At 67.8% G+C, this 57,671-nt stretch carries 44 protein-coding genes (1 of these 44 running past the window's edge); 23 read left to right on the top strand and 21 right to left on the bottom strand.

The genetic code is table 11. The features are described from left to right. From bamC to KW835_RS20075, 5 genes are all read right to left on the bottom strand, one after another. Window positions 1-97: the beginning of an outer membrane protein assembly factor BamC gene (bamC, locus tag KW835_RS20095; protein WP_218385707.1), read on the bottom strand. 1,001 nt of this gene lie to the left of the window's left edge; the window shows 97 of its 1,098 coding nt (coding positions 1-97); its start codon is at window positions 95-97; its stop codon lies off the left edge, out of view. A 50-nt stretch (window positions 98-147) separates the two neighbouring features. Beyond that, a complete protein-coding gene (gene dapA, locus KW835_RS20090; RefSeq protein WP_218385705.1) occupies window positions 148-1,044 on the bottom strand; it encodes a 4-hydroxy-tetrahydrodipicolinate synthase in 897 nt (298 codons plus the stop codon). 30 nt (window positions 1,045-1,074) lie between these two features. Continuing rightward, complete coding sequence (locus tag KW835_RS20085) at window positions 1,075-1,629, bottom strand: class I SAM-dependent methyltransferase (RefSeq protein ID WP_218385703.1); 555 nt, start codon at window positions 1,627-1,629, stop codon at window positions 1,075-1,077. Window positions 1,630-1,711: 82 nt separating this feature from the next. Next, the gene (locus KW835_RS20080) at window positions 1,712-1,888 is read right to left on the bottom strand and encodes a hypothetical protein (RefSeq protein ID WP_218385851.1); all 177 of its coding nucleotides are present in this window, start codon (window positions 1,886-1,888) and stop codon (window positions 1,712-1,714) included. 5 nt (window positions 1,889-1,893) lie between these two features. Then, window positions 1,894-3,111 (bottom strand): MFS transporter, encoded by a 1,218-nt coding sequence (locus KW835_RS20075; RefSeq protein ID WP_218385702.1) that lies wholly within the window; start codon window positions 3,109-3,111, stop codon window positions 1,894-1,896. Window positions 3,112-3,399: 288 nt separating this feature from the next. On the opposite strand from KW835_RS20075, the gene KW835_RS20070 reads away from it, so the two are divergent. The 4 genes from KW835_RS20070 to KW835_RS20055 all read left to right on the top strand — a co-directional run bounded on the left by KW835_RS20070 (window position 3,400) and on the right by KW835_RS20055 (window position 10,713). Continuing rightward, the gene (locus tag KW835_RS20070; RefSeq protein WP_218385700.1) at window positions 3,400-5,385 is read left to right on the top strand and encodes a DNA topoisomerase IV subunit B; all 1,986 of its coding nucleotides are present in this window, start codon (window positions 3,400-3,402) and stop codon (window positions 5,383-5,385) included. Next, on the top strand, window positions 5,363-6,229 hold the full coding sequence (locus KW835_RS20065; protein WP_218385698.1) for a lytic transglycosylase domain-containing protein: 867 nt from the start codon (window positions 5,363-5,365) through the stop codon (window positions 6,227-6,229). Before KW835_RS20070 ends, KW835_RS20065 begins: the two co-directional genes overlap by 23 nt. Then, a complete protein-coding gene (parC, locus tag KW835_RS20060; protein WP_218385696.1) occupies window positions 6,226-8,583 on the top strand; it encodes a DNA topoisomerase IV subunit A in 2,358 nt (785 codons plus the stop codon). The genes KW835_RS20065 and parC overlap by 4 nt, the downstream gene beginning before the upstream one ends. 396 nt (window positions 8,584-8,979) lie before the next feature. After that, window positions 8,980-10,713 carry a methyl-accepting chemotaxis protein gene (locus tag KW835_RS20055; protein WP_370633661.1) on the top strand — a complete coding sequence of 578 codons (1,734 nt, stop codon included), beginning with the start codon at window positions 8,980-8,982 and terminating at the stop codon, window positions 10,711-10,713. Between the two features lie 112 nt (window positions 10,714-10,825). Here KW835_RS20055 and KW835_RS20050 read toward each other — a convergent pair whose 3' ends face one another. Then, complete coding sequence (locus KW835_RS20050; protein ID WP_218385693.1) at window positions 10,826-11,284, bottom strand: RidA family protein; 459 nt, start codon at window positions 11,282-11,284, stop codon at window positions 10,826-10,828. A gap of 154 nt (window positions 11,285-11,438) precedes the next feature. Here KW835_RS20050 and KW835_RS20045 point away from each other — a divergent pair, with 154 nt between their 5' ends. From KW835_RS20045 to KW835_RS20025, 5 genes are all read left to right on the top strand, one after another. Beyond that, entirely contained in the window at window positions 11,439-14,045 is a 2,607-nt protein-coding gene (locus tag KW835_RS20045) for a DNA internalization-related competence protein ComEC/Rec2 (protein ID WP_218385691.1), read from the top strand. A gap of 91 nt (window positions 14,046-14,136) precedes the next feature. Further along, window positions 14,137-15,654: a circularly permuted type 2 ATP-grasp protein gene (locus KW835_RS20040; protein ID WP_218385689.1), complete on the top strand. Its 1,518-nt coding sequence runs from the start codon at window positions 14,137-14,139 to the stop codon at window positions 15,652-15,654. 1 nt (window position 15,655) lies between these two features. Further along, the gene (locus KW835_RS20035; RefSeq protein ID WP_218385687.1) at window positions 15,656-15,802 is read left to right on the top strand and encodes an alpha-E domain-containing protein; all 147 of its coding nucleotides are present in this window, start codon (window positions 15,656-15,658) and stop codon (window positions 15,800-15,802) included. After that, window positions 15,796-15,942 carry an alpha-E domain-containing protein gene (locus KW835_RS27155; protein ID WP_370633660.1) on the top strand — a complete coding sequence of 49 codons (147 nt, stop codon included), beginning with the start codon at window positions 15,796-15,798 and terminating at the stop codon, window positions 15,940-15,942. Before KW835_RS20035 ends, KW835_RS27155 begins: the two co-directional genes overlap by 7 nt. Next, window positions 15,936-16,895, top strand: coding sequence for an alpha-E domain-containing protein (locus KW835_RS20025; RefSeq protein WP_218385686.1), 960 nt, complete (start codon window positions 15,936-15,938; stop codon window positions 16,893-16,895). The genes KW835_RS27155 and KW835_RS20025 overlap by 7 nt, the downstream gene beginning before the upstream one ends. A gap of 79 nt (window positions 16,896-16,974) precedes the next feature. Here the strand turns inward: KW835_RS20025 and KW835_RS20020 are convergent, their stop codons facing one another. After that, window positions 16,975-17,274, bottom strand: coding sequence for a VF530 family DNA-binding protein (locus tag KW835_RS20020; protein WP_218385684.1), 300 nt, complete (start codon window positions 17,272-17,274; stop codon window positions 16,975-16,977). Window positions 17,275-17,383: 109 nt separating this feature from the next. Continuing rightward, complete coding sequence (locus tag KW835_RS20015) at window positions 17,384-18,301, bottom strand: LysR family transcriptional regulator (RefSeq protein WP_218385682.1); 918 nt, start codon at window positions 18,299-18,301, stop codon at window positions 17,384-17,386. Between the two features lie 177 nt (window positions 18,302-18,478). Between KW835_RS20015 and KW835_RS20010 the strand changes: the two genes are divergently transcribed. From KW835_RS20010 to KW835_RS19990, 5 genes are all read left to right on the top strand, one after another. Beyond that, complete coding sequence (locus tag KW835_RS20010; protein WP_218385680.1) at window positions 18,479-19,366, top strand: alpha/beta hydrolase; 888 nt, start codon at window positions 18,479-18,481, stop codon at window positions 19,364-19,366. A 479-nt stretch (window positions 19,367-19,845) separates the two neighbouring features. After that, window positions 19,846-21,099 carry an efflux RND transporter periplasmic adaptor subunit gene (locus KW835_RS20005; RefSeq protein WP_218385678.1) on the top strand — a complete coding sequence of 418 codons (1,254 nt, stop codon included), beginning with the start codon at window positions 19,846-19,848 and terminating at the stop codon, window positions 21,097-21,099. A gap of 34 nt (window positions 21,100-21,133) precedes the next feature. Then, window positions 21,134-24,367, top strand: coding sequence for an efflux RND transporter permease subunit (locus KW835_RS20000; RefSeq protein WP_218385676.1), 3,234 nt, complete (start codon window positions 21,134-21,136; stop codon window positions 24,365-24,367). 76 nt (window positions 24,368-24,443) lie between these two features. Next, entirely contained in the window at window positions 24,444-25,949 is a 1,506-nt protein-coding gene (locus KW835_RS19995) for an efflux transporter outer membrane subunit (RefSeq protein ID WP_255593702.1), read from the top strand. Window positions 25,950-26,114: 165 nt separating this feature from the next. Beyond that, window positions 26,115-27,551 carry an NAD-dependent succinate-semialdehyde dehydrogenase gene (locus KW835_RS19990; RefSeq protein ID WP_218385674.1) on the top strand — a complete coding sequence of 479 codons (1,437 nt, stop codon included), beginning with the start codon at window positions 26,115-26,117 and terminating at the stop codon, window positions 27,549-27,551. A 159-nt stretch (window positions 27,552-27,710) separates the two neighbouring features. On the opposite strand, the gene KW835_RS19985 is transcribed toward KW835_RS19990, so the two are convergent. From KW835_RS19985 to KW835_RS19960, 6 genes are all read right to left on the bottom strand, one after another. Beyond that, window positions 27,711-29,888: a TonB-dependent siderophore receptor gene (locus KW835_RS19985; RefSeq protein WP_218385672.1), complete on the bottom strand. Its 2,178-nt coding sequence runs from the start codon at window positions 29,886-29,888 to the stop codon at window positions 27,711-27,713. Window positions 29,889-29,938: 50 nt separating this feature from the next. Next, a complete protein-coding gene (locus KW835_RS19980) occupies window positions 29,939-32,068 on the bottom strand; it encodes a TonB-dependent siderophore receptor (protein ID WP_218385671.1) in 2,130 nt (709 codons plus the stop codon). Window positions 32,069-32,237: 169 nt separating this feature from the next. Further along, on the bottom strand, window positions 32,238-32,960 hold the full coding sequence (locus KW835_RS19975) for a DUF4198 domain-containing protein (protein ID WP_218385669.1): 723 nt from the start codon (window positions 32,958-32,960) through the stop codon (window positions 32,238-32,240). Window positions 32,961-33,177: 217 nt separating this feature from the next. Next, a complete protein-coding gene (locus KW835_RS19970; RefSeq protein WP_218385668.1) occupies window positions 33,178-35,415 on the bottom strand; it encodes a TonB-dependent siderophore receptor in 2,238 nt (745 codons plus the stop codon). 37 nt (window positions 35,416-35,452) lie between these two features. After that, the gene (locus KW835_RS19965; RefSeq protein ID WP_218385666.1) at window positions 35,453-35,698 is read right to left on the bottom strand and encodes a hypothetical protein; all 246 of its coding nucleotides are present in this window, start codon (window positions 35,696-35,698) and stop codon (window positions 35,453-35,455) included. After that, entirely contained in the window at window positions 35,695-36,879 is a 1,185-nt protein-coding gene (locus KW835_RS19960) for a PepSY domain-containing protein (RefSeq protein WP_218385664.1), read from the bottom strand. Before KW835_RS19960 ends, KW835_RS19965 begins: the two co-directional genes overlap by 4 nt. 559 nt (window positions 36,880-37,438) lie before the next feature. On the opposite strand from KW835_RS19960, the gene KW835_RS19955 reads away from it, so the two are divergent. Next, on the top strand, window positions 37,439-39,595 hold the full coding sequence (locus tag KW835_RS19955; protein ID WP_218385662.1) for a M48 family metallopeptidase: 2,157 nt from the start codon (window positions 37,439-37,441) through the stop codon (window positions 39,593-39,595). A gap of 118 nt (window positions 39,596-39,713) precedes the next feature. Here KW835_RS19955 and KW835_RS19950 read toward each other — a convergent pair whose 3' ends face one another. The 6 genes from KW835_RS19950 to bfr form a co-directional block, all read right to left on the bottom strand. Continuing rightward, window positions 39,714-41,837, bottom strand: a complete 2,124-nt coding sequence (locus KW835_RS19950; RefSeq protein ID WP_218385660.1) for a TonB-dependent siderophore receptor — start codon at window positions 41,835-41,837, stop codon at window positions 39,714-39,716. Between the two features lie 118 nt (window positions 41,838-41,955). Next, complete coding sequence (locus KW835_RS19945) at window positions 41,956-44,103, bottom strand: TonB-dependent siderophore receptor (protein WP_218385659.1); 2,148 nt, start codon at window positions 44,101-44,103, stop codon at window positions 41,956-41,958. A gap of 218 nt (window positions 44,104-44,321) precedes the next feature. Further along, a complete protein-coding gene (locus KW835_RS19940) occupies window positions 44,322-44,654 on the bottom strand; it encodes a DUF3325 domain-containing protein (RefSeq protein WP_056411776.1) in 333 nt (110 codons plus the stop codon). A gap of 3 nt (window positions 44,655-44,657) precedes the next feature. Beyond that, window positions 44,658-46,436, bottom strand: a complete 1,779-nt coding sequence (locus KW835_RS19935) for a PepSY domain-containing protein (protein WP_218385841.1) — start codon at window positions 46,434-46,436, stop codon at window positions 44,658-44,660. Between the two features lie 53 nt (window positions 46,437-46,489). Next, complete coding sequence (locus KW835_RS19930; RefSeq protein ID WP_056173788.1) at window positions 46,490-46,798, bottom strand: hypothetical protein; 309 nt, start codon at window positions 46,796-46,798, stop codon at window positions 46,490-46,492. Window positions 46,799-47,349: 551 nt separating this feature from the next. Then, window positions 47,350-47,826: a bacterioferritin gene (gene bfr / locus KW835_RS19925; RefSeq protein ID WP_056173789.1), complete on the bottom strand. Its 477-nt coding sequence runs from the start codon at window positions 47,824-47,826 to the stop codon at window positions 47,350-47,352. A 288-nt stretch (window positions 47,827-48,114) separates the two neighbouring features. On the opposite strand from bfr, the gene ahpC reads away from it, so the two are divergent. From ahpC to KW835_RS19885, 8 genes are all read left to right on the top strand, one after another. Further along, on the top strand, window positions 48,115-48,690 hold the full coding sequence (gene ahpC, locus KW835_RS19920) for an alkyl hydroperoxide reductase subunit C (RefSeq protein ID WP_218385658.1): 576 nt from the start codon (window positions 48,115-48,117) through the stop codon (window positions 48,688-48,690). A gap of 177 nt (window positions 48,691-48,867) precedes the next feature. Then, complete coding sequence (gene ahpF / locus KW835_RS19915) at window positions 48,868-50,484, top strand: alkyl hydroperoxide reductase subunit F (RefSeq protein WP_218385657.1); 1,617 nt, start codon at window positions 48,868-48,870, stop codon at window positions 50,482-50,484. 343 nt (window positions 50,485-50,827) lie between these two features. Further along, window positions 50,828-53,083 (top strand): TonB-dependent hemoglobin/transferrin/lactoferrin family receptor, encoded by a 2,256-nt coding sequence (locus KW835_RS19910; RefSeq protein ID WP_218385655.1) that lies wholly within the window; start codon window positions 50,828-50,830, stop codon window positions 53,081-53,083. A gap of 42 nt (window positions 53,084-53,125) precedes the next feature. After that, window positions 53,126-53,473, top strand: coding sequence for a hypothetical protein (locus KW835_RS19905; RefSeq protein WP_218385653.1), 348 nt, complete (start codon window positions 53,126-53,128; stop codon window positions 53,471-53,473). Window positions 53,474-53,481: 8 nt separating this feature from the next. Continuing rightward, window positions 53,482-54,603 (top strand): hemin-degrading factor, encoded by a 1,122-nt coding sequence (locus tag KW835_RS19900; RefSeq protein ID WP_218385651.1) that lies wholly within the window; start codon window positions 53,482-53,484, stop codon window positions 54,601-54,603. After that, the gene (locus KW835_RS19895) at window positions 54,593-55,477 is read left to right on the top strand and encodes a hemin ABC transporter substrate-binding protein (protein ID WP_218385650.1); all 885 of its coding nucleotides are present in this window, start codon (window positions 54,593-54,595) and stop codon (window positions 55,475-55,477) included. The genes KW835_RS19900 and KW835_RS19895 overlap by 11 nt, the downstream gene beginning before the upstream one ends. Continuing rightward, on the top strand, window positions 55,474-56,556 hold the full coding sequence (locus KW835_RS19890; RefSeq protein ID WP_218385648.1) for an iron ABC transporter permease: 1,083 nt from the start codon (window positions 55,474-55,476) through the stop codon (window positions 56,554-56,556). Before KW835_RS19895 ends, KW835_RS19890 begins: the two co-directional genes overlap by 4 nt. Beyond that, window positions 56,553-57,374: a heme ABC transporter ATP-binding protein gene (locus tag KW835_RS19885; RefSeq protein WP_218385646.1), complete on the top strand. Its 822-nt coding sequence runs from the start codon at window positions 56,553-56,555 to the stop codon at window positions 57,372-57,374. The genes KW835_RS19890 and KW835_RS19885 overlap by 4 nt, the downstream gene beginning before the upstream one ends. Window positions 57,375-57,507: 133 nt before the next feature. On the opposite strand, the gene KW835_RS27050 is transcribed toward KW835_RS19885, so the two are convergent. Next, window positions 57,508-57,671 (bottom strand): choice-of-anchor U domain-containing protein (locus KW835_RS27050; protein ID WP_304505173.1); only part of this gene is annotated, 164 nt, incomplete at its 5' end.

The following is a 57,671-nucleotide window of genomic DNA, read 5'->3' as shown; positions in this document are numbered from 1 at the left end:
CACTCTTGTAGTCGATCTTGTCGCCTTCAAGGGCGGCGCAGGCGGTCAGGGCCATGGCAAGGGTCAGCAGGCTCAGGCGGGTGGTAGCAGCGTTCACGCGAAAATCCTTGGGAAAAAATGTCTCAGGGAGAGCGGGCGCGGCCCGGATCAGATCAGGCCGCTGGAGCGCAGCGCGAATTCCACGATGGCTTCATTGCCGCTGGAGAGCGGCGTCATGGGCAGGCGCATGGTGCTGCCGCACAGGCCCATGCGGGCCATGGCCCACTTGACCGGGATGGGGTTGGCTTCGACGAACAGATTCTTGTGCACGGGCATCAGCTTGAACTGGATCTCCAGCGCGCGCTTGGCATCCCCAGCCAGCGCGGCCACGCACAGTTCGCGCATCAGGCGCGGCGCCACATTGGCCGTCACGCTGATGTTGCCGTGGCCGCCGCACAGCATCAGTGCCACGGCGGTCGGGTCGTCGCCCGAATAGACGGCAAAGCCCTTGGGTACGTCGCGGATGAGCCATTGCGCCCGCTCGATGTTGCCGGTGGCTTCCTTGATGCCGATGATGCCGGGCACCTGGGCCAGTCGCAGCACGGTGTCGTGCAGCATATCGGCCACGGAGCGGCCGGGCACGTTGTACAGGACGATGGGCAGGTCGCCCGTGGCTTCGGCGATGGCCTTGAAGTGCTGGTACTGGCCTTCTTGCGTAGGCTTGTTGTAGTAAGGCACGACCTGCAACTGGCTGTCTGCCCCCACGCCGCGCGCGAACTTGGCCAGCTCGATCGCCTCTGCGGTGGAGTTGGCGCCGCAGCCGGCCATGATCGGCACGCGCTTGGCCGACTGCTCCACGGCGACACGGATGATCTCGCAGTGTTCTTCCACATTGACGGTGGGCGATTCGCCCGTGGTGCCCACCACGCCGATGCAGTCGGTACCTTCGGCGATGTGCCAGTCGATCAGTTTGCGCAGGGTGGGGTAGTCCACACTGCCGTCCTCGTGCATGGGTGTGACGAGGGCAACGATGCTGCCGGTGAGGGGGGCGCTGGGAAGGGTCATGTCCGCATTGAAAAACGGTAAAAGAGCATTCTAACTAGGCCCAGCGACCAAACGGTGCCGGGCTGGATTGCCATCATGGGGGTGTTCCCGCACTGCCGTGATGCGTTGCACGAAACGCTCCGGATTCTGAAGGAAGCCACTCTCATACGCCACGGTGCGCAAAGGCGCGCATGCGGCAAGCAGTTCGCCGGGTTTGAGCAGGAACTCGGGCCGCGCGGGGCGCCCCACGGTCTCGTTGCCCTCGGCAAAGGTCTCGTAGATCAGCAGGCCGCCCGGCGCCACGCTTTGGACGATGACGGGCAGCAGCGGCCGCCACAGGTAGTTGGTGACCACCACCGCGCCGAATGTGCGTCCCTGCAGGGGCCAGGGTCCGCTTTCAATGTCCGCCAGCAGCAGTTCGCCCAGCCCTTCGCAGGCGGCTATGGCTTCTGCAGAGCGGTCCACGCCCACCACCCGGTGCCCCAACCCGCGCAGCCAGCGCAGGTGGCGCCCCGCGCCGCAGGCAACGTCCAGCACGCTGCTGGCGGGGGGGATCAGATGGCTCCAGCGGCGAACCCATTCGGAAGCAGATCCTTCAGTGTGCATGCTTATGCTATGAATTCGATAGCTTTTGGCGGTTTGCTGGAGCGCGTGAGAGCCCTAAAATGGCCTGAAAACGCACCCAGGCTCAGAAGCAGGCCCACATCTGGTCGGCCAGCATGACCATGAAGTCAGGGGCCGTGTAGAGGCCGAACACCAGCAGGCAGGCCAGCACGGCGCCGGCGCCCACCGCCCACCGCAGGGCGTGCGTGCCCAGCCGTGCGGTGCTGGCAGCGCGGTGGGTGGCGGTGGTGTCGGGCGTCATGGCGGTCAGGCGGGCTGGGGCGCAGAGCGCTGGATGGGGCTTTCCTTGACTGGCAGGTTCACCAGACCGGCGAACACACCCAGTGCGATGGCGATGTACCAGACGATATCGTAGCTGCCCGTGGCGTCATAGAGATACCCCCCGAGCCAGACCCCCAGGAAGCTGCCGATCTGGTGGCTGAAGAACACGAAGCCGCCCAGCATCGACAAATGCTGCACGCCGAAGATCTGGGCGATGGTGGCGTTGGTGGGTGGAATGGTCGACAGCCACAGCGTGCCCATCACGGCGGAGAACACATACACCGACAGCGGCGACAGCGGCACGATCAGGAACACTGTGATCACCGCGGCACGGGCGAAGTAGATGAAGGCCAGGATGTAGCGCTTGGGCATGCGCTGGCCCAGGGTGCCGGCCACGTAGGTGCCCAGCACGTTGAACAGGCCGATCAGCGCCAGCGCGTAGCTGGCCACCTGGGGCGACAGGCCATGGTCCTTGAGGTAGCTGGGCATGTGCACCCCGATGAACACCACCTGGAACCCGCACACGAAATACCCGGCCATCAGCAGGTTGAAGCTGGGGTAGCGGAAAGCCTCGGAGAGCGCCTGCACGATGGTCTGCTCGCGCTTGACCGGCGCGCTTCCCTTGAAGCCCGGTTCGCGCAGGCCGAAGGCCAGCGGCACGATGAGCAGCACCGCCATCGACAACACCAGCAGCGCCTGCTGCCAGCCCAGCCCGGCGATCAGCCAGCCCTCCACGGGCACCATGAGGAACTGGCCGAACGAGCCCGCTGCCGCTGCCACTCCCATCGCCCAGGACCGGCGCTCGGGCGCAATCTGCCGTCCCAGCACGCCATAGATCACGGCATAGGTGGTGCCGGCCTGCGCCGCACCGATGAGCACCCCCGCAGTCAGCGCAAACAGCGTGGGCGTGGGCGACAGCGCCATGCCGGCCAGGCCCAGGCCGTACAGCACCGCGCCACCCATGAGCACGCGAAACGCCCCGAACCGGTCCGCCGCCATGCCCGCGAAGATACCGATCAGGCCCCATGACAGGTTCTGGATCGCGATGGCTAGCGCGAAGGATTGGCGCGTCCACCCCATCTCCTGGGTGATGGGCAGCAGCCACAGACCGAACCCATGACGGATGCCCATGGACAGCGTCACGATGGCCGCGCCGCAGGCGAGGACCTGGAACATGGACAGTTTGGGAGTATTCATATGCATGCGCAGGAATGTAGCGAGATTGGATGAAACGCGCTGATACACCGCAGACCAATACAGTTGGCAGCGGGGTTGGCCTCCGCCCGTCTGCACGCGCAGCGAGGATATGTTGCAAGTTCGTCCGCCGGCCCCACTGTGTCACCGTCCCTGCCACACTTCCAACGGCCGCCACCGCATCCCTGCTGCCTGCCATCCAGGCGACCGATGATCGCCATCCAGGCCCTGCTGGTGTTGATGGCTACTGTTTTTTCATCCAGCTGTTGCCCTGCTGCCGCACTACAATCCGCCGCTATGTCTGCCAAACCGTCTTCCGTGTCCACCAGTAGTGAATATTCCGAAGGGTCGATCCGCGTGCTCAAGGGGCTGGAGCCCGTCAAGCAGCGCCCGGGCATGTACACCCGCACCGACAACCCTCTGCACATCATTCAGGAGGTGCTCGATAACGCCGCCGATGAGGCACTGGCCGGCCACGGCAAGAAGATCCGTGTCACGCTGCACGCCGATGGCTCGGTGAGCGTCGAGGACGATGGGCGCGGTATTCCCTTCGGCATGCACCCGGAGGAAAAGGCCCCCGTGATCGAGCTCGTGTTCACCCGCCTGCATGCAGGCGGCAAGTTCGACAAGGGCAAGGGCGGTGCCTACAGCTTCTCGGGCGGCCTGCACGGCGTGGGCGTGTCCGTCACGAATGCGCTGGCCACGCGGCTGGAGGCCACGAGCTACCGCGAGGGCAAGATGGCGCGCCTCGTGTTTGCCGCCGGCGACGTGGTGGAGCCCCTGGTGGCGCGGCCGCTGGAAGTGGGCGAGCGCAAGCAGGGCACCTCGGTGCGTGTGTGGCCAGACGCCAAGTATTTCGAGTCGAGTGCTCTGCCCATGGGCGAGCTCACCCATCTGCTGCGCAGCAAGGCCGTGCTCATGCCGGGCGTGACGGTGCAGCTGGTCAACGAGAAGACGCGCGACACGCAGACCTGGCAGTACAAGGGCGGCCTGCGCGACTACCTGGCCCAGACGCTGAACGGCGACCCAGTGATCCCGCTCTTCGAGGGCGAAGGGTTTGCCGACCGCAACAACGAAAGCTTTGCCGAAGGCGAGGGGGCCTCGTGGTGCGTGGCCTTCACCGAAGACGGCCAGCCCATGCGCGAGAGCTACGTCAACCTGATCCCCACCAGCGCGGGCGGCACGCACGAAAGCGGCCTGCGCGACGGCCTGTTCAACGCCGTCAAGAGCTTCATCGAGCTGCACAGCCTGCTGCCCAAGGGCGTCAAGCTGCTGCCCGAAGACGTATTCGCCCGCGCTAGCTATGTGCTCTCGGCCAAGGTGCTGGACCCGCAGTTCCAAGGGCAGATCAAGGAGCGCCTGAACTCGCGCGATGCCGTGCGCCTGGTCAGTGGCTTTGTGCGCCCGGCGCTGGAGCTCTGGCTCAACCAGCACGTGGACTACGGCAAGAAACTGGCAGAACTGGCCATCAAGGCCGCCCAGAGCCGCCAGAAGGCCGGCCAGAAGGTCGAAAAACGCAAGGGCTCGGGCGTGGCCGTGCTGCCGGGCAAGCTCACCGACTGCGAAAGCCGTGACATCACGCACAACGAAGTCTTCCTGGTCGAGGGCGACTCGGCCGGCGGCAGCGCCAAGATGGGCCGCGACAAGGAAAGCCAGGCCATCCTGCCGCTGCGCGGCAAGGTGCTCAACACCTGGGAGGTGGAGCGCGACCGCCTGTTCGCCAACACCGAGATCCACGACATCTCGGTGGCCATCGGCGTGGACCCGCACGGGCCCAATGATTCGCCCGACCTCTCGGGCCTGCGCTACGGCAAGGTCTGCATCCTGTCCGATGCCGACGTGGACGGCTCGCACATCCAGGTGCTGCTGCTCACGCTGTTCTTTCGCCACTTCCCAAAACTCATCGAGGCCGGCCACATCTACGTGGCGCGCCCGCCGCTGTTCCGGGTGGACGTGCCCGCGCGTGGCAAGAAGCCTGCGGCCAAGATGTACGCGCTGGACGACGGCGAGCTCACCGCCATCCTCGACAAATGCGCCAAGGACGGCGTGGCGCGCGAGAAGTGCCAGATCAGCCGCTTCAAGGGCCTGGGCGAGATGAACGCCGAGCACCTGTGGGAAACCACGCTCAACCCCGACACGCGCCGCCTGATGCCGGTGCAGCTGGGCGACATGGATTTCGCCGCCACCGAGAACCTGATCACCAAGCTCATGGGCAAGGGTGAGGCGGCCTCGCGGCGCGAGCTGATGGAGCTGCACGGCGATGCGGTCGATATCGACATCTGAGCGCCTGCGCCTGGCGTGCGCGGGCCTGCTGCTGTGCCTGGCGCACACGGCGGCCCGTGCCGACCTGTGGGCGTTCGTTGATGCGCGCGGCGTGACGCACTTTGCGTCCGAGCAGGTGGACCCGGGCTACCAGCTGTTCTTCAAGGGGAACGAATTCGACTCGACACGAGACGGCCCCGGCGGCCCCAGGGCCGCGCCCAACTCGATTCCGGGCGCCTTGCCGGCGGATGGCGCGCGGCTGCTGGCGTTCTTCGACATCGCGCCAGACTACAAGCGCGTCAAGCACCATCTGCGCGCGGCGTCGGCCAAGCACGACGTGGACTACGAATTGCTGCAGGCGGTCATCGCCGCCGAGTCCGGCTTTGACGCCAAGGCAGTCTCACCCAAGGGCGCCATAGGCCTCATGCAGGTCATGCCGGCCACCGCCAGCCGATTTGGCGTGAGCACCGACGCGAAGCGCACGGTGGAGCAAAAGCTGGCCGACCCGGCTGTCAATGTGCCCACCGGAACACGCTACCTGCGCCACCTTCTGGACCTGTTCCCTGGCCGCATGGACCTGGCCGTGGCGGCCTACAACGCGGGCGAGGGTGCGGTGCAAAGGGCGGGCAACCAGATCCCGGCCTTTAAGGAAACGCAGAACTACGTGCGCACGGTGCTGGGCCTGTACGCGCAGCTCAAGCCGCCAGCGCCCGTGCTGGCACACCGCGCCGCGCCGGGGGGGCGCGTGCGCATGGAGCTGTCGGGTGGCGCCATGAACCGGGGCAACCTGCCGCCCACCCAGGTGGCGCAGACGCCCGGCACATCCTCGAACCTGATTCAAGAAACTGTTGTACCCAACGAATGAGCGATCAACCGAATTTGGACTTCACCACCGCTGGTGACGACGCAGGTGACTCCCAGAGCCTGGCGGGCTATGCGCAACGCGCCTATCTCGAATACGCGCTGTCCGTCGTCAAGGGCCGCGCGCTGCCCGATGTCTGTGACGGCCTCAAGCCCGTGCAGCGGCGCATCCTGTATTCCATGGACCGCATGGGCCTGGGCTACAGCGGCCCCACGCGCAACACGGCGGCCAAGCCGGTCAAGAGCGCCCGGGTGGTGGGCGACGTGCTGGGCAAGTACCACCCGCATGGCGACACGGCGGCCTACGATGCCATGGTGCGCATGGCGCAGGACTTCGCCCAGCGCTACCCGCTGATCGACGGCCAGGGCAACTTCGGCAGCCGTGACGGCGATGGCGCCGCAGCCATGCGCTACACCGAGGCGCGCCTGTCCCGCATCACCAGCTTGCTGCTGGATGAGATTGACGAGGGCACGGTCGATTTCATCCCCAACTACGATGGTTCCGAACAGGAGCCGCGCCAGTTGCCCGCGCGGCTGCCGTTCGCTCTGCTCAACGGCGCCAGCGGGATCGCCGTGGGCCTGGCCACCGAAATCCCCAGCCACAACCTGCGCGAGATCGCTGATGCCTGCGTTGCGCTGATCAAGAACCCCGCGCTGAGCCAGGACGACCTGATGGCGCTGGTGCCGGGGCCGGACTACCCGGGCGGCGGCCAGATCATCAGCGCGGCGTCGGACATCGCGGATGCCTACCGCACCGGCCGGGGCAGCCTCAAGGTGCGCGCGCGCTGGAAGATCGAAGAACTCGCGCGCGGCCAGTGGCAGCTGGTCGTCAACGAACTGCCGCCGGGCGTGAGTACGCAGCGCGTGCTCGAAGAGATCGAGGAGATCACCAACCCCAAGGTCAAGACAGGCAAGAAGGCGCTGTCGCAGGACCAGACGCAGCTCAAAGCCAGCATGCTGGCCGTGCTGGACGTGGTGCGCGACGAATCCAGCAAGGATGCGCCCGTGCGACTCGTGTTCGAGCCCAAGACGGGCAAGACCCCGCAGCAGGAGCTGATCACCGCGCTGCTGGCGCACACCAGCCTGGAGACCTCGGCCCCCATCAACCTCACCATGGTGGGGCTGGACGGTCGGCCCGTGCAGAAGTCGCTGCGCCAGATGCTGGAAGAGTGGATTGCCTTCCGCCAGACCACCATCACGCGGCGCACCCAGCACCGCCTGGCCAAGGTGCTGGACCGCATCCATATCCTGGAAGGGCGGCAACTGGTGCTGCTCAACATCGACGAGGTGATCGCCATCATCCGCCAGGCCGAAGAGCCCAAGGCGGCGCTGATCGCGCGCTTCAACCTCAGCGACCGGCAGGCCGAAGACATCCTTGAGATCCGCCTGCGCCAGCTGGCGCGCCTCGAAGCCATCAAGATCGAGCAGGAGCTCAAGGAACTGCGCGAAAGCCAGGGCAAGCTCGAGGACATCCTGAACAACCCCGGCTCGCTGCGCCGCACCATGGGCAAGGAGATCGAAGCCGACGCGAAGACTTTTGCAGATGCGCGCCGCACGCTGATCCAGGCCGAGAAAAAGGCCGTGGCCGAGGTCAAGGTGGTGGATGAGCCGGTGACTGTGATCGTCTCGCAAAAGGGCTGGGTGCGTGCACGCACCGGCCATGGCCATGAGTCCGCCAGCTTTGCCTTCAAGGCCGGCGACGGGTTGTACAACACCTTCGAATGCCGCACGGTCGATACGCTGCTGGCCTTTGGCAGCAACGGGCGCGTGTACTCGGTGCCCGTGTCGGTGCTGCCGGGTGCGCGAGGAGACGGACAGCCTGTGACCACGCTGATCGAGCTGGAGTCGGGCACGCAGCTGCTGCACTACTTCGCCGGTCCTGCCAGCGCCAGCCTGCTGCTGTCCAACTCGGGCGGCTATGGCTTCCTGGCCTCGGTCGAGAATATGGTGTCGCGCCAGAAGGGAGGCAAGGCCTTCCTGTCGCTGGGCGAGGGCGAGACCGTCTGCCCGCCATCGCACGCCGCAGGCAGCACGGGCGGCCAGCCCCTGGCCCCTGCCACGCATGTCGCCTGCGCATCGGTGGGCGGGCGCATCCTGACCTTCGAGATCACCGAGCTCAAGACCATGGCCAATGGCGGCCGGGGCCTGATGCTGATCGATCTGGAAGCCAAGGACACGCTGGCGGGCGCGGCGGCCTATACGCGCAGCATCCGCATCGGCGGGATAGGGCGCGGCGGCAAGGAGCGTGAAGAGACGCTGGAGATCCGGTCGCTGAACAACGCCCGCGCAGTGCGCGGGCGCAAGGGCAAGGCCGCAGACCTGGGCTTCAAACCGTCTGCCGTGACGCGCGTGGAGTGATGCCAGGAGTGGGGGCGTCGCCGGCCCCTTCGCTGGCGCCCTTCCAGCCCCCACGGTCCCCCGTCCTGTCGTCCTGTCGTGCTCTCGGGCGACTGCGGTCACATTTCGAGTGTGCTTCGCGCTCGCCCATCCGCCTGTTGGTGGGTGCGGCGGCATTGCTGCGCGACCCAGTCTGCGGACTCTTTGGCTGCCAGCTTCTGACCGACGATCGTCGCTGGCCCTGCTATGAAATGCTGCTGTGCCAATGGCGTGCTGCGCCGCGCGAGGGCTTGCGAGGGGTCATGGGGATGACCCTTATGCGGGGCATTCCGGCTTGTGCAGCTTTCGGAAAGCGCGCAACATCTGCACACAAAGACAACACTCCTGGAGAACATCATGCTGCCCAAGCAAGTCCGGATGGCCCATAAACTTTGGTTGGCAGTGATACTCATCGTGGTGCTGCTGGCTGCGGTAGTGGGGTTTTCGGGCTACCGCTCCGCCAAGGTGCAAGCCCAGGCCGATGCCGTGGCCAAGGAGATGGAAGCCCGCGTGCAAGCCGCCATCCGCTGGTCGGGCCTGACTGAAACCAACGCAGCCCGCACCCAGGCATTGATTGTGAGCAGCGACACCTCGGTGGAAGAAGAATTCAAGGACGTGATCGCGGCGACATCGGCGCAGATCAGCGAGGTGCAGAAGTCTCTGGAGTCCATGGCCCTGTCAGATGCCGACAAGGCCCAGATGGCCAAGATCGCGGATGCGCGCAAGAAGATGATCGACCTGCGCGGGGAGGCGCGCAAGCTCAAGAGCGCAGGCCAGCAGGACCAGGCGGTCGTGCTGGTCAAACAGTCGTACAACCCCGCCGTCGCGGCGTACCTGCAGACCCTGCGCGACTTCGTGAAGCAGCAGCAGGAGACCGCCGCCGCCAGTCAGGCGGAAATGGGGGCATCGCGCATGCTCACCGTGAAGATCGCCGCCGTGGCCGTGGGCTTGCTGCTGCTGGCCATCATCGTGGGGGCCTACTACCTGATCGGCAGCATCCAGCGGCCCCTGGAGCAGGCCAGCGGCCTGGCGGAGCGTATCGCTAGCGGCGACCTGAGCATGCAGGAGTCGGTGACCCGGGGCGACGAATTCGGCGATCTGCTGCGCTCGCTGTACACCATGAGCGATGCGCTGGGCCGCATGGTGCAGCAGGTGCGCCAGAGCACCGACAGCATCGCCATCGCCAGCGCCGAGATCGCCACGGGCAACCACGACCTGTCCACCCGCACCGAGGAAACGTCCAGCAACCTGCAGGAAACCGCCGCGGCCATGGAGCAGTTCACCAGCACCATCCAGCAAAGTGCGGGCAGCGCGCAGCAGGCCAGCAGTCTGGCTGCGGGCGCCACGGGCGTGGCCCGCAAGGGGGGGGACGTGGTCACGCAGGTCGTGGCCACCATGGAGGACATCAACCACAGCAGCAAGAAAATCGCCGACATCATCGGCGTGATCGACTCCATCGCCTTCCAGACGAACATCCTGGCGCTCAACGCCGCTGTGGAGGCCGCCCGGGCGGGCGAACAGGGCCGGGGCTTCGCCGTGGTGGCCAGCGAGGTGCGCAACCTGGCGCAGCGCTCTGCATCTGCGGCCAAGGAGATCAAGGAACTCATCAACGCGTCGGTGGAGAAGGTGGAGACCGGCTCGCGGCTGGTGTCCGATGCCGGCACCACCATGACCGACATCGTGCAGTCGGTGCAGCGCGTGACCGACATGATCGGCGAGATCACGGCCGCATCTTCAGAGCAGAGCGCGGGCGTGTCGCAGGTGAACCAGTCCATCGGCAACCTTGACCAGATGACGCAGCAGAATGCCGCCCTGGTGGAAGAAAGCGCGGCCGCCGCGCAAAGCCTGCGCGAGCAGGCGGATCAACTGGCGCAGGTCGTGTCCCGCTTCAAGGTGAATGCGGCGAGCTATGTCCCCGCCCAGGCCGCCATTGGTGCTGCACGCGCGTCGGCGGCCACTGCTCGGCCCGCAGCGAAACCTGCGGCCAGGGCCGCTGCCAAGCCGCTGGCTGCCAAGGCTGCGGCCGCGCCACGGCTGTCCGCCGCTCCAGCCCCAGCACCCCGCAAGCCGCAGGTGGCCCAGGGTGCCGATGAAGACTGGGAATCCTTCTGAATCTTGACCTCGCGGCGCGGCGTGTGACGTGCCGCTCGCAGGGGGGGCAGCTCTGCCGGGCCCGGGTGGCGCCCCCTTCACCGGAGGGCGCCGCAGGCGGCACAGCAGGGGGTCAGGCGAGCTCTGCGATGAGCTCGATCTCCACACATGCGCCCATGGGCACTTGGGCGACGCCGAATGCGCTGCGCGCATGCACGCCCTTGTCACCGAAGACCTGGCCCAGCAACTCGCTCGCGCCGTTGGTCACCAGGTGCTGCTCGGTGAAGTCACCGGTGGAGTTCACCAGACTCATGAGCTTGACGATGCGCTTGACGCGGTTCAGGTCGCCGCCGCAGGCCGCCTGTAGCGTGCCCATCAGGTCGATGGCCACGGCGCGCGCTGCCGTCTTGCCTTCTTCGGTGCCGATGTCGCGGCCGAACTGCGCGGCCCAGGGCTTGCCATCCTTGCGGGCGATGTGCCCCGAGAGAAACACCAGGTTGCCGGTCTGTACGAAGGGCACGTAGGCCGCAGCCGGGACGGAGACGGGGGGCAGGGTGATGCCGAGTTCTTTCAGCTTGTCGTAAACGCTCATGATGGCTCCTTGGGGATGAGAGGGCTTGGGCTATGGCACGTGTCTGGGCAGGGGCGTTGCGTCCCGCAGACGGCGCCGCGATGGGCGGGAGTGTTACACAGCCAGCCCTGCCGGCGCCTCGCCTGGCGCGCTGCCGGGGCATTAGCATCAGCCCATGCCTCACATAAGCCCATCTAATGCGCCGCCATCCGGAGCCCTGGGGTATGGGCAGGGCGCGCAGGCGCCCGAGCATGTGAAAGCAGTCGCTGGGAAGTGCACGGACAGCGGTACAGACAAGCACACCGCCCCGCAACCCGTGCGGACCTGGTCGATCCCGGCACTGCTGCTGGGCGCTGTCGTGGGGGCCGCCGCGCAGCTGCAGCAGCCCGTCCTTTGGGGGCGTCCGGCGTATTGGGGTTTGCTGCTCGCGGTCGCCGCGATGGCGGTGTGCGCATGGGCTTGGGGCCGCCATGCTCAGCCGCGCGCCGGCGCCTGGAGGGCCTTCATCGTGTGGGGTGTGACGGTGGCGGCGGGCGCGCTGGCATTGTTCGCCGTGGTTGGGCTGCGGTCTGTGGACTTCGCGGGCCAGGCCCTCGCGCCCGGGCTGGAGGGCCGCGACATCCGCGTAGCCGGCATGGTCGCCGCCATGCCCCAGAGCAATGAGGCGGGCATGCGTTTGCGCATGGATGTGGAGTCTGCCCGGCTGCAGGGTGTGCTGGTGCAACTGCCCCCGCGCATCGAGCTTGCGTGGTACGGTGGTGGTTTCCGCGATGCGGCGGGTGTGGTGGATCTGCAGCGCCCGCCGCCCGCGCTGCGCGCCGGCGAGCGCTGGGAGATGACGGTGCGCCTCAAAGCACCTCACGGGCTGCGCAACCCCCACGGCTTTGACCACGAACTCTGGATGTGGGAACAGGGCGTGCAGGCCACCGGCTATGTGCGCGCCGGGTCCAAGGACGAGGCCCCGGTGTTGCTGGCCGACACGTGGCAGCACCCGGTGGAGCGCGCCCGGCAGTCGGTGCGCGATGCCATCCTGGAACGCCTGGTGCGCGATGCGCAGGGTGACGACCCGGCCCGTGCGCGCATCGCGGGGGTGGTCGCGGCACTGGTCACGGGCGACCAGCGTGCCATCGACCGGGCCGACTGGGATGTTTTTCGCGCCACCGGCGTCGCCCACCTGATGAGCATCTCGGGGCTCCACATCACCCTGTTCGCCTGGCTGGCGGCATGGGCGGTGCGGGCGCTCTGGCACCGGTCAGACCGGCTGTGCCTGATGGCGCCGGCGCAGTCGGTCGCGCTGGTGTCCGGCGTGTTGCTGGCCACCGGGTATGCAATTTTCAGTGGCTGGGGCGTGCCTGCGCAGCGCACGGTGATCATGCTCGCGGCCATTGCGCTGCTGCATCTTGGCGGGCGGCGGTGGCCGTGGCCGCAGGTGTGGCTCCTGGCGTGCGCAGCCGTGGTGGTGGCCGACCCGTGGGCGCTGGCGCAGGCCGGCTTCTGGCTGAGCTTCGTGGCGGTCGGGGTGCTATTTGCTACTAATTCTGTAGCTGAAGACGTCCAAGGGGTGGCCGCCTGGCGGCACTTTCGATCACTGCTGCGCGAGCAATGGGTGGTGACCCTGGCTCTCACACCCCTGGGCGTGCTGCTGTTCGGCCAGGTCTCGCTGGTCGGGATCGCCGCCAACCTGGTGGCGATCCCGTGGGTCACACTGGTGGCCACGCCGCTGGCGCTGGGCGGGGTGTTGTGGTCCCCGCTGTGGAGCCTGGCGGCGCTCGCCCTGCAGCCGCTGGCGGCGTTGCTGCAATGGCTGGCGCAGTGGCCGTGGGCCGTGGTGTTCCTGCCGTCCGCGCCTTTGTGGGCGGGGGTGGCGGCGGTGGCCGGCGGCGCTTTGCTGGCCACGCGCCTGCCATGGCGCGTGCGGTGGCTGGCGCTGCCCTTGCTGTGGCCGCTGTTGTGGTGGCAACCTGCACGCCCCGCGGCAGGCCAGTTCGAGCTGCTGGCGGCAGACATCGGCCAGGGCAACGCGGTGCTGGTGCGCACGGCCACGCACACGCTGCTGTACGACGCCGGCCCGCGTTTCAGCCGCGAGAGCGATGCGGGCCACCGGGTGCTGGTGCCCCTGCTGCGGGCCCTGGGCGAGCGAGTGGACGTGCTCATGCTCAGCCACCGCGACATGGACCATACAGGTGGCGCAGCCGCTGTGCTGGCGCAGCAGCCGCAGGCCCAGCTCACGGGCTCCATCGAAGCCGACAACGCATTGCAGGCGCTGCGCCCCGTCAAGCCCTGCGTGCAGGGTCAGCGGTGGGAGTGGGACGGCGTTGCATTCGAGGTGCTGCACCCCCGGCCCGGGGACGACGCGCAGGCCCGGCGCCCCAATGCGCTCAGCTGCGTGCTGCGCGTGGCGGCCGCTGGACCGCACGCGTCCGTGGCCTTGCTGGCCGGCGACATCGAGGCGCCGCAGGAAGATGCCCTGCTCGCACGCGGCGCGCCCCTCAAGGCCGACGTGCTGCTGGTGCCCCACCACGGCAGCAAGACGTCTTCCACACCGGCCTTTCTGGAGGCTGTGCAGCCCCGCACCGCCTTGGTGCAGGCTGGCTACCGCAACCGGTTCGGCCACCCCGCGCCCGACGTGTTCGACCGGTACCGCGAGCGCGGCATCCGCGTCGTGGAGTCCTCCCGCTGCGGCGCTGCCGCATGGTCGTCGGCGCAGCCGGACGGTGTGGGGTGCGAACGTGACCGTGCACGGCACTACTGGCAGCACAACATCGCGCCACGGCCTGGTTGAACGGACTTTTTGCATTGGAGCGCCGCGCCGGGGGGGAGCAATGCCGGTGGTGGGCTCACAACTTGCTATCCTGCACGCAGGAGGCCCGTTCATGCAGAAATTTGATGAGATGTACGCCATGCTGCCTTTCGATGGCAGCGATGTGCGGGAACACTACAAGCGCTACGCGCAGTGGTTGAGCAAACAGCCCCCTGACGTGATGCAGGCCCGCCGTGCCGAGGCCGAGATGATCTTTCGCCGCGTGGGCATCACCTTCGCCGTCTACGGCGCCAAGGACGAGGGCGGGGCTGGCAACGAGCGGTTGATCCCGTTCGATCTGATCCCCCGCATCATTCCGGCCCATGAGTGGGCCAGCATGCAGCAGGGGCTGGTGCAGCGGGTCACGGCGCTCAACCGGTTCATCCACGACGTCTACCACGGCCAGGACATCATCCGTGCCGGCATCGTGCCCCAGGACCTCATCGTCAACAACGCCCAGTACCGCCCCGAGATGGCCGGGCTGCACGTGCCGCAGAACATCTACGCGCACATTGCCGGCATCGACATCGTGCGCGCGCCCAATGCGCAGGGCGAGGGCGAGTACTACGTGCTCGAAGACAATCTGCGGGTGCCCAGCGGCGTGAGCTACATGCTCGAAAACCGCAAGATGATGATGCGGCTCTTCCCCGAGCTGTTCAGCCTGCACAAGGTGGCGCCGGTGGCGCACTACCCCGACATGCTGCTGGAAACCCTGCGCGCCAGCGCCCCCGCAGCCGCCGACGAACCCACCGTGGTGGTGCTCACGCCTGGCATGCACAACAGCGCGTATTTCGAGCACGCCTTCCTCGCGCAGCAGATGGGGGTGGAACTGGTCGAAGGGCAGGACCTGGTCGTCAAGGACAAGTTTGTCTACATGCGCACCACGCGCGGCCTGCAGCGGGTAGACGTGATCTACCGCCGCGTGGACGACGACTTCCTTGACCCGCAGGTGTTCCGCCGCAATTCCACACTGGGCTGCTATGGCCTGATGGAGGCCTACCGTGCTGGCAATGTGGGTATCTGCAACGCCGTGGGTACGGGCGTGGCCGACGACAAGTCCGTCTACCCCTACGTGCCCGAGATGATCCGCTTCTACCTGGGCGAGGAGCCCATCCTCAAGAACGTCCCCACCTGGATGTGCCGCAAGCAGGACGATCTGCAGCACGTGCTGGCGAACCTCAAGGACCTGGTGGTCAAGGAAGTGCACGGCGCAGGTGGCTACGGCATGCTCATCGGCCCCGCCGCCACGCAGGCCGAGATCGAGGACTTCCGCCGCGCATTGCTGGCCAACCCGGCCGGCTACATCGCGCAGCCCACGCTCAGCCTGTCGAGCTGCCCCACCTACGTGGATGCCGGCATCGCGCCGCGCCACATCGACCTGCGCCCCTTCGTGCTCAGCGGCCGCGAGGTGCAGATGGCCGCTGGCGGCCTCACACGTGTGGCGCTGCAGGAAGGATCGCTGGTGGTGAACTCGTCCCAGGGAGGGGGCACCAAGGACACCTGGGTGCTCGGCGAGCACGCTGCGGGGCCGGCGTTTCCACCGCAGTCCCAGTCGATGGGCGGGATGACGCAAACACAGGGAGGATTTTGAGATGCTGAGCCGCACTGCCGATCACCTGTTCTGGATGTCCCGCTACACAGAGCGGGCAGAAAAGACCGCCGTGGGCGAGCTTTCTATAAAACACAGCGCGCGTGCGCAGCACGCGTGGGGTTTTCTGCCCAAGGAGGGCGCATGCTGAGCCGCACTGCCGATCACCTGTTCTGGATGTCCCGTTACACAGAGCGGGCAGAAAAGACCGCCGTGAGCGAGCTTTCTATAAAACACAGCGCGCGTGCGCAGCACGCGTGGGGTTTTCTGCCCAAGGAGGGCGCATGCTGAGCCGCACTGCCGATCACCTGTTCTGGATGTCCCGCTACACAGAGCGGGCAGAAAACACCGCAAGGATGCTCAATGTGAGCTACGAGACCTCCTTGCTTCCCCAGTCCGCCGACGTGGTCGAAGAGGGTTGGGAAGGACTCTTGTCCATCAGCGAACTGATCCCGGCCTATACCGCCAAGTACGGAAAGGTCATGCCCCAGAACGTGCTGAAGTTCATGGTGCGCGACGGAGACAACCCCTCGTCCATCCTGTCGTGCCTGCGTGCCGCGCGTGAGAACGCACGCGCAGTGCGCGGCGCGCTCACCACAGAAGTCTGGGAAACGCAGAATCAGACCTGGCTGGAGCTGAACCGCCTGCTCGAAGGCGGGGCCTTTGAGCGTGAACCCGGGCAGTTCTTTGAATGGGTCAAGTACCGCTCGCATCTCTCGCGTGGCGTAACGCTGGGCACCATGCTGCAGGACGAGGCCTTCAACTTCCTGCGCCTGGGTACCTTCCTCGAGCGCGCCGACAACACGGCGCGGCTGCTGGACGTGAAGTTCCACGCGGTCGAGAACGACTTCTTCGGCCGCGCCAGCGAGCGCAACCAGGAGGCCGACTTCTACCACTGGAGCGCCATCCTGCGCAGCGTCTCGGCCTTCGAGGTGTACCGCAAGGTCTACCGCGACGTGATCACCCCGGGCCGTGTGGCCGACCTGCTGGTGCTGCGCCGCGACATGCCCCGGTCGCTGCATGCCTGCATGCGCGAGGTGGTGGACAACCTCAGTGTGGTGGCCAACCAGCAGTCGGCCGAAACGCAACGCCGTGCGGGCCGCCTGCTCGCCGACCTGCAGTACGGGCGCATCGACGAGATCCTCTCGACGGGCTTGCACGCGTTCCTCACGCAGTTCCTCGACCGCGTGAACGATCTGGGCGGCGGCATCAGTCGCGACTTCCTGGTGGCGGCCGGGGACTGAAAGGGCGCGTTGCCGCACTGCGGCGGCCTCGCCAGGGGCTGCACGCGGCCATCGCGTGGCTGTGGGCGCGCCGGCCGGCTCAGCCCTCGCCGTTGCGCTTCTGGTCGCGCAGCATGAAGAGGTAGAGGCTTTCGACCTTCTCGCGCGCCCAGGGCGTCTTGCGCAGGAACTTGAGGCTGGAGCCCACGCTGGGGTCGCTCTGGAAGCAGCGAATCGGAATGCGCTGACCCAATTCGGCCCAGCCAAAGTAGTCCGCCAGGGCCACCACCATGGCCTCCAGCGTCACGCCGTGCAGGGGGTTGCGGGGCTGGGCGGGTTTGGGCGGTGTGGCGGGGGCTTCGTCCGCAGATGGGGTTGGCGGGGTCTCAGGGGTGCTCATCCCCCGAAGCATACAGACCGCCAGTTGCCCGCGTCCCGCCCCACGCCCATGTTCACGGCCAGCGCCACCGATGGCTTCCCCTCGGAACATGGCGCAAGGCGGCTCGGGACTAGCCCTTCCTTTGCATCTGCGCTTCGCGCTGGAACAACTCGGCCGCCCAGTCCACGAAGGCGCGCACCTTGGCGCTCAGGTGGCGATTGGGCGGGTAGACCACGTACACGGGCAGCAGGGGCTGCGTCCACTCCGGCAGCAGTTGCACCAGGGTGCCGCCTTGCAGGTGCCGCTCGGCCTGAAAGCTCGTGATCTGACCGATACCCAGGCCTGCCACCAGCGACGTCACATAGGCATTGGCCTCGTTCACGCTCAGCTGGTAGGGCCCTGAGATGTCGATGGACTCAGCATCCTTGCGGAACTCCAGCGGGTAGTGCCGGCCCGAGTGGGGCGAGAAATACAGCAGGCTGGTGTGCTTTTCCTCGATCTCCAGCGGGTGGGTGGGAGTGCCCTTGCGCGCCAGGTAGTCTGGCGATGCCACCGTGATGAATTCCAGGTTGCCGATGCGCCGCGCCACCAGCGACTGGTCGCTCAGCTCGCCGCCCCGGATCACGCAGTCCACGTTGTCGCCGATCAAATCCACGATGCGATCGCTCACGCCCAGGTCCAGCTGGATGTCGGGGTACCGGGCATGGAAATCCGCCAGGTGCGGGATCAGCAGCAGCTGGGCCACCGACGTGCCCACATCGATGCGCAGCCGCCCGCGCGGGTTGGCGCGGGCGTTGGTCATGCTGGCCTCGATGTCGTCCAGGTCCGTCAGCAGGCGCACCGTGCGGTCATAGTAGGCCGCGCCGTCGGGCGTCACCGTCACGCGGCGGGTGGTTCGGTTGAGCAGCTTCACGCGCAGGCGCTCCTCGAGCGCCTGCACGTGCTTGGTGACCGTGGCCTTGGGCAGCGAAAGCGAATCCGCCGCCCGGGTAAACGTGCCGGCCTCCACCACCCGCACGAATATGCGCATGGCCTGTATCTGGTCCATGGCTTCTCCTTGAATTCTGGAACTGCAGCACCCACCAGTGGGTGCTGAGGAATTCTCACACGCAAGCCACGTTTTGATTGTTGAGCTTTTGGAAACAGTGCGGTGGTGTTTGACCTGTTTATCCCGCAGGCCGCAGCCGCTACATTTCTTCCATCCTCAATTCACTGGGTACATGCCATGCAGCCCGACAGACCGTCTACGCCATCTTCCACATCGCAGCCCGACGCCGCACCAGCCAAGGTGTCCAACACGTCCAGGGTGGCCTCCGTGTGCACCGACTCCACCATTGAGGTGGCCAAGGGGCAGGACGTGGCCGTGCGCATGTATGGCCGCAAGAAGACGGGCAAGGTGTCTCCCGTGGTCGTGCATTTTCACGGCGGCGCGTTCACCTCGGGCGACCTGGACAATGGCTGCACCGTGGCGTCCCTGCTGGAAGGCGTGGGTGCCGTGGTGGTGTCGGTGGCCTACCCGCTCACGCCGTTCCCGCAGCCGGTGGACACCGGCTACAACGTCCTCAAGTGGGTGCACCGCAACCGGGTCAAGCTCGGCGGGCAGGGCTCGCTGGTGTATCTGGCCGGGGAAGAGGCTGGCGGCAACCTGGCTGCCGCCGTGAGCCTGGTGGCGCGTGATCAGTCGCACCCGCCGCTGGCCGGGCAGATCCTGCTGTCGCCCATGCTGGACCCGTGCGTGGGCACGGCATCGCTGCGCGAAGCCACGGGCAACGCCACCGGGTGCAAGTGGTCCGAGGGATGGCGCAACTTTCTGAGTTGCCCGCGCGATGCCGACCACCCCTATGCCGTGCCGGGGGCCGCGCGCCGTCTGGCGGGCCTGCCGCCCACGCTGGTGCTGGTGGGCGATACCGATCCCATGCACGACGAGGCGGTGGCCTATGCGGCGCGGCTGGAGGCCGCCGGGCTGCAGGTCACTTGCCACGTGTTTGCCAAGGCTGCGCAGTGGCCCGACGCTCTGCTGCAGACCGGTCCGCACGAGTGCCCTTGCGCTGCGGGTGCGCAAGAGCAGTTCCGGTTGTTCTTCGAGGCCACCCGATGTCCGGTGCCTTCCTGACAACACCCCAGGCTGCAAAAAAGGTGTTGACCTCAACTTAAGTTGAGGTTCGATACTGCAGCCCTTTTAACGAACCCCAGGATTACAACGCTGATTTTTCCGGCATGCCATGCCGGAGGGAGAGGCTTTGCCCGCGCATTTCTGCACGCCGTGCCCGTGAGGGGCTGGACGGCGCGCGGAGCCACTGATGTCAACGATACGGAGGAAATAACAACGTGAACAACACAACGCCATTGTCAACGGCTGCTTGCGGCAATCCCATCTGTCACAAGTCTGTGCGCCGGCGCGTCTTCTGACGCAGGCGGACCGATGTCCCTGACGGTGTCAGGGGCCTTGACCCTTCCACCGTGTCATTGCCGAGACTGCCCATCCGCTTCGCTTGACCTTTGCCGACACACACCGCCTGCAGCCCCGGGGCTCAGGCACCACCTCCACCGGCTTGCCCATAACGGCAGCCTCAACGATCGATTGAAACCACCATGACCACCAACCCGCTCTCCAAGAACCGCCCTCTGGGCCTGGCCACCATCGCCACCGCCGTCACCGCTGCCGTGGCTGCATTGATCCTCGTCTTCCAGGCGCCCACGGCGCAGGCCAATGGAGAAGGCGCCACACCGCCCGCCATGCCGGTGTCGGTGGCTGCCGTGGTGCAAAAGGACATCTCGCTGTGGGATGAGTTCTCCGGCCGGCTCGAAGCGGTGCAGCGCGTGGACGTGCGCCCGCGCGTCTCGGGCGCCGTGCAGGCCGTGCACTTCCGCGAAGGCTCGCTGGTCAAGCAGGGCGACCTGCTGGTCACGGTGGACCCCGCGCCCCATGCGGCCGAGGTGGACCGCGCCGAGGCCCAGGTGGTCGCCGCCCAGGCCCGCGTGTCGTACACCCGCAGCGAAATGGAGCGCGCCACGCGCCTGCTCGAAGAACGTGCCATTGCCCAGCGCGAACACGACGAGCGCCTGAACGCCCAGCGCGAAGCCGACGCCAACCTGCGCGCTGCCCAGGCCGCCCTGCAGACCGCGAAGCTCAACCTCGGCTACACCCAGGTGCGCGCACCCGTGGCAGGCCGCGTGGGCCGCATCGAGGTCACCGTGGGTAACCTGGTGGCTGCTGGCGCAGGTGCTCCTGTGCTGACCACGCTGGTGTCCGTGAGCCCCATCTACGCCAGCTTCGACACCGATGAGCAGATCGTGGTGAAGGCGCTGCAAGACCTGCAAAGCGGCCAGCGCGGCCACAGCGCCCGCCAGCTCATCGAGCGCATTCCTGTGCAGATGGGCACGGGCACCTCGGGCGGCACGCCACACGCCGGCCGCCTGCAGCTCATCGACAACCAGGTGGACGCCCGAAGCGGCACGGTGCGCGTGCGCGCGGTGTTCGACAACGAAGACGGCGCGCTCATCCCCGGCCAGTTCGCCCGCATCCGCATGGGACAGGCGCGTGACACACAGGCCCTGCTGATCAACGAGCGCGCCGTGGGCACCGACCAGAACAAGAAGTTTGTGATGGTGGTGGGCGAGGGCAACAAGGCCGAGTACCGCGAAGTCACGCTGGGCGCGCCCATCGACGGACTGCGCGTGGTCACGTCCGGCCTGAAGGCGGGCGAGAACATCGTCGTCAACGGCCTGCAGCGCGTGCGCCCCGGTGCCGTGGTGGCACCCCAGTCCGTCCCCATGACTGCCAAGGCCGAGATTGCGGGTGATCGCAAGGAAGCCAAGAACAACACCAAGTCGCCTGCCGCGTGAGCACGGGCCAGAGCGACACCAGGAATTTGCATCCATGAATCTATCCCGCTTCTTCATCGACCGCCCCATCTTTGCCGGGGTGCTGTCGGTGCTCATCTTCCTCGGAGGGCTGATCGCATTGCGCGGTCTGCCCATCTCCGAATACCCTGAAGTCGCGCCACCCTCCGTGGTGGTGCGCGCCCAGTACCCGGGCGCCAACCCCAAGGTGATCGCCGAGACCGTGGCCACTCCGCTGGAGGAGTCCATCAACGGCGTGGAAGGCATGCTCTACATGGGCAGCCAGGCCACCACCGACGGCGTGATGACGCTGACGGTGACCTTTGCCCTCGGCACCGACCCCGACAAGGCCCAGCAGCTGGTGCAAAACCGCGTCTCGCAGGCCGAGCCGCGCCTGCCCGAGGAAGTGCGCCGCCTGGGCGTCACCACCGTCAAGAGCGCGCCCGACCTGACCATGGTGGTCCATCTGGTCTCGCCCAACAACCGCTACGACATCGACTACCTGCGCAACTACGCTGTGCTCAACGTGAAGGACCGCCTCGCCCGCATCGGCGGCGTGGGCCAGGTGCAGATCTTCGGCGGCGGCGACTACTCCATGCGGGTGTGGCTCGACCCGCAGAAGGTCGCGCAGCGCGGCCTCTCGGCCAGCGACGTGGTGACCGCCATCCGCGGCCAGAACGTGCAGGCCGCCGCGGGCGTAGTGGGCGCATCGCCCGGCCTGCCGGGCGTGGATCTGCAGCTGTCCATCAACGCGCAGGGCCGTTTGCAGACCGAAGAAGAGTTCGGCGACATCATCGTCAAGACAGGTGCCGACGGTGCGGTCACGCGCCTGCGCGACATCGCGCGCCTGGAGCTGGGCGCGGCCGACTATTCGCTGCGCTCGCTGCTCAACAACGACCCGGCCGTGGGCATGGGCGTGTTCCAGGCGCCGGGCTCCAACGCGCTGGACATCTCGTCCAACGTGCGCAAGACCATGGACGAGATCCAGAAGAACATGCCCGAAGGCGTGGAGTACCGCATTGCGTACGACCCCACGCAGTTCGTGCGTGCGTCCATCCAGTCGGTCATCCACACGCTGCTTGAAGCCATCGCTCTCGTGGTGCTGGTGGTGATACTTTTCCTGCAGACCTGGCGCGCCTCCATCATCCCGCTGCTGGCAGTGCCGGTGTCGGTGGTGGGCACGTTCGCGGTGCTGCACCTGCTGGGCTTCTCGATCAATGCGCTCTCGCTGTTCGGCCTGGTGCTGGCCATCGGCATCGTGGTGGACGACGCCATCGTGGTGGTGGAGAACGTCGAGCGCAACATCGAAGCCGGCCTGACCCCGCGCGAGGCCACCTACCGCGCCATGCGTGAAGTGTCCGGCCCCATCATCGCCATCGCGCTGGTGCTGGTCGCGGTGTTCGTGCCGCTGGCCTTCATCAGCGGGCTCACGGGCCAGTTCTACCGCCAGTTCGCGGTGACGATCGCGATCTCCACCGTCATCTCGGCCATCAACTCGCTGACCCTGTCGCCAGCGCTGAGCGCCTTGCTGCTCAAGGGCCACAACGAGCCCAAGGACGCGCTCACGCGTGGCATGGACAAGGTGTTCGGTGGCCTGTTCCGAGGCTTCAACCGCCTGTTCCATCGGGGGTCCGAGGCCTATAGCGGCGGCGTCAAGCGCGTCATCGGCCGCAAGGCGCTGATGTTCGTGATCTACCTCGCGCTGGTGGGCGCCACCATGGGCCTGTTCAAGATCGTGCCCGGCGGCTTCGTGCCGGCGCAGGACAAGCAGTACCTTATCGGCTTTGCACAGCTGCCCGACGGCGCCACGCTGGACCGCACCGAGAACGTGATCCGCCGCATGGGCGAGATCATGAAGGAGAACCCGAACGTCGAGGACGCGATTGCCTTCCCCGGCCTGTCGATCAACGGCTTCACCAACAGCTCCAACTCCGGCATCGTGTTCGCCACGCTCAAGCCCTTCGCCGAGCGCACCCGCGCCGACCAGAGCGGCGGCGCCGTGGCGGGCCAGCTGAACCAGGCCTTCGGCAGCATCCAGGACGCTTTCATCGCCATGTTCCCGCCGCCCCCCGTGGCGGGCCTGGGCACCACCGGCGGCTTCAAGCTGCAGATCGAAGACCGCGCATCGCTGGGCTACGAAGCCATGGACAACGCCGTGAAAGCCTTCATGGGCAAGGCCTACCAGACGCCCGAACTGGCGGGCATGTTCACGAGCTGGCAGGTCAACGTGCCGCAGCTGTACGCCAACATCGACCGCACCAAGGCGCGCCAGCTGGGTGTGCCGGTGACGGATATCTTCGACACGCTGCAGATCTACCTGGGCAGCCTGTACGCCAACGACTTCAACCAGTTCGGCCGCACGTACAGCGTGCGTGTGCAGGCCGACGCGGCCTACCGGGCCCGGGCTGAAGATGTGGGCCTGCTGAAGGTGCGCTCCGCCACCGGCGAGATGGTGCCCCTGTCGGCCCTGATGAAGATGGAGCCGAGTTTCGGCCCCGAGCGTGCCATGCGCTACAACGGCTACCTGGCCGCGGACATCAATGGCGGACCCGCGCCCGGCTTCTCGTCGGGCCAGGCGCAGGCGGCCATCGAACGCATCGCCAAGGAGACGTTGCCCCAGGGCATCACGTTCGAGTGGACTGAGCTGACCTACCAGGAAATCCTGGCCGGAAACTCCGCCGTGCTGGTGTTCCCGCTGGCCATCCTGCTGGTGTTCCTGGTGCTGGCCGCGCAGTATGAAAGCCTGACGCTGCCGATTGCCATCATCCTGATCGTCCCTATGGGCATCCTGGCCGCGATGACGGGGGTGTGGCTGAGCAACGGCGACAACAACGTGTTCACGCAGATCGGGCTCATCGTGCTGGTGGGGCTGTCGGCCAAGAACGCGATCCTGATCGTGGAGTTCGCGCGCGAGCTGGAGTTTGCGGGCCGCACACCGGTGCAGGCCGCCATCGAGGCCAGCCGCTTGCGGCTGCGCCCCATTCTGATGACCTCCCTGGCCTTCGTGATGGGGGTGCTGCCCCTGGTGCTGTCCACCGGAGCGGGCGCCGAAATGCGCAGCGCCATGGGCGTGGCGGTGTTCGCCGGGATGATTGGGGTGACGGCCTTCGGTCTGTTCCTCACGCCCGTGTTCTACGTGCTGCTGCGCAAGCTGGCTGGCAACCGCCCACTGGTGGAGCACGGCGCGCACGTGGCGCCCATCTCGCACAACCCGCAGGGCGGCGGCACCGCCCACCCCGTGCTGGCCGCGCCCCGCAAGGAGCACGAGTGATCGTGCGCACAGCCTTCTTTTTCTCAATCACCCGCACCGCGCTGCCCCTGGCGGCTGGGCGGGCAGGAGACCGACCATGATGGATTTTTTGACGAACACGAGCGCGGCGGACCTGGCGCAGGCCTTGGTGCCCGCGCGCCGGCGCAGCCTGCTGGCGCCCCTGGCTGCAGCGCTGGTGCTGGCGGGCTGCATGACCCAGCCCGTCGCCCCCGCGCCCCATGCAGGCGTGGCCGTGCCCCAGAGCTTCAGCGCTGGCGGCGCAGCGCTCCCCACAGCTCCCTGGACCGTGGCAGCACCGGCCGAATCGCAGCCGCGCGGCGAATGGTGGCTGGGCTTTCAGGACCCTGTGCTGGCTGATCTCGTGCAGCGTGCGGGCCAGGCCAACACCAGCATCCAGCAGGCAGCAGCACGGCTGGCTGAAGCGCGCTCTCTGCTGCGCTCGGCCGATGCGGCTCGGTCGGTGCAGATAGGTGCATCCGCAGGCGTGTCGCGCCAGGCGGGCGCCAGCAGCACCGGCAGCGCAGCGCCGTCCACGCTGGGCACGGCAGGCCTCAATGCGTCCTACGAGCTGGACCTGTTCGGCCGTCTGTCGCAGACCAGCGACGCAGCGCGCCTGGACGCCGAGTCTCGCGACGCCCTGCTGCAAAGCACGCGCCTCATGGTGCAGGCCGATGTGGCACAGACCTACCTGCAACTGCGCTCGGTGCAGGCCGAGCAGGTGCTGGTCAACGAGAGCCTGGCCGCCTACCAGGACACGCTGCGCCTGACGCAGCGCCGCCTGCAGGCCGGCGATGTGGCCGAGCTGGACGTGGCCCGTGTGCAGACCGAAGTGGCGTCCACCGAGTCCGAGGCTCTGGCGCTGCAGCGCCAGCAGGCCCTGCTGGCTAATGCGCTGGCCGTGCTGGTGGGCGAAGTGGCAAGCACCTTCACGCTGCCATCGGCCGCCACCGATGCGGCGCTGCCCGTCATCCCCCCGGGGGTGCCCGGCACCGTGCTGGCGCGGCGCCCCGATGTCTCGGCCGCTCAGTCCGCCGTGCTGGCCGCGCAGGCCCGCGTCGGGGTGGCGCAAACGGCGTGGTTCCCGGCCGTCACGCTCACCGGAAATGCGGGGCATGCGTCGTCTGAACTCTCCGACCTGTTCAAGTGGTCGGCCCGCGCGTGGGGCGTGAGCGCGCTGCTGTCGCTGCCGATCTTCGACGGCGGCCAGCGCGATGCGCAGGTGCAAGGCGCGAAGGCACGGCTGGAGGCCGCGCTGGCGGACCACCGTGGCCAGGTGCTCAATGCCTTCCGCGACGTGGAAGACCAGCTCACTTCGCTGCGCCTGCTGTCCGGCCAGGCCGAAGCGCAGGTCCGCGCAGTGGCCGCCGCACGACGCGCAACGCAGTTGTCCGACGCGCGCTATCGCAACGGGCTGGTGAGCCAGCTGGAGCTGCTGGACGCGCGCCGCAGCGAGCTGCGCAACCGCCGCCAGGAGCTGCAGGTGCGCACCGCGCAGTACGTGGCCACGGTGGGCCTGATCCGCGCGCTGGGTGGCGGCTGGGGCGATGACGCGCCGGCCAGGGTCGCTGCAGTGTCCCGGTAGTCCCAGCGACCGGGTCTGACCAATAGCCAGACCCGCAGGGCGGGGTTCCCGCGCTGTGCCAGCGGGGCTGCGCGCTGGCGCCTATAGTGTCTGGTTTCGCGCGCGGCGCGGCCCCGTGCGGGCCGTGCTCGTTTCGTCCCCCCGTTTCGACACAGGAGCCTTTGCATGAGCTACCCCAGCACCCAACTTTTCATCGCCGGCCAATGGCAGGACGCAGTTGACGGCAAGACCATCGCCGTGTTCAACCCATCCACCGGCAAGGAAATCGGCCGCGTGGCCCATGCCAGCAAGGCCGACCTGGACCGCGCGCTGGACGCCGCGCAAAAGGGCTTCGAAGCCTGGCGCGACATCCCTGCTGCCGAGCGCGCCAAGACCATGCGCCGCGCCGCCGCACTGATGCGCGAGCGTGCCGATGCCATCGCCGCCATCATGGTGCAGGAGCAGGGCAAGCCCCTGGCCGAAGCCAAGGTGGAGACCATGGCGTCCGCCGACATCATCGAATGGTTTGCCGACGAATCGCTGCGCGTGTACGGTCGCATCGTGCCTTCGCGCAATCTCAAGGCCACGCAGATGGTGCTCAAGGACCCGGTGGGCCCGGTGGCGGCCTTCACCCCCTGGAACTTCCCCATCAATCAGGTCGTGCGCAAGCTCGCAGCTGCGCTGGCCGCGGGCTGCTCCATCCTGGTCAAGGCGCCCGAGGAAACACCGGCCAGCCCGGCCGAGCTGATCCGCGCGTTTGCGGACGCCGGCGTTCCCGCAGGCACCGTGGGCCTGGTCTACGGCGACCCGGCCGAGATCTCCAGCTACCTCATTCCGCACCCCGTGATCCGCAAGGTCACCTTCACCGGCTCTACCCCGGTCGGCAAGCAGCTCGCAGCCCTGGCAGGCAAGCACATGAAGCGCGTGACCATGGAGCTGGGCGGCCACGCCCCGGTCATCGTGGCCGAGGATGCCGACCTGGAGCTGGCCATCAAGATCGGTAGCGGCGCCAAGTTCCGCAACGCCGGCCAGGTCTGCATCTCGCCCACCCGCTACCTGGTGCACGAAAGCATCCGCGCCGACTTCGTCGCCGCGTTCGCCAAGTACGCGCAGGGCCTGAAGGTGGGCGACGGCCTCACGGCCGGCACGCAGATGGGCCCCCTGGCCAACCCCCGCCGCATCACTGCCATGGCCGACCTGCTGGCCGACGCGGTTCAGCAGGGCGCCAAGGTGCTGGCGGGCGGCGAGCGCATCGGCAGCGAAGGCAACTTCTTCCAGCCCACGGTGCTCAATGACGTGCCCCTGTCGGCCCGCATCGTCAACGAAGAGCCCTTCGGCCCCGTGGCCGCCGTGCGCGGCTTCGAGAAGATCGAGGACGCCATCGCCGAAGCCAACCGCCTGCCGTTCGGCCTGGCCGGCTATGCCTTCACCACGTCGCTGAAGAACGCACACCTGCTCGCACAGCGCCTCGAAGTGGGCATGCTCTGGATCAACCAGGCCGCCGCTCCAGCCGCAGAGCTGCCCTTTGGTGGGCTGAAGGACTCGGGCTATGGCTCCGAAGGCGGGTCTGAGGCGGTCGAGGCGCACATGAACACGCGCCTGGTGTCGATCATGAACGTGTAAGAACGTTCACGCTCTCCGGCGGCCGCTTGGCTGCCGGTTGGCTGCTGGTGCGAAGCCTGGGGGCTGGCTTGCGGAGATTCTTCGCAAGGACGGTCCCCAGGCTTTTTTTCTGGACAGGATGCGCGACGGCGTCCGTGCGGGGGCCTGCCCCCGCAGTCCTCAGAACCGGTACGTCGAAGTCAACGTATACGTGCGCGCCTGTCCATAGAAGCAATCGCCCCGCGCCAGGCACTGCGTGATGTGCACCTTGTCGGCCAGGTTGACCACGTTGAACGCCACACGCCAGTCGCCCGCGTCGTACGCCACCATGGCATCGGCCAGCGTGGCGGCCGGCGTGCTGATCGCGCTGGTGCCGCTCCACTGCGAGCCGGTGTAGCGCACGCCTGCGCCCACCGTCCAGCCGCCACGGCCTTCGCCGGCGAAGCGGTGCATGAGCCAGGTCGATGCCGTGTGGCGCGGTGTGCTGGCCACGGGGGTGCCCTGGTCGCCCGCGTTGCTGCGGCTGATCTTGGCGTCGGTGAAGGCGTAGCCCACGGTCCAGTCCCAGTTGCGCGCCAGGCTGGCGGTCATCTCGGCTTCGAAGCCCTTGACCTTGACTTCACCGATCTGCAGGCTGTTGAGCGGGTTGGTCGGGTCGGTGGTCTTGCGGTTCTTCTCGCGCAGCTGGTAGACGGCGGCGAAGGCGCTGATGCCCTGGCCCGGGGGCTGCCACTTCACACCCGCCTCCCACTGCTCGCCGCGCTGGGGCTTGAACGGCACGCCGTACACGTTGGCGCCGCCCAGCGGCTGGAAGGATTCGCTGTAGCCCGCGTACGGTGCCCAGCCGCCGTCCATCTGGTAGGTGACGCCAGCGCGCTTGGTCCAGGCCTTGTCGTCTGCAGCGGCCGCAGGGCGGCCTTCGGTGTCGCTCTTGGCGTTGTCGTGGCGCAGGCCCAGCGTGGCCGTGAAGCGGCCCCACTTGATCTGGTCCTGGGCATAGAAGCCCAGCTGGCGCTGCTCCACGCTGGGCACGCGCGCGAGGGCCGAGGCCGATGGTGCCGTGAAGTTGCCGTACACGGGGTTGTAGACGTCGATGGCGGGCGCCACGGAACGCCAGCTTTGCTGGCCCCAGTGGTTGCGCTGCACGTCCAGGCCGCCCAGCACGGTGTGCTCGGCATCGCCCCAGCGCAGCTTGCCTTCGACCTGCGTGTCGACCAGCAGCATGCGTGCGTTGCCCAGCGTCCATGAGGCATCGCGCAGTACGGTGCGGTTGTCCGCGTTGAATACGGGGCGAGCAGGGCGGCCCAGGGCTGCATTGGCCGCAAAACTGGTGTACAGCGTGCGGTAGTCCACCTCGCTCACGCTGCGGCGCAGGTTCTGGCGCACGGTCCAGGCGCTGTCGATCTGGTGGCTGAAGAGGTAGCCCCAGGACGTGCCTTCGGAGTTGTAGCGGTCCCAGCCGGGCTCGCTGATGAAGGTGGATGTCGGAATCTGCCCGTAGCGGTTGGGCAGCTGCGTGCCCTGCCATGGGAAGAAGCCGATCAGCGACCCGCTCTTGTCCTTCTGGTGAGTGAGTTGCAGTGTGAGCGACGTGGCGGCGCTGGGCTTCCATGTCACGGTGGGGGCGATCACCAGGCGGTCGTCGCGCACATGGTCCACCTGCGTGTCGCTGTCGCGGCCCACGGCCACAAGGCGGTACAGCCACTGGCCGTCTTCGGTGAGCTTGCCCGTCATGTCGGCGGCGATCTGCTTGCGTGCGTGGTTGCCCAGCTGCACCTGCACTTCGCGGATCGGCTCGGCCTGAGGGCGCTTGGAGGTGAGGTTGAGCACACCGCCCACGCTGCCCTGGCCGTACAGCACGGACGATGGACCCCGCAGAAACTCGACGCGCTCCAGCGTGTACGGGTCGGGCCGGGTGTCGTTCCAGTAGCCGATGAAGCGCACCATGCCGTCCAGGTACTGCGTCACATCGCCGCCTCGGGCCTTGAAGGAGTCGCTGCGGCTGTCGAAGTAGTTGGACACGGCGCCTGCGGTGTAGGCCGTGACCTGGCGCAGCGTCTGCACGCCCTGGGCCTCCATCTGGTCGCGCGTGATGACGCTGATGGCCTGGGGGGTTTCGATCAGCGGCGTGTCGGTCTTGGTGGCGCTCAGTGCGCGTTGCGCAACGAAGCCGGTAACCGGTGCCGTGGGGCTCTGCTGCTCGGGGCCGGCATTGACGGTGACGGGGGCCAGGGTTTTTTCCGCCGTCGGTGCCGGGGTGGCGGCAGGCGCAGGCTGTTGTGCCTGCGCGGCGCCGCACAGTGCGAGCAGGGCCGCGTGCGCGATCGCGGTGCGGCAGACTTTGATGCGGGGTCTCATGGTGATGTTCCTCCGAAGGTTTTGAAAAAGGGGGGCGGGTTGCGCGGCGCTCAGAACGTGTAGTCCAGCGCCACCTGCACGGTGCGCGGCTGGCCGGGCACGACGGAGCCGAAGCCCACCGCGGTGGTGGTGCCGTCCAGGTAGTAGCGCCGGTTGCCAGCGTTCTTGAGGTTGGCCTGCAGGCGCACGCCGCCAGCGAACTGGTAGCCCACGGCCAGGTCCACCGTGGTGAAGCCCGGCAGGCGCCACTTGTTGTCGTTGGCGATGAACTTGTCGCCCTGGTGGACCAGGCCCCCGCCGACCCACAGGCCGGGCAGTTGCGGCACGCGGTACTGCGTCCACAGCGAGGCATTGCGGCGCGTGGCCAGCGCGACGCGGTTGCCCACGTTGGCACCGGCGGCGGTGTCGGCCAGCACCTCGGGGTTCTGGAAGCTGGCCTGCGCCGTGACCGTCCAGCCGGGGGTGATGCGGCCCTGCAGCTCAAGCTCCACGCCCTTGATGCGCTGGCGCGCGGTCAGCACCGAGTAGCCGGCGTGCTGCGGGTCGGTGGCGGGCGCATTGGTGAGCTGCAGGTCGAAGGCAGACACGGTGGTCATCAGCCGCTTGTCCAGCCATTCCTGCTTCCAGCCCACCTCGAACTGCTTGCCTTCCGACGGCGGCGCCGCGCGGTCGCCCCACAGCAGCGTGCCGGTGTTGGCCTGGAACGAGCGCGCATGGCTGGCGTACAGCATGGTGCCGGTGCGGGGCTCCCAGCTGATCGCGGCGCTGGGCTGGGTCTTGCTCAGGTCGGTGACGGGCGTGGTGTAGGCGTCCTTGAAGCTGTCATGCCGCAGGCCCAGCAGCAGGCCGAAGTCGCCCAGCGTCAGGCGGTCCTGCACGAACAGGCCGGTATTGCGCGCGTCGGACGACAGCCGGCCCACGCCCGTGGAGGCCACGGGGGGCACCTGGCCCGTGACAGGGTTGTACAGGTCGATGGAGCCCAGGTTGCCCGTGGTGCGCGCGCCATAGAAGCCTGCAATGGCGCGCCAGTCCATGCCCGCCAGCAACGTGTGCTTGACTGCGCCGGTCTGCACCTGGGCGCGCAGTTCCGCCAGCGCGGTGTCCGACGTGTATTTTTGGCCCGGCGCCATCCAGTAGCTGCGCGCGACGCGGCCATTGGTCACCGGGCCCATCGGCGACACGATGTTCACGTTGCGGAAGGTTTCGTTGCGCGACAGGTGCACGCGGCCTTCCAGCCGGTCAGAAAAACGGTGCTGCAGCTCGGTGGAGTAAAAGCGCAGGTGCCCGTCGGTGTTCAGCCAGGGCTCGCCGTAGAACGCGCCCACTGGCAGAGCGTCCGCGCTGCGAGGGTTCTTGGGGTCTGGCACGGCCAACCCGGAGGTGGAGGTGCCGTCCATGCTCTGGTACTCGGCCTGCGCGCGCCAGAGCGTGTCGGGCGTGACCTGCCACTCCAGGCTGCCGGCAATGCCCTGCTTGCGCGGGGTGTTGCCATCCACGAAGCTGCCGCCCCGGCTGGCACCGCCATCGAGCCGGTAGCGCAGCGTGCGGTCGGAGTTGAGCGGGCCGGTGAGGTCGAACTCGGCATTGCGCCAGCCGTCGCTGCCCGCGCCGATCTTCACGTTGCGCAGTGCCTCGGCCTGGGGCCGCTTGCTCACGTAGTTGACCAGCCCGCCAGGGGCGACCTGGCCGAATTCGAGGGCCGCCGGGCCCTTGATGACTTCGACGCGCTCGATGTTAAACAGCGGCGGGTCCAGCAGGTGGACGAACTTCGCGCCGTCGCGCAGGAAGTTGTAGGTGTTGTTGGCCCACAGCCCGCGGATGGAGAACTGCGAGTACGAGCCGTAGTACTCGCTGCGCGACGAGACGCCCGAGGCGTTGCGCAGCACGTCGCGCTCGGTGGTGGCCATCTGCTGCTCCAGCAGCGCGCCGTCGATCACGCTCACGGCGCGGGGCGTCTCCAGCACCGACAGGCCCAGGCGCGAGCTGGACTGGGCGCGCCGCGCGGGCGTTGCGGCTGCACCGGCGGTGGAGTCCACGACATCCACCTGGCGCAGGGAGGGCGCGGGCACGGGCGTATCGGTGGGGGCCGCTCCGGTGCTGGTTTGAGCCAGGGCGGTCCCGCACAGTGCAAGGAACGCGGCATGCGCCACGGACGTGCGCAGAAAGTTCGGTTGGGTCATGATGCTATGTTTTTAATAGCTGCCAGCGCTTTGCCGTCAAGCGGAAGGTGGCAAAAAGATGCTGAAATGGCGGGCGGGCGGGCAGCCGCCTGCCAGCGCCGGCGGTGCCTGGCGCGGCGAGCAGCCGTGTGTGCGCGATGCCGTCGGGCCGGCGGCCCGCTGTGTGTGGTCAGTGGGCCTTGGGCGGAGCGGGCAGGGCGGGCGATGCCATGCCGTCAGCCAGCACGAAGGTCAGCGTGGTCACGTAGCTGGCTTCGCCGTACTTCTCGCCCTGGGCTTCGCCGGGCGTCTTGTCGCTGTGCTTCACCTCGGCCACGTACTGGCCCTTCCAGGGGGTGACGAATGTCACGGTGCCGTCCTCGGCCGTCTCGGCTTCGCGCGTCCAGCCCGAGGGCGCGGCCAGTTGCACCTTGGCCTTGTGCAGCGGCGCGCCCTTGTAGACCACCTTGAATTCACCGGGCTTGCCCGTGGGCACCAGGTCCAGCGGCGCGGTGGGCGCCACGGGCTGGGCGAGGCCAGCCACCCAGCGGGCCGAAGGCTGCCAGTACATCGCGGGCAGGTTGCGCTTGCTGCGGTCGATCAGCGGGTAGGTGGCTGCGGCGAACAGCGTGTCGGGTGTGCCGGCCACGGTGTAGTTGAAGCCATCCTTGCCCAGCTGGCCTTCCACGCGCTGCGCGGCGGTTCCGGTGCGCTGCTCCAGCGCGGGCACGCCCTTGAACTTGTCCAGCGAGCCTGGCGAGGTCTCGCGCAGGTTCTCGTTGAACTCGCCAAAGTGCAGGCGGGCCTGGCCGCCGGCGCTCTCCAGCCACACCTGGTGGGCGTGGACGGTGTTCACGACGCTGACGGATGCGGCAGCGATCAGGGCGGCTTTCAGGAACAAGGACGAAGACATGGCAGTTTCCTTTCGGTGGTTTTCAACAAAAATCGGCGAGCACGCAGCGCTCCGCACCCCTGCGGTGAGGGGGGCGGAACGCGGTGCGAAAGGGAGTGGCTGCCTACACCTGGTGGTCAGGCGCTGGGTGGCTGCGAGGTGGGCGACAGCGAAGCGGGTCGCGCGGCGTGCAAGGTTCAGGCTGGCACGCCCCTCGGGGTTGTGTCAGATGGTGCGGTCAGAAGTCCACGCCCACGCTGAGCGACAGCGTGCGCGGAGCGCCCACGACGAGGTAGCCGGCGCCAGGGTAGCCACCCGACGACGCCCAGTAGCTGCGGTTGCTCACGTTGTCCACGCGGGCGCGCAGCGTGACGAGGCGGCCCTGCACTTCGGTCAGGTAGCGCACGCCCAGATCCAGGCGGTTCCAGGCGGGCACTGCGATGGTGTTGGTGGCGTTGGCATACACCGAGCCGGTGTGCACCAGGCGGCCGTCCACGGCCAGGCCGTTCACGCCCGGCACGTCCCACTCGGCGCCGATGTTGGCTTGCAGCTTGGGCACGCCGATCACGCGGCGGCCATCGGTGCTGGCAGCGCCCGTGTTCAGCTGCTTGGCTTCGAGCCAGGTCAGGCCGCCCAGCAGGCGCAGGCCCTTGGTGGCCTCGCCCTGCACGGCCAGCTCGATGCCCTGGTGGCGGTCCTTGCCGTTGCCACGGAAGATGTTGTCGCTGCCCACGTAGGCGCGGGGCTTGGTGGTGGAGAACAGCGCCACGCTACCGCCGAAGCGGCCGCCGTCGAACTTCACGCCCACCTCCTTTTGCTTGGAGACGTAGGGCGAGAGCATCTCGCCGCGGTTGGCGGCGGTGGAGGGCGCGGTCGCACCCTGGCTCAGGCCTTCCACGTAGTTCCCGTACACCGACAGGCTCTTGTCGAGCTTGTAGACGGCCGCGAGCAGCGGGCTGGTGCGGCTCTGGTCATAGCGGTCGGTCTGCAGGGCCGTGCCGTAGGCGTAGTTGGCGATCTCCAGCGACTGGTGGCGCAGGCCGGCCGTGAGCAGCAGGCGGTTGTCCAGCAGCGACATGGTGTCGCCCAGTGCGAAGCTGCTCAGGCGCGTGCTGCCGGTGCGGCGCGGGTCGGCCAGGTCACCGCCACGGAAGGCGCCTGCACTGAAGCCCGGCAGGGCGTTCGTGTACACGGGGTTATAGAGGTTGGTGGCCTGCGTGTTGGCGAAGTCCATCGCATAGGCATTCTTCTTGTCGGAACTGAAGTGCGATGCCACCAGCACCCATTCGTGGCCCACGCTGCCGGTCTGCAGCTTGCCGCGCAGGCCCAGCTCGCCGGTGTTCACGCTGTCCTTGCGGGTGTTGTCGAAGCGGTAGGTGGTGCCGGCGCCGGTGGTGCTGTTGTTCACCGTCAGATTGGCCAGCGAGTTGGCCTCGGAGCTGCGGCGCGCGCCGGCAGCGGCCCAGCCGGTCACGTCAGGGGTGATGTCCCACTCGCCGCGCAGCGTGCCGAAGGTGTCCCGCTCGTTGGAGTAGGTCCAGGGCTGGGCGAAGTTCGCATCGCCGTTGGGTGCGGCAGGCATCTTCGTCACGTCGCCGCCCAGGGTCACGTTGGTGCGCGTGCTCTTGAGCTTGTGATCCTGCCAGCCGATGTCGCCCGACAGGCGCACGTCGCGGCTGCGCCAGTCCAGGCCCACGGCCGCCAGGCCGAGCTTCACGTCTTCGTGGTCCACGGCCGTGCCGCCGTTGTGGGTGGCCGCATTCACGCGGATGCCCGTGTTGCCGTCAGGGCCGAAGCGGCGCGCGATGTCGGCGGCCAGCTGTGTCTGGCCACCGCTGGAGACGCCGAAGGTCACGCGGCTCAAAGGCTCGTTGGGCGCACGCTTGGGCAGCAGGTTGATCGAGCCGCCAATGCCGCCGCCGTTGGGGCTGGCGCCATTGAGGAAGGCCGAGGCGCCGCGCAGCACCTCCACGCGCTCGAACAGCTCGGTGGCGATGTATTGGCGCGGCAGCAGGCTGTACAGGCCGTTGTAGGCGGTGTCGTCCGAGTCGAGGATGAAGCCGCGGATGAAATACGCCTCCTGGAAGTTGCCGAAGCCGCGTGCCACCCGTACCGTGGGGTCGTTCTGCAGCACATCGCCCACGCTGCGCGCATGGCGGTCCTGGATCAGCTCGTTGGTGTAGCTGGTGACGGAGAACGGGGTGTCCATCGCATCCTTGGTGCCCAGCACGCCTGCGCGGCCGCCGCGTGCCACCTGGCCGCCGGCATACGCTGGCGACAGGCCCTGTGCCGATGCATCGGCGCTGGCGTTCACCGTCACGGTGGACAGGGTCTGGCCCTCAGGTGCTGCCGCCGCCTGCTGCGCGAACGCGGCGGGCGCGCTCAGCGCGAGCATCACGGCGGTGGCCAGTGCCACGGGCGTGGCGGTAAAAGCGGGTTGCAGCGGGGCTGGCTGGAAGGAGTTGGCTTGGCGCATGGTAGTGGTGTGCAGTGTGAATGGAAAGGATGGGGTGTCAGCGGGGTGCGCCGGTGGTGCCGGCGATGCGCGCGTCGGTATCCGCGGGGGCGGCAGTAGCCGTGGTAGGGGTGCGCGGCCAGGAGAACCAGGCGATCACCGCCACGGGAACGCCCAGGCCCACCCACGACCACCAGTCGCCCCAGGTGTCGGACACCAGGGCGGTACCAAGGCCCGTGGCAGAGAGCACGCCCAGCGCAATGGGCCAGCCCCAGAGGGCGAGAAACGGGCTTGCGCGCTTCATGCAGCGCCTTGCGCTCGCGCAGAACCCGCAGCGGGCAGGCTGCCTTGACCGGCCGCAAGCGCCGCCGTGTTGCTGCCAACCGCCTGCGCACCGCGGCGCAGCCACAGGTACAGGCCGCTGCCCAGCACGACGATGGTGGCGATGTCGAGCAGGGCCCAGAGGATCTTCATCGGCATGCCGCCGTAGTCGCCAAAATGCAGCGGCTGCGAGACCAGCAACGCCGTCAGGTACCAGGGCAGTTGCGGCGCTGCGGTGACCTGCGCGATGCGTGCGTCCACCATCACGGGCTGCAGCAGCCGCGAGGTGAGCGGCTCGTTGCCCTTGAGGAAGAAGGTGTTGTGGTGGGGGCTCGAAAACGCCGTGCCAGGGAACGCAATGAACGACAGCTTCATGCCCGGCGCGTGCGCCATCGCCGCCTGCAGGGATTGCTGCAGCGGGCCGCGCTCGGCCACGGGCACGGTGGGCTGCCCTTCGTAGGGTTTGAGCAGGATGGACAGCTGGTCGTACTGCCAGTACTTGATCATCAGGTCCGCCCAGGTGTTGATCATGCCCGTCGCGCCCACGACCAGGGCCCACACCAGGGTGACGATGCCCAGCAGGTTGTGCAGATCCAGCCACTTCACGCGGGTGGAGCGGTCGCGCCGCACCTGACCGAAGGCGAGCTTGCGCATGAAGGGCGCATACAGCACCACGCCGGTCACGATGGCCACCAGCAGCAACAGGCCCATCAACCCCAGGAAGAGCTTGCCTGCCAGGCCCGCGAACAGGTCCACATGCAGGCGGAACATGATGTACATGAATCCCTCGTCCACCGGCCGCTGCGACAGCACGGCCGCCGTGCGCGCGTCCACGGCGATGGACTTGAAGTCTTCGGTGGGGGCGGGCGTGGGCGTGAGGGTGACGAACCACAGCGCGTCGTCGTCCTCCGGCTGTGAGGCGAACTGCACCACGCGCTCGGGGTGCAGGGCCTGCGCGGCGGCCAGCACCTTGTCCAGGCTGGCGCGTGGCGTGTTCGCGGGCATGGCAGGGGCCTGGACCTCGGTGCCCAGCAGGTGACCGATCTCGTGGTGGAAGATCAGCGGCAGGCCGGTCACGCACAGCAGCAGCATGAAAAGGGTGCACACCAGGCTGGACCACTTGTGGGTCCATGACCAGCGGCGCAAGGCAGTCGGCGAAAGCATGGCGGGGGCAGTCCAGCAGGAGGAACTGGAGCCCATCCTCTCGCGGGCAAGGCGTCCGCCTGATCCTGCTGCGGGGCAGCAACCAGGGGCGGTTTTTGCGGCGAGCCCAATGGGCTTGATCCAGAGTGCCGCCCCTTCAAACCGGGGGCGACGGCGAATGCTGGCTGGTGCGAAGGCGGATGCCTGCGCGACGGGCTTGCAGTATGAATGGTTACATTCTAAATGAGAATGGTTCTTTTTCTTGTGGCGGATGCTTTTTTGCAACAGCGTGGGTTGCCAGCCGTGGCATCGATGACAAGGCCGAGCGCAGCGTGCCCATCACCGCCGTGCGAAATCACACAAATGGTTGCTTCTTTGACCGCCCCGATCACGCGGTTTTGACCTGCGCGGGCTCAGAATCGCTCCGCCCGAAACGGCCCCCGCCTGCAGCCCAAGGCCCAGGGCGCCATGCTGTTGCGGTGCGGTCACTGACGTGGAGGCAGTGGCCTTCAGATCCGCAGCCAGCACCGGGGTCGCAGCTGGCACGCGGCCCGTCAAAAACGAATCATCCAAAAAATCCATGGCTATTTCGATCGGTCCCAAGATTCTCAAGGTCTGGAACACCTTGCCCAGCAGTGCCCGTCTGGTCCTGTGGGCGGTGTGCATTCCGTTGCTGCTCTCGGCCATCGCCCTGTGGGAGTACCGGCAGTACGCGTCACCGGACCTGTCGGCACAGCAGCAGCAACAGCTCTCGGAAATCGCCGATGCCCAGGCCGCCTTGCGCGAAAACCCACGCACCACCATCGAGATCGACGGTACGAAGTACAGCGGGTTTGCGGCATCCATGCGGCTGGAGAAGATCGCCAAGGCCATCCGGGGCGACAGCGCATCCCAGAGCCAGGTGGGCGCCGTGGTGCGCCCGGCCAGCATCGTTGCCATGGCGGCGGGTGTGCTGGCCGCACTGGTGGCGCTGGCAGGGCTGTGGGGCGTGAGCACCGCCGGCCGCCAAGCGCTGCAGTCTCGCGATGCGCTGATCCGCCTGTTCGCGCGGTGGCGCAATCTGCTGCCCATGTACCTCTCCGTTCACATGGGCCTGATGATGGTTTCTGTGGCAGCCCTGCTGGTGGTGCGCCTGGGCGTGGCCTACCAGGTGGTGATAGTGGGGCGGGCAGGTTCGGGCGAAGCCAAGTTCCAGCTGCTCATCCTGCTGATGGCCGCCAGCGTGCTGTGGGGCGGTGTCACGCTGCTGCGGGCCCTGTACAAGTCACTGCAGGTGCTGCATGACGAGCCCAATGAAGTGATGGGCGTGGCCGTGTCGCGCAGCGAGGCCCCTGCGCTGTGGGCCTACGTGGACACGCTGGCCCAGGGCGCTGGCGCCCCCGTGCCGGGCCACCTGGTGGTGGGGCTGACCGACGGCTTTTACGTGACGGCGCATCCCATGCAGCTGGTGCCGGGCGGCCAGCAGCTGACGGGCGAGACCATGTACCTGCCGCTGACCTACCTCACGCTGCTGCAGCGCGACGAGATCAGTGCCATCCTGGCCCACGAACTGGGCCACTTCGCGGGTGCGGACACCGCCTACAGCCTGCAGTTCTCACCCATCTACCAGGGCCTGCTGGTCAGCCTGCAGGCGATCCATGGGCGTGACGACAGCGGCGGCCGCTGGGGGGACCTGCCAGCGATCTCTTTCATCGAGTATTTGCTGGAGCGGTTCGACCTGGCCGTCAAGCACTGGAGCCGCGAGCGCGAGTTCGCCGCCGACCGGGTGGCCGAGCGGCTGGTCAGCGGAGAGGCCGTGGCACGCTCCCTGGTGCGCGTCACGGTGCTGCATGAGGTGGTGCACAACGTGCTCAACGAGATCGGCCGCCGACCGCAGGATGCGGGCAGCGATGTGGTGCAGATGCTGCACGACGCCGTGCGCAAGGCAGGCCTGAGCGCCCCCGACTTTGCGACCGAGGTGGCCACGACGCACCCGACCGACACCCACCCGCCCACGCTGGAGCGTGCCAAGGCCGTGAATGCGCCGGTGACCGAAGCGATGGTGCAGTCCGCCCTCACGCCGCCAGACGCGCAGGCCCTGGACTGGGTGCGCTCGCTGTTCACCGACAGCCACGGCCTGCAGGCACGTCTGCTGGCCGACTTCAAGGGCGTGGCCAGCGAGCACAACGAGCAGGTGCGCAAGGACCTGACCGAGGTGGTCCAGCAGACGCGGGGCTCGGTCGAGCTCTTCGAGCGCAAGGGCAACGTCTGGCTGTTCGGCGGCCTGGCGGCCGTGGCGCTGGCCGCATGCGTTGCCTTGATCGTCCACAGTTTTTCACCGGGCAAGTCTTTTGGCAGCTTCAAGGAACTGATCTTCATCACCCTGGGGGCCACTGTGGCGCTGCTGGCGTGTGCCTGGTGGTTCTGGCGGCGCTCGTCCGTGATGGTGATGCAGCTCACGTCCGAAGGCATGGTCGTGCCGGGCTGGCCTCAGATCGTCCCGTGGTCGTGTGTCAGCGACTACTCGTGCACCGTGGTCAACGGCTCCAACATGGTGATGACGTTCGACCTGGACCCTGCCGCGCCGCGCCTTCAGGCACCGCATTCCAATCTGCGCCGCATCACCTACCGCCCGGCCAAGAACAAGCTGATCGTGGGCACGGCGAAGGTGAAGGGCATGGACATGGACGCGCTGCATGAGGCGGTCATGCGCTATCTGTCGGGCTGGCATGCGCGCCAGCATCTGCAGTCGATGTAGGCGCACACATAAAAGCGCGGCAGATACCGGCCGCGCCGTTGCAACGGCGAACTCCGTACGCATTTTTTCGGGTTCGCTTTATTGCCGGCTGCTTTGGGTGGCAGCGCGCCGAGTGGCATCAGTACCGCGCCTTGAGCGCCAGTGTCACGCGCCGGGGTTCGCCGTAGAAGTTCTGGCGCGAAACGCCCGACACCTTCTCGTAGTAGGTCTTATCCAGCAGGTTGTCCACCGACAGGTTCATCGACAGGTGGTCGTTGATCTGGTAGCCCAGCTGCGCATTGAACACCGCGTAGCCGGGTGCGTTGATGCGCAGCGCTCCGCTTTGCGCGAAGAACTCGCTGCGCCAGGACATGCCGCCGCCCACGCTGAAGCCGCGCAGCGCGGGGTGGGTGAAGGCGTAGCGGGTGAACAGGTTCACGCTGTGGCGCGGGGTGATGGGGCTGAACACCTGGCCCTGCTGGGCCACGGGGGCCTTGAGGTAGCGGGTGTCGTTGTAGGCGTAGCCCGCCACGATATCCCAGCCTGCCTGGGGCTGACCGCTGACCTCGGCCTCGAAGCCCTGTGCGCGCACCTTGCCGCCGGCGATCGATGCGTTGGTCACCACCGGGTCGGGGATGGCCCGGTTCTCGTCGATGATGCGAAAGAGCGCTGCATGGGCCTGCAGGCGCTTTTGCAGGAACTCGCCCTTGACTCCCAGCTCGACCTGCTTGCCGGTGCGCGGCTCGATCAGCTGCTTGGCGGTGGTGAGCTGGCTTTGCACCACGAAGGTTTCAGCATAGCTCGCGTAGGCCGTGTATTGCGGGTGGAAGTCCCACATCAGCGCCAGCGACGGCACGAACTGGCGGCCTGGGTCTGCGGCGGCAGTGACGGCGCCGGTGCTGGTGCTGCGCGTCACCACCTCGGCCCACGACAGGCGGCCGCCGGCCAGCAGCTTGACGGTGTCGGCCAGGCTGACCTGGGCCTGCCCGTACAGCGCGTTCTCGCGGCGGGTGATGAGCGAGGTGAAGCCCGGCAGCGGGATGTCGGGATAGGCCAGGTCGTAGTTGGGCCGCAGCAAATTGAACGGCTGGGGCTGGCCGTAGGCGTAATTGCCGTCCCAGGTCTTGCCTTCGTTGTGGCTCGCGCCCACCAGCAGCTTGTGGGTGCGGCCTGCCACCTGCACCGGCGTGGCCAGGAAGGCGTCGTAGTTGCGGGTGCGCACGTGGAAGTCGCCGTCCACCGTTTCCATGGTGAAGCTCCCGTTGGGGGCCAGCGCGCTGTTGGCGCGGGCCGAGCGGTAGTACGCCGTGCGGTCGATGTCCCGCGCGGACAGGCGCACCACGCCGCCGCCGGCCAGGCGGTGCTCCAGCTCCGCGAAGACGTCGGTGGTCTCCAGGTCCTGCCGGTTGGCGCGCAGGCCGGCAAAGGAACTGCGGGGCAGGTCGGCCAGGCGGCCGTCGGCATAGGTGGGCAGGCCCTGGTCGATGGCGGCGCGCACGCGCTGCTGTGCCGCGCCCACCGACACGGTGGTGGACGGGGCGATGTCCCATTCCAGCGTGCCGTAGCCCAGCCGCTTGTTGTTGAACAGCGTGTCGATGTGGCTGTCTCGGTCTTCCACCACGGCCACGGCACGCGCGCGGATCGTGCCTTCGGCGTTCAGGCCGCCGCCCACGTCCACCGTGCCGCGGCGCAGACCGAACGAGCCCACTGCCGCGTCGGCACCGATGGCCAGCTTGGCCGTTGCGCGCTTGCGCACCAGGTTCACCGTGCCGCCGGGCTCGCTCGCGCCCTGCAGCAGCCCGGCCGGGCCGCGCAGCACTTCGATGCGGTCGTACATGGCCGTATCGAGCGTGCTGTAGTTGCCTTGCGGAATGGGCACGCCGTCGAGCTGGATCGCACCCAGATCGAACCCCCGCGACTGGAACGAGTTGTAGTTGCCCGCGCCGTCCAGCCGCGTGATGGTCATGCCAGTGCTCAGCTTGATGGCGTCCTCGACCTTGGTCAGGTTGCGGTCGTCGAGCTGCTGGCGCGTGACCACGCTGATGGACTGGGGCGTCTCGCGCGGCGTCTGCTGCAGCTTGCCCACGCTGACTTCGCGGGCGGTGTACTGGCCGCTGCCCTCGGTGGTGGCGCCGTCCGCGCCGTCGGTCACCTTGACTTCGGGCAGGGCAGCGGTGGCGGCGGGGGTGGCGGTGGTCTGGGCCTGGGCTGTGGCCAGCGTGGCCAGCAGCGAGGCCGCAAGGGCCAATGGGTGCATGCGCATGGTGCTTCTTTTCCTCGGTGTGTAAAATGCTATGGTTTTGGTAGCTGCTACCGCTTGTCTATCAAGCGGTAGCAGCCATTTCCATTGAGAACTCGCAGCAGGTAGATGGCCTGGCGGTTCAGAACCGTGTGCGCAGCGTCACCTGCAGTGCGCGGGGCGAGCCGGGCAGGATCAGGTTGTCGTTGCTGCCGTGGGCGGACACGTAGTACTTGCGGTTGGCCAGGTTCTTGATGTTCACGTCCAGGTCCCACTGGCCCAGCGTGTACTGCAGCGCCGCGTCGAGCGTGGTGTAGCCGGGCAGGGTGACCAGGTTGGTCAGCGAGGTGAAGCGCGCACCCACGTAGTTCACGCCGCCGCCCGCGCGCAGGCCGTGGCCCAGGTCCTTCATGGCCCACAGGAACGCGGAGTTGCGCGGCGTGAGCGCCGCCACCTTGCCCTGCGCCGCGATGGCCGCCGTGGGCAGCTGCAGCGAGCCCGTGGTGGCCAGCGACCGGGTCATGCGGCCATCCAGCCATGCGTAGCCGGCACTCACGTCCCAGCGGTCGGGCAGGCGGCCATTGGCGGTCAGCTCCAGGCCGTTGGTGCGCTGCGTGCCCACGTTGATCTGGCGCGACGGGTTGGTCGGGTCGGTGTTCTTGATGTTGGTGCGCTCGAGGTTGAAGAGCGCGCCGGTGAAGTTCAGCCGGCCGTCCAGCACGTCGAGCTTCACGCCGATCTCCTTGTTCTCGGTGATCTCGGGCTCGGCGCCGGTGTTGTTGGCGGCCAGCGCAAAGGTCTCGGCCGAGGGCTGGAACGACTTGCTGTACGACACGTAGTACGACAGCGCCTCGCTGGGCTGCCACACCAGGCCCGCGCGGGGGCTGAACTTCTTGTCGGTGCGCGACAGGCCCGCGAGCTTGCGGTCGAACGTGGTCTCCTGCCCGAACACGTCGTAGCGGGCGCCGACCAGCGCCTTCCACTGGGGCGCCAGCGTGATCTGGTTTTGCCAGTACAGCGCGGCCGTGTCCTGCGTGGTGTGGCTGGGGATGGCGCCGTCGGCCGCAAAGCTGGCGGGGGCGGGGCGGTTGCCGGGGTTGTAGATCGGCACGCGGTCCGCGCCGCCCGAGACGGACTCGGCGCGCTTCTTTTGCTGGCCCAGCTCCACGCCCATCAGCCATTCCTGCTGGAAGCCGCCCAGCCGGTTGCGCCAGGTGACGTCGGTCTGGTTGAAGAAGCCTTTTTCGTCGCGCAGGACGAACGAGCGCGTGCGGCCCACCGTCAGGTTCACCGGGTCGGTGGTGCCGCCGGGCAGGGTGTTGTAGCGGTCCAGCGCGTAGTCGTACAGGCGCGTGACGTTGCGCACCGACCAGTCGCCGTTGAAGCGGTGGTTCAGCGTGGCCGCGAGCGACTGCATGGTGCTGGTGGTGGTGTCGTCCTGCGCGGCGTTGCTGGAGCCGTAGTACGTGCGCGGCGACACGTTGACGGGCCGGCCGTTGAGCGCCGGAATGCCGAAGTCCGTCAGGCGCTGGTCGCGGGCGTTGGTGTACTGCAGCAGCAGGTCGGTCTGCGCGGCGAGCTTGAGCGCGAGCGATGGCGCGAAGTTGTGGCGCTTGACGAACTGCTGGTCGCGGTAGCTGCCCGAGTCTTCCACCGAGGCGTTGATGCGAAAGGCCGCGGTGTCGCTCAGCCCCACGTTCACATCGGCCGTGGCGCGGCGGTAATCGAAGCTGCCCAGGCCCAGCGATGCCTCGCCCGAGGTCTCGCCGAACCTGGGCTTCTTGGTCACGCGGTTGATCAGGCCGCCCGACGAGCCGCGCCCGTACAGCACGGCGGCGGGACCCTTGAGCGCTTCCACGCGCTCGATGTCGGCCAGGTCGCGGAAGTACAGCGCATCGTCGCGCACGCCGTCGACAAACTGGTCGGCGATGGCCGTGAAGCCGCGGATCACCACCTGGTCGCGCTGGCCGTCGCCGTGGCTCATCGCCACGCCGGGCACGTTGCGCAGCACGTCTTCCATGGAGCGCGCGCCCTGGTCGCGCATGAGCTGCTCGGGCACCACGTTCACGGCCTGGGGCACGTCGCGCAGCGGCGCGCTGCCCTTGGTGGCCGAAGTGCTGGCGGCGGGCGAGTAGCCGTCGTCGCCCGTGGTGGACTGCACCGTGACCTCGCCCAGCGTCTGCGGTGCGGTGGCCGGCGGTGGGCTCTGCGCCCACGCAGCGCTGCAAAGCGCGGCGAACAGGGCGGCCGACAGGGGCCTGAGCGTGTGGGACTGGCGGAATGCGTGCATGGTTTTTCCTATGGTGTGTGCGCAGCGCAGGTGAAGACAACCCGCACACCGGGCCTGGCGCGGGCCGGTGGTCGGCCCTGGCTGGGAGGTGTGCGAAGCGGTGAAGCGAAACGAATGCGTTGGACTGGACGGGGCAGCACGCGGTATGGACCGGGCGTGCGCAGCGCCGCCGCTGCGCCGCAGTTGCGTTCAGGCAGCCCGCACGGCGCTGGGCGCCATCACCAGCCGCCGGCCCACGCCAGCAGGCCGGCGGCCAGTGCGACGCCGGCCGCGACTGGGGTGCGCCGCGGCTGCCAGGTCACCATGGCGGTCACCGCCAGGGCCGCGACCGACAGGGCGACCGTCCAGGCCGTCACGCCCAGCGATGCAGGCACCTCGCCCGACGGCCGCGCCGCCAGCCACAGCGAGAGCGCCAGCACCAGCCAGCCGGCGCGGCGCAGGTGCATCTGGCGCCGCGCCGTGCCCTCGCGGCCCAGCGCGTCTTCGTGGTGGCGGTCCATACCCAGCGCAATGGCCGACCACGCGGCAAAACACAGCAGAAATGCGGACATGGATCAGGCTCCCGTAGTGGAGACGTCGGGCGTGGCCGACAGCGCCGGTGCAGCGGGCTGCGGAGCGGATGCGTTGGCGGCTGCGGCGGCGTGGCGCAGTGCCTGGGACACAGCGGCCCGGCCCTTGGGAACACGACCCGGACGCAGCCGCCATGACAGCCAGCACAGCAGCAGACCCGTGGCCAGGAACGACAGGTCCATGCTGGCCCAGATCCATTCGCCCGCGGGCAGCGTGACGCCCAGGTGGGTGTGGGTGGTCAGCGCATTGATCAGCGGCAGGGCCGTCCACACGGCACCGGCGGCGCCCAGCGGCACGGACCAGCCCATGCGGCTCGGTCGCACCACGGCGCAGGCCAGCGCCCACAGCAGCGCGATGCCCCAGGCGCTGAAGAACCAGCCCAGCTCGGTATCGGCCCGGCCCTCGATGCCCACGGGGATCAGGCGGTTGGAGGCCACGTACACGCCACAGGCCAGCGGCAGGCCCGCGAGCGTGGCGATGTTGATGGCGGCCACCAGGCGCTCGCCAAAGGGTGCCTTGGTGCGCGCTGCAGCGGTGGCTGCGCCCTGGCGGCCGGCTTTGGTTTGCGACAGGGCGCTGCGCTTGACGGTCCACAGCACCATACCGGTGGCGATCATCAGGCTGCCCAGCACGCCAAAGCCGAACAGGGCCCAGCGCATGCCCACGTCGGCAAAGCGCGCCAGGTGCAGGCCGTACAGCACGCCGTAGGTCTTGGCGGCGGGGCCGGTGGGGTCGGCCTGGTCCAGCCACTGGCCGGTGGTGGCGTCGAACAACAGGCGCGGCGGGCGGTACTGCAGGCGGTCGCCCTCGTGGCGCGTGACCTCGACCACGGCGCGGCCCTTGGCATCGCGGCGCGCCTGCAGGCTGCCGATGCGCCCGCCGTCCCAGCGAGTGCGTGCTTCGGTCAGTATGGGCTGCAGCGCGATGGCGGGCAGGGGCTCGACCTTGTCGTTTGCGCCACGGCGGGGGCGGCTTTCGGCCTTCTCGCCCTGCAGGTCGGCAAAGTACGCGTTGGAGTCCACGCCTTTTTCATTCTTGTACGTGGTGGCGATGCCGGCGGGCATGTACAGCGTGTGGAAGATCATCAACCCGCTGAAGGTGATCATCAGATAGAACGGCAGCACCAGCACGCCGGTGACGTTGTGCGCATCCAGCCAGGCGCGCTGCCCGCCCTTGGTGGGGCGGAAGGTGAAGAAGTCCTTGAAAATGCGGCGGTGCGTGATCACGCCCGTGATCAGCGCGACGAACATCAGCATCGTGGCCACGCCCACCACCCAGCGGCCTTCGAGGGTCCAGCGGCCCTTCTGGGCCGTGCGCAGCTCGAAGTGGAAGCGGTAGAAGAAGTCGCCGCCCATGGTCTGGCGCGCCTCGATGGCCTCGCCGGTTTGCGGGTTCATGCGCAGCGTCTCGAACCGGCCATTGCCGGTGCCGCGCCACAGCAGGTTGACGGCGGGGTCGCGCTCATCGGGCAGGTGCATGATCCACTGCGTGACCTCGGGCGACTTGCGCTGCAATGCGTCCAGCGACTTCTGGGCCACCTGCGCATCGGCCGAGGGCAGGCCGTGCATCTCGGGGCGCATCCACAAATTGAACTCGTTCTTGAAGAACGACAGCGTGCCGGTGAGAAAGATCGCAAACAGCAGCCAGCCCAGGATCAGGCCGGCCCAGGTGTGCAGCCACGACATCGCCTGGCGAAAGCCCTCGCGGTCGTTGGGTGTCCTGGCGGCTTTGGCCTTGTCGCTGGCGTTGACCGTGGCAGCCATCGGCGTGGCCGCTGCAATGTCTGCGGACGCGTCGGGTGTCAGTGTGGTGGTGTTCATGCGGCGGCCTTCATCCATTGCGGCGCCATGGCGCAGGCGCCCAGTACCAGCGCCGGCAGCAGCGTGCCCGCCCAGGCACCCAAAGCGGTGCGGGCATAGAACGCCCAGCCTGCGGCCATGGCGTAGGCCAGCCAGGCCAGCATGGTGGCCGTCAGCACGGCTTCCACCCGCGGCATGAACTGCGCCAACCCCAGCGACAACGCAGCCGCGAACCCCGCCGCCAGCGCATAGCCGCCGCCAATGGCCGCCACGGCGCGGGAGGTGATGGCCAACCGATAGCGCCAATCGACGCGCGCGGCCTTCATGGCGTGCCTGCCGCGGGGCGGCAGCGGGCAGTTGATCCGGTCAATTGGAACGATGGGGAGGCCCCGGGCAGGCAGGGGCTGGCGGTGCGGCGCAGCATCAGGGATGGCTCCAGGCAGGTTTGCAGGCGAAAACGGTCAAACGCTGGCTGCAGCGGTGGGGCGGCAAGGCCCCGGCTGACTGGCTGGCTAGGTGTTCAGGAGATTCGGGCCAGCGTGCGGCGATCACTGGATGCCCATGGCCTGAGCGTCAGGCGGGCGTCGCGGGGTCAACGCTGGTCGTAAGAATGCATTCTACTTTTGTTGAGAAGCATTCGCATTCATTGAATCCAGACTTTTGCCGTCTTGATGTGCGCTTGCAACATTCTGTGACGAGCTGGGCGCCGGGCCTTCGCCGGGTTGACCTTCGCCGTCGTGTGTTGCGCGGGTGAATGAGCCCTGCCACTGGCGCCGTTGGACCAGGCACAAAAAAACGGGCCGAAGCCCGTTTTTCTGATTTCTTCTTTGCTTTTTTCGTGGAGCGCTCTGAGAAACTGAAGTCTTTGAGGTCTTGCTTACTCTGCCTCACCCATCTGGGACTGCAGGTAGTTCTGCAGGCCGACCTTGTCGATCAGGTCGATCTGGGTTTCGAGGAAGTCGATGTGCTCCTCCGTGTCGTCCAGAATCTTCTGCAGCAGGTCGCGAGAGACATAGTCGCGCACCGTTTCGCAGTGGGCAATCCCTTCCTTGATCGTGGCCTGGGCGCCTTGTTCGGAGCGCAGGTCGCAGGCCAGAATCTCCGGCACGTCTTCCCCGACCTGGAGCTTGGCGAGGTCCTGCAGGTTGGGCAGGCCGTCGAGCGTGAAGATGCGGTCCATGAGCCAGTCGGCATGTTTCATCTCGCCGATGGACTCCGAATACTCCTTCTTGGCGAGCTTGTCGAAGCCCCAGTGCTTGAGCATGCGGTAGTGCAGAAAGTACTGGTTGATGGCCGTGAGTTCGTTCTTGAGCTGGGCCTGCAGGTGGCCGATGACTTGTGCGTCGCCTTTCATGGGGGCTCCTTGTTATGTGGTTCGGGCTTGATTGTCGTGACCTCAGTCCGCCACTGCAAGCCAAACCCCCGCGCAGTCGCTCTGTCTGCGTGTGATGCTGAGTTGTGTTCGCATCTGAAGACAGTTGGCGCAGTTTCCCAGGCTCTTTGACCTTTTCATCCCCTTGCCATCAAAGCCTTGTATATAGTCATAAACAATTGATTCAATGCAATCAATTAATTGGATTCATGGGCTCATTGGGCCTAGACTTCAGCCTTGTTCAGTCAACCAACCACCAAGGAAACAGCAATGTCCCTGATCAACACGCAAGTTCAACCCTTCAAGACCACCGCTTTCGTCAACCGCTCCGGCAAGGGCGAGTTCATCGATCTGACCGAAGCCGACCTGAAGGGCAAATGGTCTGTGCTGATCTTCATGCCTGCAGCTTTCACCTTCAACTGCCCCACCGAAATCGAAGACGCTGCCGACAACTACGCAGCATTCCAGGCCGCGGGCGCCGAGGTCTACATCGTCACCACCGACACGCACTTCTCGCACAAGGTGTGGCACGAAACCTCCGACGCCGTGGGCAAGGCCAAGTTCCCCCTGGTCGGCGACCCCACCCACCAGCTGACCAACGCTTTTGGCGTGCACATCCCTGAAGAAGGCCTGGCACTGCGCGGCACGTTCGTGGTCAACCCCGACGGCGTGATCAAGACCCTGGAAATCCACTCCAACGAAATTGCCCGCGACGTGTCCGAAACCCTGCGCAAGCTCAAGGCTGCCCAGTTCACCGCCGCCAATCCTGGCCAGGTGTGCCCCGCCAAGTGGAAGGAAGGCGCCAAGACGCTGACGCCTTCGCTGGACCTGGTCGGCAAGATCTGATCGGCTGATTGCATCGGCACGGCGGCCTGCGGGCCGCTCCCAGCCGGACAGCGTCGTGGCGCGCGTGCGCCATGCCGTCCGGCTTTTTTTCGCCTGTTTTTTGCGCCCTGTTGCGGCGCGGGGCTTGCCAACAGCGGCCCTGGCCCCCAACCTCATAAGAATCGAAAGGACACCACCATGCTCGACGAACAACTCAAGACCCAGCTTTCCGCCTACCTGGAGCGCGTGCAGCAGCCGTTCGAACTGGTGGCGTCCCTGGACGACAGCGAGACCGCCCGCGAAATGCGCGAGCTGCTCACGACCATCCAATCCCTGCGCAGCGACAAGATCACGCTGCGCACCGACGGCAACGATGCCCGCAAGCCGTCGTTCAGCCTGCAGCGCGTGGGCGCTTCCAACAGCCTGCGTTTCGCGGGCCTGCCCCTGGGCCACGAATTCACCTCGCTGGTGCTGGCCCTCCTGTGGACGGGCGGCCACCCGCCCAAGGTCGAACCCGAGGTGATCGAGCAGATCGCCGCGCTCGACGGCGACTTCAACTTCGAGGTCTACATGAGCCTGACCTGCCACAACTGCCCGGACGTGGTGCAGGCGCTGTCGCTCATGGCCATCGTCAACCCCAAGATCAAGACCACCGTGATCGAAGGCGGCGCCTTCCAGCAGGAAGTGGCCGAGCGCGAGATCATGGCCGTCCCCATGGTGTTCCTGAACGGCCAGGTGTTTGGCTCTGGTCGGATGACGGTCGAGGAGATCGTGGCCAAGCTGGATACCGGGGCCGCCGCCCGCGACGCCGCCAAGCTGTCTGCCAAGGCGCCTTACGACGTGCTCATCGTCGGTGGCGGCCCCGCGGGCGCAGCCGCAGCGGTGTATGCCGCCCGCAAGGGCATCCGCACCGGCGTGGCGGCCGAGCGCTTCGGCGGCCAGGTCAACGACACGCTGGCCATCGAGAACTACATCTCGGTGCTGGAGACCGACGGCCCCAAGTTCGCTGCCGCGCTCGAAGCCCACACCCGTGCCTACGACGTGGACATCATGAACCTGCAGCGCGCCGACAAGCTGATCCCGGCTGCCGAGCCCGGCGGCCTGATCGGCGTGCAACTGGCCAACGGCGGCCTGCTGCAGTCCAAGACGGTAATCCTGTCCACCGGCGCGCGCTGGCGCAATGTCAATGTGCCCGGCGAGGCCGAGTACAAGAACAAGGGCGTGGCCTACTGCCCTCACTGCGACGGCCCGCTGTTCAAGGGCAAGCGCGTGTCGGTCATCGGCGGCGGCAATTCGGGTGTGGAGGCCGCCATCGACCTGGCCGGCATCGTGGCTCATGTCACGCTGATCGAGTTCGCCGACCAGCTCAAGGCCGACGCGGTGCTGGTCAACAAGCTCAAAAGCCTGCACAACGTGACCATCCACACCAACGCGCAGACCACCGAGATCACCGGCGCCGACGGCAAGGTCAACGGCCTCAAGTACAAGGACCGTGCGACGAACGTGGAGCACCTGGTGCAGCTCGAAGGCGTGTTCGTGCAGATCGGCCTGGTGCCCAACACCGAATGGCTCAAGGGCACGGTGGAACTGTCCAGGTTTGGCGAGATCATCGTCGACTCGCACGGCCGCACCAACATCCCCGGCGTGTTCGCGGCGGGTGACTGCACGACGGTACCGTTCAAGCAGATCGTGATCGCTGCGGGCGATGGGTCGAAGGCTGCGCTGAGCGCTTTCGACCACCTGATCCGCATGCCGGTAGTGGCCCAGCCTGTGGCTGCGGCGCCAGCAGCCGCGGCGGTGGCAGAAACCGTGTGAAACCAGGCATAAAAATGGCCGCTACCGCTTGATGGATAAGCGCTAGCAGCTATTGATTGCATAGCAGATCGCCAGTCGTCGCCGTGCAGATCCAGGGAGCCTACGGGCTCCCTTTTTCATGGCGCGACCAAGTGATGGAGCCCGGGCGCAACCTGCTGCGCTCTGAGAGGTCCCTCAAACCCCAAGCCGCCACAAGGAATAGTTTGCAACATGTGTATTGATAATTATTCTCATATAGAATGAGTGTTTCGTTGCCAGCGGACGTGCCAGCACCCGAGCGGTGAGAGGGCGCGCAGAGCCAGCTTCCTGTCATTGACTCCGACCAGAGAAGAAGGGCTCCCCCGTGGCGCACGCATCCGCATTCCGCTCCCGTACGTTCAACCTCCACCCCGTGGCCTGGCTCGTGGCCTGTGCGCTCTGCACCGCCTGGAACGCCCAGGCCCAGGGCGCGCCAGGCCCGCTGGGCGCAGGGCAGTTGATCGCTGCCGGCCCGGCGCTCAAGGAGGTGGTCATCAGCGGCTCGCGCAGCGAGCAGGACCCGGGCGAGCTGCCCATGAGCATCGACGTGATCAACGCGCAGGCCATCGAAGCAGGCCAGGTGCGCGACATCCGCGATGTGGCGCGCGAGCTGCCCAACGTGTCGGTCACGCGCTCGCCCGCGCGCTTCACGCTGGCCAGCGGCTCCACGGGGCGCGAGCAGAACGCGGGCTTCAACATCCGCGGCCTGGACGGCAACCGCGTGCTGATGATGGTGGACGGCATCCGCCTGCCGCGCAGCTACGTCTTCAGCGCCAACGCCTTCGGGCGCGACTACCTGGACATCGGCCTGCTGCAGCGCATCGAGGTCGTGCGCGGCGCCACGTCGGCGCTGTACGGGTCGGACGGCATGGCGGGCCTGGTCAACTTCATCACGGCCGAACCATCGGCCTTCCTCGACGGCGACAAGCGCATCGGCGGCCGGGTCAGCCTGGGCTACGACGGCGACGACCACGGCAAGCGCGTGGGCGCCACGGTGGCGGGCAAGGCGGGCGACACGGTGCAGTGGCTGCTGGGCGGCAACGTCACGCGTGCCAGCGAGCTCGACAACATGGGCACCAACAGCGCGGCCAATGCCGACCGCACCCGCCCCAACCCGCAGAAGGACCGAAGCGGTGCATTGCTGGGCAAGGTCATCCTCACGCCCGGCGGCGGCCAGCGCCATGTGTTCACGCTGGAGCATGTGGACAAGACCTCCGACTACGAGCTGCTGACGGCGCGGTCCAAGCCGCCGCTGGCCGCCACGTCTGTGCTGGGCTCCACATCGTTCACCGACATGCAGCGCAGCCGTGCGACGTGGGAGGGCGCGTGGCGCGTGAACTCGGCGTTCGCCGACGACCTGAAGGCGACGCTGAGCTTTCAGGATTCCCACTCGCGCGAATACGTCACCGAAGACCGCAACACCGCTGCCGACCGCGTGCGCGACGTGACCTACGACGAGCGCACCTGGCAGGCCAACCTGCAGGGCAGCAAGGTGCTGCGCGCGGGCGCTGGCGGCCTGGTGCAAAAGATCACCTACGGCTTTGACTACACCTCCGCCAAGGTCGAGAACCTGCAGACCGGCGTGACTCCGCCGGTGGGCGAGACCTTCCCGCTCAAGCGCTTTCCGGACACCACCGAGACCAGCGCCGCCCTGTATGTGCAGGACGAGTTCGTGACCGGCCCCTGGAGCATCACACCCGGCGTGCGCTTCGACACCTTCCGCATCAAGGCCGACCAGGCGGGCTTCGGCGCGCAGGCCGTGTCCCTGTCGGGCAACGCCACCTCGCCCAAGTTCGGCGTTCTGTACCGCGCCACCGAGCAGTGGAGCGTGTTCGGCAACTACGCGGCGGGCTTCCGTGCGCCCAACGCGGGCCAGGTCAACGCGTTCTTCGAGAACCCGGTCAGCAACTACAAGACCGTGCCCAACGCCAACCTGCGCCCGGAGAAGAGCCAGAACTTCGAGCTGGGCGTGCGCGGCCGGCTGGACGCGCTGTCCATCGAGGCTGCGGCCTTCACGGGCCGCTACAAGGACTTCATCGAAGACCTGCGCCAGGTGGGCGGCACCGGCGCGCCGGGCAACCCGCTGGTGTTCCAGTCCGTCAACATCGGCCGCGTCAAGCTCAACGGCTTCGAGGTCAAGGGCGACATGCGCTGGGGCCAGTGGGTCGGCGGGCAATGGACATCGCCCTTCAGCTACGGCCAGACGCGCGGCCGCGACACCGCCACCGGCAGGCCGGTGAACACGGTGGACCCGTCCCGCCTGTCGGCCGGCCTGCGCTACGACACCGGCAGCTGGATGGCGCGCCTGGACGCCACCCACGCTGCGGCCAAGAAGGCCAGCGACGTGACCGTGGCCACGGGCAGCACGCAGTACCTCACGCCGTCGTACACAGTGCTCGACCTGTCAGGCCAGTGGCGCATCCGCAAGGACCTGCGCCTGAACCTCGGCATCTACAACCTGACCGACAAGAAACACTGGCGCTGGGCCGACGTGCGCGGCCTGGCCGCCAATGCCAACTTCATCGACGCCTACAGCCAGCCCGGCCGCTCCGTGCGGGTGTCGCTGGTGGCCGATTTCTGAGTTCCGCTTTCATCCCCCAGGCACCCACCCCAGGAGACCACCATGAGCCACGCTCCCGACCTGCCCGACGCCGGCAGCCACACCGACGAGGAATACAGCCTGCCTTGCGCCGAGGCGTTGCTGGCCGGCACGCTCGCCCTGATGACGGGCTACGTGCAGGCCTGCTGCGACAGCCATCGCGACGCCATGGGCCGCAAGATATCGGCCAACCTGCAGATGCTGGCCGACGCAGAAGGCTTCACCGCGCACTTCCGCACCGTGGTGTGGAGCCTGCAGGGCCGTTGGGAGCAACAGTGCAAGGTGCGGCAGGACACCGCTGCGAGTGCAGCGCTGGTGGCCGCCGAGCAGCGCCGCGTGTTGTGGCATACCGCGCCGGAGGCCATGCAATGAGCGCCGCCATGGCAGTCGCACAAGGCGCCGCAGCCTCCGCTCCGATCGCCGCGCCGGACATTCGCGCGCAATTCGCCGCAGCGCGCGCAGCGGGCAAGCGCGCCAAGGAATCGGCCGAGAGCATAGGGCTGTCCGAAGGCGCAGTGGTCGCCGCGCATGCGGGCGAGCACGGCCACCCGCTCAAGGTCGTTCCGCTGCAGGGATCGTGGCTGGAGCTGCTCCAGTCGCTTCAGGCCTGCGGCCCGCTGATGGCGCTGACACGCAACGAAGGCACGGTGCACGAGAAGACCGGCGTGTACACGCACGTATCGGCCACCGGGCCGGTGGGCATTGCGCTGGGCGAAGACATCGACCTGCGCCTTTTCTTTGCGCAGTGGCATGCCGGCTTTGCCGTGACCGAGCTGGCCAACGACCCGGCCAGGCCGCCGTCGCGCAGCCTGCAGTTCTACAACGCCAGCGGCCGCGCCATGCACAAGATCTTTACCCGCGAAGCGACCGACCTGGCCGCGTTCGACGCCGTGGTGAACCGGTTCGCACAGCCCAGCGCGGGCTATGTGTTCGGCAAGGCCCCTGCGCCGGAAGCGGTGCGGCCCGATGCCGACATCGACGCCGACGGCCTGCGCGAGGCCTGGCGTGCCATGAAAGACACGCACGAATTCTTCGGCCTGACCAAGAAGTTCGGCGTTGAGCGCCAGCAAAGCTTTCGTCTCGTCGAAGGCCAGTTCGCATGGCGTGCCACGCGGGAGGCCGTGCCGCGCCTGCTGGACGAGGCCGCGGTGGACGGACTGCCCATCATGGTGTTCGTGGGCAGCGGAGGCTGCATCCAGATCCACACCGGGCCGGTGCGCAACATCCAGCCGCTCGACACGCCGCATGCGCAGTGGATCAACGTGCTGGATGCGGGCTTCAACCTGCACCTGCGCACCGACATGGTGGCCAGCGTGTGGGTGGTGGAAAAGCCCACGGCCGATGGCGTCGTCACCTCCGTCGAGGCGTTCGACCACGCGGGCGAGCTGATGGCCATGTTCTTCGGCGCGCGCAAGCCCGGCAAGCCCGAGCTGCAGGGCTGGCGCGACCTGGTGGCGCGGCTGCCGCAGGCGCAGCAGGACGAGGTGTCCCATGCTGCGTGACGGCCTGACCGACACGGGGCGCAGGCAGCTGCTGCGCGGCATGGCGGCGCTGCCGCTGTTGTCTGCGGTGGGCGCGGGGAGCGCGCTCGCGGCAAGCCCGGTGCGCATTGTCTCGCTGGGCGGCGCGCTGACCGAGGTGGTCTACCTGCTGGGCGCCCAGGGCCAGCTCGTGGGCACCGACACCACCAGCCTGTTCCCCGAAGCCGCACTCAAGACAGCCAAGGTCGGCTACATGCGCCAGCTCTCGGCCGAGGGGCTGCTGTCCCTCCAGCCCGACGCGGTGGTGGGCACCACCGAGGCCGGGCCGCCGGTGGTGCTGGACCAGGTGCGCAGCGCCGGTGTGCGCGTGGAGCTGGTCAAGGCCGACCACACCTGGGACGAAGTGCAGCGCAAGGTGGCCACGGTAGGCCGCGTGGTCGGCCGCGAGCGCGAGGCGCAGGCCTTGCAGGCGGACCTGGATGCGCAGTGGACGGCGGTGCAAAAGCTCGTGGCGGCCTCCACGCGGCGCCCGCGTGCCATCTTCATCCTGTCGCACAGCGGCAGCCCGATGGTGGCGGGCACCGGCACGGCGGCCGATGCGCTGATCCGCTTTGCGGGCGCCACCAACGCCATCACCCAGTTCGCGGGCTACCGGCCCCTCACGGCCGAGGCCATGGCCAGCGCCGCGCCGGACGTGCTGCTCAACAGCACGCAGGGCATCGAGGCGCTGGGCGGCGAGACCGCGTTCTGGCAGCGGCCCGAACTTGCGCTCACGCCTGCATTCCGCCGCAAGGCGCTGGTGGCCATGGAGGCCAGCCACCTGCTGGGCTTCGGCCCGAGGCTGCCCGCTGCCGTGCGCGAATTGCACGCACGCATGCAGGCGATCACCGCGTGAGCGGCCTGGCCGTGTCGCTGCCGGGTGCGTGCGGGACTCTGGGGCGCCTGTCGCCCCGCGCCGCGCTGGCCGTGGGGGCGGTGCTCGTCGTGCTGGCGTTTGCCTGGGCCAGCACGCAGGGCGCCTATGCCATCGCACCCGCCCAGCTGTGGCAGGTGCTGCTGCAGGCCCTGGGGGCCGCGCCCTCCGCAGAGCAGGCGCCCCAATACCTGGTGTTCATCAACATCCGGTTGCCCCGGCTGTTGATGGGCGTGGCCGCAGGCGCGGGCCTCGGGTTGGCTGGTGCGCTGATGCAGGGGCTGTTCCGCAACCCGCTGGCCGACCCGGGCCTGATCGGCGTGAGCAGCGGCGCCGCGCTGGCCGCCGCACTCACCATCGTGCTGGGCAGCCACTGGCTGCCGGATCTGCCGCGCACGCTGGGCAGCTGGACGCTGGTGGGCATGGCCTTTGGTGGAGGCCTGCTGGTCACGACGCTCATCTATGGCCTGGCGCAGGCCGATGGCGGCACGCGCATGGGGCTGATGCTGCTGGCGGGCGTGGCGGTCAATGCCCTCGCGCTGGCGGGCCTGGGTTATCTCAACTTCATTTCCACCGACGAGCAACTGCGCAACATCCAGATGTGGCTGCTGGGCAGCCTGGGCGGTGCGCGCTGGAGCGCAGTGGCCCTGGTCGGCTCCATCGTGGCGGTGGCCTGTGGCCTCGGCCTGGCGCTGGCGCGCCCGCTCAACGCGATTGCGCTGGGCGAGGCGCAGGCCGCGCTGCTGGGCGTGCGGGTGGAGCGCACCAAACGCCTGGCGGTACTGGTCACAGCGCTGGCCGTGGGGGCCGTGACGGCCGCCACCGGCATCATCGGTTTCATCGGTCTGGTGGCGCCGCACTGGGTGCGCCTGGTGGCCGGGCCCGACCACCGCGTGGTGCTGCCGGGCTCGGCCCTGCTGGGCGCCACGCTGGTGCTGGTGGCCGACGTCGTGGCGCGCACTATCGTCAAGCCCGCCGAGCTGCCGCTGGGCGTGCTCACGGCGTTCATCGGCGTGCCCTTGTTTTTGGCGATGCTGCGCCAGTTCAGGAACAAAGTATGACGGCGCAGGACACGCAACCCGGCGATCCGCTGGTGTGCGACCAGCTCGGTGTGGGCCTGCCAGGCCGTCCCTTGCTGGCCACCGTGGATGCGCGCCTGGCGCCCGGGCGCGTCACTGCCATCCTCGGGCCCAACGGGGCGGGCAAGTCCACGCTGCTGTCCATGCTGTCGGGCCAGCGCGCGCCGCGGTCGGGGGCTGTGAGCCTGGGGGGCCGGGCGCTCTCGTCCATGGGCGCACTGGAGCTGGCGCGCCTGCGCGCCGTGCTGCCGCAGGAAACGGCGGTGGCCTTCGACTTCACGGTGCAGGAAGTGGTGGAGATGGGGCGCTTTCCGCACCGCCAGTCGCCCAGCCGGAACGAAGCACACATCGCACGCGATGCCATGGAGGCCACCGGCGTGGCTCACTTGGCCGGGCGGGGCGTCAACACCTTGTCAGGCGGCGAGCGCGCGCGCGCCCACCTGGCCCGGGCGCTGGCGCAGATCTGGGAGCCCCGGCCCGATGGCGCCACGCGCTGGCTGCTGCTGGACGAGCCCACCGCTGCGCTCGACCTGGCGCACCAGCACCACGCCCTGGCTCTGGTGCGCCGGTGGGCCGTGGAGCAGGGCGTGGGGGTGGTGGCCGTGCTGCATGACCTGAATCTGGCGCTTCGCTATGCGCACGACAGCCTGCTGCTGGCCCCGGGTCTCACAGGCCCGCGCAGCGCGGACGCCACAGACCGCCTGCTGACATCCGCCACCATCGAGCAGGTGTGGGGTGTGCACTGCACGCCGGTGCACGCGGCGGATGGAGTGCCGCAGTATCTCGTGGCAGCGCCGTGAAGCGCGTTGCTGGCGCACGATGGATCTCAAGATTCGGCATCACGGATAAGGCCCGCTGGCGCGCCGCCGCCATTCGCAAGGCCTGGCGGCGGCGGGGCCTGCACTAGCTGCAAAGGGGCGCTCTGGACCTTCCTCAGAACCAGAACCCATGCGGCACATCAGGCGCCTGGCCCGTGATCGACAGCGGCACGTACGCCGGCGCCCCCGGGTCCGTGATGACCCCGTCCACCTTGCCGTCCGCATCGAACTGCCCCCCGTCCTCGATGTGGAAGTCCAGCCGCACGCGCCCGCCCTCCA

This window comes from Acidovorax sp. sic0104 (genome assembly GCF_019219095.1).
Lineage (GTDB): Bacteria > Pseudomonadota > Gammaproteobacteria > Burkholderiales > Burkholderiaceae_C > Acidovorax.
This window is presented reverse-complemented; position numbering and strand designations above follow the sequence as displayed.

What these genes read in the sequence shown, in the direction of transcription:
- KW835_RS19950 (WP_218385660.1), bottom strand. Translation starts at nt 41,837, where the DNA reads ATGCGCATGCACCCATTGGCCCTTGCGGCCTCGCTGCTGGCCACGCTG.
- KW835_RS20010 (WP_218385680.1), top strand. Translation starts at nt 18,479, where the DNA reads ATGCAGCCCGACAGACCGTCTACGCCATCTTCCACATCGCAGCCCGAC.
- KW835_RS20065 (WP_218385698.1), top strand. Translation starts at nt 5,363, where the DNA reads ATGCGGTCGATATCGACATCTGAGCGCCTGCGCCTGGCGTGCGCGGGC.
- KW835_RS19985 (WP_218385672.1), bottom strand. Translation starts at nt 29,888, where the DNA reads ATGAGACCCCGCATCAAAGTCTGCCGCACCGCGATCGCGCACGCGGCC.
- ahpF (WP_218385657.1), top strand. Translation starts at nt 48,868, where the DNA reads ATGCTCGACGAACAACTCAAGACCCAGCTTTCCGCCTACCTGGAGCGC.
- KW835_RS20080 (WP_218385851.1), bottom strand. Translation starts at nt 1,888, where the DNA reads ATGACGCCCGACACCACCGCCACCCACCGCGCTGCCAGCACCGCACGG.
- KW835_RS19935 (WP_218385841.1), bottom strand. Translation starts at nt 46,436, where the DNA reads ATGGCTGCCACGGTCAACGCCAGCGACAAGGCCAAAGCCGCCAGGACA.
- KW835_RS20000 (WP_218385676.1), top strand. Translation starts at nt 21,134, where the DNA reads ATGAATCTATCCCGCTTCTTCATCGACCGCCCCATCTTTGCCGGGGTG.
- KW835_RS19905 (WP_218385653.1), top strand. Translation starts at nt 53,126, where the DNA reads ATGAGCCACGCTCCCGACCTGCCCGACGCCGGCAGCCACACCGACGAG.
- KW835_RS19955 (WP_218385662.1), top strand. Translation starts at nt 37,439, where the DNA reads ATGGCTATTTCGATCGGTCCCAAGATTCTCAAGGTCTGGAACACCTTG.
- KW835_RS20085 (WP_218385703.1), bottom strand. Translation starts at nt 1,629, where the DNA reads ATGCACACTGAAGGATCTGCTTCCGAATGGGTTCGCCGCTGGAGCCAT.
- KW835_RS19945 (WP_218385659.1), bottom strand. Translation starts at nt 44,103, where the DNA reads ATGCACGCATTCCGCCAGTCCCACACGCTCAGGCCCCTGTCGGCCGCC.
- KW835_RS20040 (WP_218385689.1), top strand. Translation starts at nt 14,137, where the DNA reads ATGCAGAAATTTGATGAGATGTACGCCATGCTGCCTTTCGATGGCAGC.
- ahpC (WP_218385658.1), top strand. Translation starts at nt 48,115, where the DNA reads ATGTCCCTGATCAACACGCAAGTTCAACCCTTCAAGACCACCGCTTTC.
- parC (WP_218385696.1), top strand. Translation starts at nt 6,226, where the DNA reads ATGAGCGATCAACCGAATTTGGACTTCACCACCGCTGGTGACGACGCA.
- KW835_RS19965 (WP_218385666.1), bottom strand. Translation starts at nt 35,698, where the DNA reads ATGAAGCGCGCAAGCCCGTTTCTCGCCCTCTGGGGCTGGCCCATTGCG.
- KW835_RS19940 (WP_056411776.1), bottom strand. Translation starts at nt 44,654, where the DNA reads ATGTCCGCATTTCTGCTGTGTTTTGCCGCGTGGTCGGCCATTGCGCTG.
- KW835_RS20050 (WP_218385693.1), bottom strand. Translation starts at nt 11,284, where the DNA reads ATGAGCGTTTACGACAAGCTGAAAGAACTCGGCATCACCCTGCCCCCC.
- KW835_RS19895 (WP_218385650.1), top strand. Translation starts at nt 54,593, where the DNA reads ATGCTGCGTGACGGCCTGACCGACACGGGGCGCAGGCAGCTGCTGCGC.
- KW835_RS19960 (WP_218385664.1), bottom strand. Translation starts at nt 36,879, where the DNA reads ATGCTTTCGCCGACTGCCTTGCGCCGCTGGTCATGGACCCACAAGTGG.
- KW835_RS20035 (WP_218385687.1), top strand. Translation starts at nt 15,656, where the DNA reads ATGCTGAGCCGCACTGCCGATCACCTGTTCTGGATGTCCCGCTACACA.
- KW835_RS20020 (WP_218385684.1), bottom strand. Translation starts at nt 17,274, where the DNA reads ATGAGCACCCCTGAGACCCCGCCAACCCCATCTGCGGACGAAGCCCCC.
- KW835_RS20045 (WP_218385691.1), top strand. Translation starts at nt 11,439, where the DNA reads ATGCCTCACATAAGCCCATCTAATGCGCCGCCATCCGGAGCCCTGGGG.
- KW835_RS19995 (WP_255593702.1), top strand. Translation starts at nt 24,444, where the DNA reads ATGATGGATTTTTTGACGAACACGAGCGCGGCGGACCTGGCGCAGGCC.
- KW835_RS19975 (WP_218385669.1), bottom strand. Translation starts at nt 32,960, where the DNA reads ATGTCTTCGTCCTTGTTCCTGAAAGCCGCCCTGATCGCTGCCGCATCC.
- KW835_RS19980 (WP_218385671.1), bottom strand. Translation starts at nt 32,068, where the DNA reads ATGACCCAACCGAACTTTCTGCGCACGTCCGTGGCGCATGCCGCGTTC.
- KW835_RS19990 (WP_218385674.1), top strand. Translation starts at nt 26,115, where the DNA reads ATGAGCTACCCCAGCACCCAACTTTTCATCGCCGGCCAATGGCAGGAC.
- KW835_RS20005 (WP_218385678.1), top strand. Translation starts at nt 19,846, where the DNA reads ATGACCACCAACCCGCTCTCCAAGAACCGCCCTCTGGGCCTGGCCACC.
- KW835_RS19970 (WP_218385668.1), bottom strand. Translation starts at nt 35,415, where the DNA reads ATGCGCCAAGCCAACTCCTTCCAGCCAGCCCCGCTGCAACCCGCTTTT.
- KW835_RS19900 (WP_218385651.1), top strand. Translation starts at nt 53,482, where the DNA reads ATGGCAGTCGCACAAGGCGCCGCAGCCTCCGCTCCGATCGCCGCGCCG.
- KW835_RS20070 (WP_218385700.1), top strand. Translation starts at nt 3,400, where the DNA reads ATGTCTGCCAAACCGTCTTCCGTGTCCACCAGTAGTGAATATTCCGAA.
- KW835_RS20075 (WP_218385702.1), bottom strand. Translation starts at nt 3,111, where the DNA reads ATGCATATGAATACTCCCAAACTGTCCATGTTCCAGGTCCTCGCCTGC.
- KW835_RS20025 (WP_218385686.1), top strand. Translation starts at nt 15,936, where the DNA reads ATGCTGAGCCGCACTGCCGATCACCTGTTCTGGATGTCCCGCTACACA.
- KW835_RS27155 (WP_370633660.1), top strand. Translation starts at nt 15,796, where the DNA reads ATGCTGAGCCGCACTGCCGATCACCTGTTCTGGATGTCCCGTTACACA.
- KW835_RS20015 (WP_218385682.1), bottom strand. Translation starts at nt 18,301, where the DNA reads ATGGACCAGATACAGGCCATGCGCATATTCGTGCGGGTGGTGGAGGCC.
- KW835_RS19930 (WP_056173788.1), bottom strand. Translation starts at nt 46,798, where the DNA reads ATGAAGGCCGCGCGCGTCGATTGGCGCTATCGGTTGGCCATCACCTCC.
- bfr (WP_056173789.1), bottom strand. Translation starts at nt 47,826, where the DNA reads ATGAAAGGCGACGCACAAGTCATCGGCCACCTGCAGGCCCAGCTCAAG.
- dapA (WP_218385705.1), bottom strand. Translation starts at nt 1,044, where the DNA reads ATGACCCTTCCCAGCGCCCCCCTCACCGGCAGCATCGTTGCCCTCGTC.
- KW835_RS19885 (WP_218385646.1), top strand. Translation starts at nt 56,553, where the DNA reads ATGACGGCGCAGGACACGCAACCCGGCGATCCGCTGGTGTGCGACCAG.
- KW835_RS20055 (WP_370633661.1), top strand. Translation starts at nt 8,980, where the DNA reads ATGGCCCATAAACTTTGGTTGGCAGTGATACTCATCGTGGTGCTGCTG.